Annotated in this window: 49 protein-coding genes and 1 tRNA gene (1 of these 50 only partly in view); 36 read left to right on the forward strand and 14 right to left on the reverse strand. The window is 72.0% G+C overall.

Annotation, left to right across the window (positions count from 1 at the left end):
* Positions 1-290 precede the first annotated feature (290 nt).
* From ACZ4VT_RS30370 to ACZ4VT_RS30385, 4 genes are all read left to right on the forward strand, one after another.
* Positions 291-863, forward strand: a complete 573-nt coding sequence (locus tag ACZ4VT_RS30370; RefSeq protein WP_467954468.1) for a CGNR zinc finger domain-containing protein — start codon at positions 291-293, stop codon at positions 861-863.
* A gap of 103 nt (positions 864-966) precedes the next feature.
* Positions 967-3,273 carry a HelD family protein gene (locus ACZ4VT_RS30375; RefSeq protein WP_467954470.1) on the forward strand — a complete coding sequence of 769 codons (2,307 nt, stop codon included), beginning with the start codon at positions 967-969 and terminating at the stop codon, positions 3,271-3,273.
* A 496-nt stretch (positions 3,274-3,769) separates the two neighbouring features.
* Positions 3,770-5,173 (forward strand): NAD-dependent malic enzyme, encoded by a 1,404-nt coding sequence (locus ACZ4VT_RS30380; protein WP_383567925.1) that lies wholly within the window; start codon positions 3,770-3,772, stop codon positions 5,171-5,173.
* A gap of 340 nt (positions 5,174-5,513) precedes the next feature.
* Positions 5,514-5,795 carry an HU family DNA-binding protein gene (locus ACZ4VT_RS30385; protein ID WP_007264399.1) on the forward strand — a complete coding sequence of 94 codons (282 nt, stop codon included), beginning with the start codon at positions 5,514-5,516 and terminating at the stop codon, positions 5,793-5,795.
* A 420-nt stretch (positions 5,796-6,215) separates the two neighbouring features.
* On the opposite strand, the gene murA is transcribed toward ACZ4VT_RS30385, so the two are convergent.
* A complete protein-coding gene (gene murA, locus ACZ4VT_RS30390) occupies positions 6,216-7,556 on the reverse strand; it encodes a UDP-N-acetylglucosamine 1-carboxyvinyltransferase (RefSeq protein WP_351297571.1) in 1,341 nt (446 codons plus the stop codon).
* A gap of 289 nt (positions 7,557-7,845) precedes the next feature.
* On the opposite strand from murA, the gene ACZ4VT_RS30395 reads away from it, so the two are divergent.
* The 12 genes from ACZ4VT_RS30395 (at position 7,846) to ACZ4VT_RS30450 (ending at position 23,071) form a co-directional block, all read left to right on the forward strand.
* The gene (locus ACZ4VT_RS30395; RefSeq protein ID WP_467954473.1) at positions 7,846-8,406 is read left to right on the forward strand and encodes a YqgE/AlgH family protein; all 561 of its coding nucleotides are present in this window, start codon (positions 7,846-7,848) and stop codon (positions 8,404-8,406) included.
* Positions 8,407-8,434: 28 nt separating this feature from the next.
* Positions 8,435-8,719, forward strand: a complete 285-nt coding sequence (locus ACZ4VT_RS30400; RefSeq protein ID WP_030010729.1) for a DUF3039 domain-containing protein — start codon at positions 8,435-8,437, stop codon at positions 8,717-8,719.
* A gap of 166 nt (positions 8,720-8,885) precedes the next feature.
* Positions 8,886-10,544 carry a beta-N-acetylhexosaminidase gene (locus tag ACZ4VT_RS30405; RefSeq protein WP_467954475.1) on the forward strand — a complete coding sequence of 553 codons (1,659 nt, stop codon included), beginning with the start codon at positions 8,886-8,888 and terminating at the stop codon, positions 10,542-10,544.
* 360 nt (positions 10,545-10,904) lie between these two features.
* A complete protein-coding gene (locus ACZ4VT_RS30410; RefSeq protein ID WP_467954477.1) occupies positions 10,905-11,822 on the forward strand; it encodes an FAD binding domain-containing protein in 918 nt (305 codons plus the stop codon).
* Entirely contained in the window at positions 11,819-14,083 is a 2,265-nt protein-coding gene (locus ACZ4VT_RS30415) for a 2Fe-2S iron-sulfur cluster-binding protein (protein WP_467954479.1), read from the forward strand. The genes ACZ4VT_RS30410 and ACZ4VT_RS30415 overlap by 4 nt, the downstream gene beginning before the upstream one ends.
* 44 nt (positions 14,084-14,127) lie before the next feature.
* Positions 14,128-16,425, forward strand: a complete 2,298-nt coding sequence (locus tag ACZ4VT_RS30420; protein ID WP_362807806.1) for a xanthine dehydrogenase family protein molybdopterin-binding subunit — start codon at positions 14,128-14,130, stop codon at positions 16,423-16,425.
* A 159-nt stretch (positions 16,426-16,584) separates the two neighbouring features.
* Positions 16,585-17,136: a hypothetical protein gene (locus ACZ4VT_RS30425; protein ID WP_467954481.1), complete on the forward strand. Its 552-nt coding sequence runs from the start codon at positions 16,585-16,587 to the stop codon at positions 17,134-17,136.
* Entirely contained in the window at positions 17,136-18,548 is a 1,413-nt protein-coding gene (locus ACZ4VT_RS30430) for a hypothetical protein (RefSeq protein ID WP_467954483.1), read from the forward strand. Before ACZ4VT_RS30425 ends, ACZ4VT_RS30430 begins: the two co-directional genes overlap by 1 nt.
* A 21-nt stretch (positions 18,549-18,569) precedes the next feature.
* Positions 18,570-19,742 (forward strand): type VII secretion-associated serine protease mycosin, encoded by a 1,173-nt coding sequence (mycP, locus tag ACZ4VT_RS30435; RefSeq protein ID WP_467954485.1) that lies wholly within the window; start codon positions 18,570-18,572, stop codon positions 19,740-19,742.
* A gap of 58 nt (positions 19,743-19,800) precedes the next feature.
* Positions 19,801-20,229 (forward strand): hypothetical protein, encoded by a 429-nt coding sequence (locus ACZ4VT_RS30440; RefSeq protein WP_467954487.1) that lies wholly within the window; start codon positions 19,801-19,803, stop codon positions 20,227-20,229.
* 19 nt (positions 20,230-20,248) lie between these two features.
* Positions 20,249-22,531 (forward strand): hypothetical protein, encoded by a 2,283-nt coding sequence (locus ACZ4VT_RS30445; RefSeq protein WP_467954489.1) that lies wholly within the window; start codon positions 20,249-20,251, stop codon positions 22,529-22,531.
* The gene (locus tag ACZ4VT_RS30450; protein WP_467954491.1) at positions 22,532-23,071 is read left to right on the forward strand and encodes a hypothetical protein; all 540 of its coding nucleotides are present in this window, start codon (positions 22,532-22,534) and stop codon (positions 23,069-23,071) included.
* A gap of 65 nt (positions 23,072-23,136) precedes the next feature.
* Here the strand turns inward: ACZ4VT_RS30450 and ACZ4VT_RS30455 are convergent.
* A tRNA-Cys gene (locus ACZ4VT_RS30455) sits at positions 23,137-23,208 on the reverse strand.
* Positions 23,209-23,389: 181 nt separating this feature from the next.
* On the opposite strand from ACZ4VT_RS30455, the gene ACZ4VT_RS30460 reads away from it, so the two are divergent.
* From ACZ4VT_RS30460 to ACZ4VT_RS30475, 4 genes are all read left to right on the forward strand, one after another.
* Positions 23,390-24,841 carry an MFS transporter gene (locus ACZ4VT_RS30460; protein WP_467954493.1) on the forward strand — a complete coding sequence of 484 codons (1,452 nt, stop codon included), beginning with the start codon at positions 23,390-23,392 and terminating at the stop codon, positions 24,839-24,841.
* A 146-nt stretch (positions 24,842-24,987) separates the two neighbouring features.
* On the forward strand, positions 24,988-25,188 hold the full coding sequence (locus tag ACZ4VT_RS30465) for a hypothetical protein (protein ID WP_362860386.1): 201 nt from the start codon (positions 24,988-24,990) through the stop codon (positions 25,186-25,188).
* Positions 25,185-25,601, forward strand: coding sequence for a type II toxin-antitoxin system death-on-curing family toxin (locus ACZ4VT_RS30470; RefSeq protein WP_467954495.1), 417 nt, complete (start codon positions 25,185-25,187; stop codon positions 25,599-25,601). The genes ACZ4VT_RS30465 and ACZ4VT_RS30470 overlap by 4 nt, the downstream gene beginning before the upstream one ends.
* 115 nt (positions 25,602-25,716) lie before the next feature.
* Complete coding sequence (locus ACZ4VT_RS30475; protein ID WP_467954497.1) at positions 25,717-27,501, forward strand: DEAD/DEAH box helicase; 1,785 nt, start codon at positions 25,717-25,719, stop codon at positions 27,499-27,501.
* A 74-nt stretch (positions 27,502-27,575) separates the two neighbouring features.
* Here ACZ4VT_RS30475 and ACZ4VT_RS30480 read toward each other — a convergent pair whose 3' ends face one another.
* Complete coding sequence (locus ACZ4VT_RS30480; RefSeq protein WP_467954499.1) at positions 27,576-28,982, reverse strand: hypothetical protein; 1,407 nt, start codon at positions 28,980-28,982, stop codon at positions 27,576-27,578.
* 372 nt (positions 28,983-29,354) lie between these two features.
* On the opposite strand from ACZ4VT_RS30480, the gene ACZ4VT_RS30485 reads away from it, so the two are divergent.
* Together ACZ4VT_RS30485 and ACZ4VT_RS30490 are read left to right on the forward strand one after the other, a co-directional pair.
* Positions 29,355-29,996 carry an IclR family transcriptional regulator gene (locus ACZ4VT_RS30485; RefSeq protein WP_007264382.1) on the forward strand — a complete coding sequence of 214 codons (642 nt, stop codon included), beginning with the start codon at positions 29,355-29,357 and terminating at the stop codon, positions 29,994-29,996.
* A 178-nt stretch (positions 29,997-30,174) separates the two neighbouring features.
* A complete protein-coding gene (locus ACZ4VT_RS30490; RefSeq protein ID WP_467954501.1) occupies positions 30,175-30,972 on the forward strand; it encodes a S16 family serine protease in 798 nt (265 codons plus the stop codon).
* Here the strand turns inward: ACZ4VT_RS30490 and ACZ4VT_RS30495 are convergent.
* From ACZ4VT_RS30495 to ACZ4VT_RS30505, 3 genes are all read right to left on the reverse strand, one after another.
* Positions 30,911-32,242 (reverse strand): MFS transporter, encoded by a 1,332-nt coding sequence (locus tag ACZ4VT_RS30495; protein ID WP_467954503.1) that lies wholly within the window; start codon positions 32,240-32,242, stop codon positions 30,911-30,913. The genes ACZ4VT_RS30490 and ACZ4VT_RS30495 overlap by 62 nt on opposite strands.
* A gap of 69 nt (positions 32,243-32,311) precedes the next feature.
* A complete protein-coding gene (locus ACZ4VT_RS30500) occupies positions 32,312-32,914 on the reverse strand; it encodes an ArsR/SmtB family transcription factor (RefSeq protein ID WP_467954505.1) in 603 nt (200 codons plus the stop codon).
* 65 nt (positions 32,915-32,979) lie between these two features.
* On the reverse strand, positions 32,980-33,459 hold the full coding sequence (locus ACZ4VT_RS30505) for an Lrp/AsnC family transcriptional regulator (RefSeq protein ID WP_351297364.1): 480 nt from the start codon (positions 33,457-33,459) through the stop codon (positions 32,980-32,982).
* A gap of 141 nt (positions 33,460-33,600) precedes the next feature.
* On the opposite strand from ACZ4VT_RS30505, the gene hppD reads away from it, so the two are divergent.
* The gene (hppD, locus tag ACZ4VT_RS30510; protein ID WP_467954507.1) at positions 33,601-34,755 is read left to right on the forward strand and encodes a 4-hydroxyphenylpyruvate dioxygenase; all 1,155 of its coding nucleotides are present in this window, start codon (positions 33,601-33,603) and stop codon (positions 34,753-34,755) included.
* 165 nt (positions 34,756-34,920) lie between these two features.
* On the opposite strand, the gene ACZ4VT_RS30515 is transcribed toward hppD, so the two are convergent.
* On the reverse strand, positions 34,921-36,453 hold the full coding sequence (locus tag ACZ4VT_RS30515; protein WP_467954509.1) for a tetratricopeptide repeat protein: 1,533 nt from the start codon (positions 36,451-36,453) through the stop codon (positions 34,921-34,923).
* Positions 36,454-36,548: 95 nt separating this feature from the next.
* Between ACZ4VT_RS30515 and ACZ4VT_RS30520 the strand changes: the two genes are divergently transcribed.
* Positions 36,549-37,931, forward strand: coding sequence for an FAD-binding oxidoreductase (locus ACZ4VT_RS30520; protein WP_467954511.1), 1,383 nt, complete (start codon positions 36,549-36,551; stop codon positions 37,929-37,931).
* 44 nt (positions 37,932-37,975) lie between these two features.
* Here the strand turns inward: ACZ4VT_RS30520 and ACZ4VT_RS30525 are convergent, their stop codons facing one another.
* Positions 37,976-38,455, reverse strand: coding sequence for an SsgA family sporulation/cell division regulator (locus ACZ4VT_RS30525; RefSeq protein WP_467954513.1), 480 nt, complete (start codon positions 38,453-38,455; stop codon positions 37,976-37,978).
* A gap of 257 nt (positions 38,456-38,712) precedes the next feature.
* Between ACZ4VT_RS30525 and ACZ4VT_RS30530 the strand changes: the two genes are divergently transcribed.
* A complete protein-coding gene (locus ACZ4VT_RS30530; protein WP_467954515.1) occupies positions 38,713-40,077 on the forward strand; it encodes an RDD family protein in 1,365 nt (454 codons plus the stop codon).
* A 418-nt stretch (positions 40,078-40,495) separates the two neighbouring features.
* Positions 40,496-41,260 carry an RDD family protein gene (locus ACZ4VT_RS30535; protein ID WP_467954517.1) on the forward strand — a complete coding sequence of 255 codons (765 nt, stop codon included), beginning with the start codon at positions 40,496-40,498 and terminating at the stop codon, positions 41,258-41,260.
* Positions 41,261-41,327: 67 nt separating this feature from the next.
* Here the strand turns inward: ACZ4VT_RS30535 and ACZ4VT_RS30540 are convergent, their stop codons facing one another.
* Positions 41,328-41,642 carry a hypothetical protein gene (locus ACZ4VT_RS30540; RefSeq protein ID WP_467954519.1) on the reverse strand — a complete coding sequence of 105 codons (315 nt, stop codon included), beginning with the start codon at positions 41,640-41,642 and terminating at the stop codon, positions 41,328-41,330.
* 473 nt (positions 41,643-42,115) lie between these two features.
* On the opposite strand from ACZ4VT_RS30540, the gene ACZ4VT_RS30545 reads away from it, so the two are divergent.
* Positions 42,116-44,470, forward strand: coding sequence for an immune inhibitor A domain-containing protein (locus tag ACZ4VT_RS30545; protein ID WP_467954521.1), 2,355 nt, complete (start codon positions 42,116-42,118; stop codon positions 44,468-44,470).
* Between the two features lie 112 nt (positions 44,471-44,582).
* On the forward strand, positions 44,583-44,885 hold the full coding sequence (locus tag ACZ4VT_RS30550; protein ID WP_037807208.1) for a hypothetical protein: 303 nt from the start codon (positions 44,583-44,585) through the stop codon (positions 44,883-44,885).
* Between the two features lie 3 nt (positions 44,886-44,888).
* Here ACZ4VT_RS30550 and ACZ4VT_RS30555 read toward each other — a convergent pair whose 3' ends face one another.
* Together ACZ4VT_RS30555 and ACZ4VT_RS30560 are read right to left on the reverse strand one after the other, a co-directional pair.
* Positions 44,889-45,524 (reverse strand): isochorismatase family protein, encoded by a 636-nt coding sequence (locus ACZ4VT_RS30555; RefSeq protein ID WP_467954523.1) that lies wholly within the window; start codon positions 45,522-45,524, stop codon positions 44,889-44,891.
* Positions 45,525-45,700: 176 nt separating this feature from the next.
* Positions 45,701-47,029 (reverse strand): nicotinate phosphoribosyltransferase, encoded by a 1,329-nt coding sequence (locus ACZ4VT_RS30560; protein ID WP_467954525.1) that lies wholly within the window; start codon positions 47,027-47,029, stop codon positions 45,701-45,703.
* Between the two features lie 80 nt (positions 47,030-47,109).
* Between ACZ4VT_RS30560 and clpS the strand changes: the two genes are divergently transcribed.
* From clpS to ACZ4VT_RS30595, 7 genes are all read left to right on the forward strand, one after another.
* A complete protein-coding gene (clpS, locus tag ACZ4VT_RS30565; RefSeq protein WP_319728254.1) occupies positions 47,110-47,424 on the forward strand; it encodes an ATP-dependent Clp protease adapter ClpS in 315 nt (104 codons plus the stop codon).
* Positions 47,424-48,026, forward strand: a complete 603-nt coding sequence (locus ACZ4VT_RS30570) for a DUF2017 domain-containing protein (RefSeq protein WP_351590105.1) — start codon at positions 47,424-47,426, stop codon at positions 48,024-48,026. Before clpS ends, ACZ4VT_RS30570 begins: the two co-directional genes overlap by 1 nt.
* A gap of 318 nt (positions 48,027-48,344) precedes the next feature.
* The gene (locus ACZ4VT_RS30575) at positions 48,345-49,784 is read left to right on the forward strand and encodes an amino acid permease (protein WP_362814275.1); all 1,440 of its coding nucleotides are present in this window, start codon (positions 48,345-48,347) and stop codon (positions 49,782-49,784) included.
* Between the two features lie 132 nt (positions 49,785-49,916).
* Complete coding sequence (locus tag ACZ4VT_RS30580) at positions 49,917-50,339, forward strand: M67 family metallopeptidase (protein ID WP_351294526.1); 423 nt, start codon at positions 49,917-49,919, stop codon at positions 50,337-50,339.
* Positions 50,340-50,416: 77 nt separating this feature from the next.
* Positions 50,417-50,524 carry a putative leader peptide gene (locus tag ACZ4VT_RS30585; protein WP_312847437.1) on the forward strand — a complete coding sequence of 36 codons (108 nt, stop codon included), beginning with the start codon at positions 50,417-50,419 and terminating at the stop codon, positions 50,522-50,524.
* Positions 50,525-50,613: 89 nt separating this feature from the next.
* The gene (locus ACZ4VT_RS30590) at positions 50,614-50,901 is read left to right on the forward strand and encodes a MoaD/ThiS family protein (protein ID WP_351294523.1); all 288 of its coding nucleotides are present in this window, start codon (positions 50,614-50,616) and stop codon (positions 50,899-50,901) included.
* A complete protein-coding gene (locus tag ACZ4VT_RS30595) occupies positions 50,901-51,851 on the forward strand; it encodes a PLP-dependent cysteine synthase family protein (RefSeq protein ID WP_467954529.1) in 951 nt (316 codons plus the stop codon). Before ACZ4VT_RS30590 ends, ACZ4VT_RS30595 begins: the two co-directional genes overlap by 1 nt.
* Positions 51,852-52,111: 260 nt before the next feature.
* Here the strand turns inward: ACZ4VT_RS30595 and ACZ4VT_RS30600 are convergent, their stop codons facing one another.
* A complete protein-coding gene (locus tag ACZ4VT_RS30600) occupies positions 52,112-52,531 on the reverse strand; it encodes a hypothetical protein (RefSeq protein ID WP_362814272.1) in 420 nt (139 codons plus the stop codon).
* A 240-nt stretch (positions 52,532-52,771) separates the two neighbouring features.
* Here ACZ4VT_RS30600 and ACZ4VT_RS30605 point away from each other — a divergent pair, with 240 nt between their 5' ends.
* Entirely contained in the window at positions 52,772-53,524 is a 753-nt protein-coding gene (locus ACZ4VT_RS30605) for an MBL fold metallo-hydrolase (protein ID WP_362814270.1), read from the forward strand.
* A gap of 73 nt (positions 53,525-53,597) precedes the next feature.
* On the opposite strand, the gene ACZ4VT_RS30610 is transcribed toward ACZ4VT_RS30605, so the two are convergent.
* Complete coding sequence (locus ACZ4VT_RS30610; protein WP_467954572.1) at positions 53,598-54,824, reverse strand: PTS transporter subunit EIIC; 1,227 nt, start codon at positions 54,822-54,824, stop codon at positions 53,598-53,600.
* A gap of 308 nt (positions 54,825-55,132) precedes the next feature.
* Positions 55,133-56,223, reverse strand: partial view of a PTS transporter subunit EIIC gene (locus ACZ4VT_RS30615; RefSeq protein ID WP_467954532.1) — the 3' portion only. The gene runs 211 nt beyond the window's last position; only the last 1,091 of its 1,302 coding nucleotides appear in the window; its start codon lies beyond the right edge, outside the window; its stop codon occupies positions 55,133-55,135.

Below are 56,223 nucleotides of genomic sequence, written 5' to 3' on the forward strand. Positions count from 1 at the left end.
CCCCCCCCCCCCCCCCCCCCCCCCCCCCCCCCCCCCCCCCCCCCCCCCCCCCCCCCCCCCCCCCCCCCCCCCCCCCCCCCCCCCCCCCCCCCGCAACGGCGCCGCACCCGGAACGAAGCGGTTCGGCGCCCGCGCCGCTGCCGGGGCTCCGCCCCAGACCCCGCGCCTCAAACGCCGGCGAGGCTGGATCTGCGCGGCCCCTGCCACCGGAGGTACCGGTTCGGGGGGTTCCCCCGCAGGCGGCGGACGGGCAATCTGGTACGGCACCCCCACGACGGGAGGCTGACGGCATGCGGTTCGATTCCGGGCGCGTCTGTCTGGACCTGGTGGCCACCTTCACCCCGCACGAGGGGATCCCGGACGGTGACGAGCTGCGGGTGTGGCTCGCCGGGGCCGGGCTGGTGCCCCACCGCACACCGCTGGCCCGGGTGGGGCCCGACTGGGCGGCCGCCTTCCGGGCCCTGCGCGGCGACGTGGAAACCCTCGTACGGGCGGAGCTCGCCGGCGCCGCGGCCCCGTCCGCGGGCACGGCGAACGCCCTCGCCCGGGTCAACGCGCTGGCCGCCGGACCACCCCCGGGCCTGTGTGCCGTTCGGGACCAAGAGGGGCACTTGGTCCGGGAGTTGTGCGGCGGCGTGGAATGCGGCGCGCTGCTCGCGGCCGTCGCCCGGGACGCCGTCGAGCTGCTGACCGACCCCGGCGACCTGGCGCTGCTGCGGGCCTGCGAGGGCGACGGCTGCACCCGCGTCTACCTGGACACCTCCCGCGGCCACCGGCGCCGCTGGTGTTCCAGCGAGCTGTGCGGCAACCGCGAGCGCGTCGCCCGGCACCGCCGCCGGGTCCTGTCGTCCGGATCCCGGTAGCGGGCGTATCACCCAGCGAGACCCGTTCCGGAACGGGCGTGCGGACAGGCCGCCGGGTCGCGTACGGTTGACGGTCGCCCATGCACGTCAGAAGGGGGCCTTGGTGGCCGCGCAGAATGCCGCTGTCGACAGCACGGCGGATTCCGTCCGCGATCGGGAGATCGCGGTCGAGCAGACGCATCTCGACCACGTGTACCGACGCCTCGAGGAGAAGATCCACGAGGCGGAGTTCCTCATGAACGACGCCGCCAAGCGCGGCCAAGTGGGGACGCCCGGCGCACTCGCCGAGCGCGACGCGCAGGTCTTCCGGGCGGGCATCCACCTGAACCGGCTCAACAACGAGTTCGAGGACTTCCTCTTCGGCCGCATCGACCTGGTGCTCGGCAAGGACGGGGAGCGCGGCCCGGACGGCGCGTACACCTCCGTCGAGCCCGCCGACGACGCGATCCGCGAGGACCTCACGGCCGACGTCGCCGAGACCCTGCACATCGGCCGCATCGGAGTCCTGGACTCCGACTACTCGCCGCTGGTCATCGACTGGCGCGCACCGGCCGCCGCGCCGTTCTACCGCTCCACGCCCAAGGACCCCGGCCGCGTCGTGCGCCGCCGCGTCATCCGCTCCAAGGGCCGCAAGGTGCTGGGCGTCGAGGACGACCTGATGCGCCCCGAGGTCACCGCCTTCCTCGACGGCCGGGAGCTCCCCGCCATCGGCGACGGCGCCCTGATGGCCGCCCTCGGGCGGGCCCGCACGCACTCGATGCGGGACATCGTCTCCTCCATCCAGGCCGAGCAGGACCTGGTCATCCGGGCGCCCGCCGCGTCCGTCGCCGAGGTCGCGGGCGGACCCGGCACCGGCAAGACCGCCGTCGCCCTGCACCGCGCCGCCTACCTGCTCTACCAGGACCGGCGCCGCTACTCCGGCGGCATCCTGATCGTCTCGCCGACCCCGCTGCTCGTCGCGTACACCGAGGGCGTGCTGCCCTCCCTCGGCGAGGAGGGCCAAGTCGCCATCCGCGCGCTCGGCTCCCTCGTCGACGGCGCGGAGGCCACCACCTACGACTCCCCGGCCGTGGCCCGCGTCAAGGGCTCCTCCCGGATGCTGAAGGTGCTCCGCAAGGCCGTACGGGGCGTACTCGAACTCGGCGGCGCCCCCGACCGGCTGCGCGTGGTGGCCTTCGGCCGCCGCCAGGAGCTGGAGGCCGACGAGCTGAACCGGATCCGGCAGAACGTGCTCAGCGGCACCGCCCCGGTCAACCTGCTGCGCCCGCGCGCCCGCAAGCTGCTGCTCGACGCCCTGTACGCGAAGTCCGGCGGCGCCGGCCGGCACAGCGACCCGGAGCTGGCCGCCGAGCTGCGCTCGGCCTTCGACGAGGACATCTCCACCGAGGACGCCTTCATCGGCTTCCTCAACGCCTGGTGGCCCGAGCTGACCCCGCGCACGGTGCTCGCCGCGCTGGCCGACGAGCGCCACCTGGGCCGCTGGTCGCGGCGGGACCTGAACCCGCGCGAGACCCGCCAGCTGGCCCGTTCGCTGCGCCGGGTGGGCCCGGACGGCAAGGGCCCCCTGTCGGTGCACGACGTGGCCCTCCTCGACGAGCTCCAGCAGCTGCTCGGCGCCCCGGCGCGGCCCAAGCGCAGGCGGGAGATGGACCCCCTCGACCAGCTCAGCGGGCTGGAGGAGCTGATGCCGATCCGCGAGGAGACCCAGTGGGAGCGGGCCGAGCGGCTCGCGGCGGAGCGCACCGAGTACGCGCACGTGATCGTGGACGAGGCGCAGGACCTGACGCCGATGCAGTGGCGGATGGTGGGCCGCCGCGGCCGGATGGGCACCTGGACGGTGGTCGGCGACCCGGCGCAGTCCTCCTGGACCGATCCGGAGGAGGCGGCCGCGGCGCGCGACGAGGCGCTGGGCAGCCGGCCGCGCCGCCGGTTCACGCTGACGGTCAACTACCGCAACCCGGCGGAGGTCGCCGAGGTGGCCTCCCGCGTACTGCGGCTGGCGATGCCCGGCATGGAGCCGCCGTCGGCGGTGCGCTCCACGGGCCTCCAGCCCCGGTTCACGGCCGCGGCGGGCGACCTGGGGGCCGCGGTCCGCGAGGAGACCCGGCGGCTGCTGGAACAGGTGGACGGGACCGTCGGCGTGGTCGTGGCGATGGACCGGCGCGCGGAGGCCGCGGGCTGGCTCGCCGACCTGGGCGCGCGGGCGGTGGCGCTCGGCAGCCTGGAGGCCAAGGGCCTGGAGTACGACGCCACGGTGGTCGTCTCCCCGGCGGAGATCGCGGACGAGTCCCCGGCGGGCCTGCGCGTGCTGTACGTGGCGCTGACGCGTGCGACGCAGCAGCTGACGGTGGTCTCGGCCGACCGGGACAAGCCGGACGCGGACGGGGTGCCGGAACTGCTGCTGCCGTAGCGGGCCGCCCCGCGGGGGCGGTTCACGGCGTGGCTCCGGCCCTGCTCAGGGCCTCGTACATCCGTATGGTCCGCGGCCAGGAGCGTGGTGGCGCGAACCGACCGCGAGCAGGGGGATCACATTCGGCGATCCTTTGTTAGCCTGGGTACGGCACCGACTCGATCCAAGCCCCCGGGCCCAACCTTCGTCGCTTAGAGCGACCACTTGCCGCGAGGCGAGCATGGCGGGTCGGTGTCATAGACGTACGAATCACCAGGTCCGCCCCCTCCACCGGGGGGGGGCCCGGACCTGTTTTGTATGGACCCACCCTTCCGAACACCTCCTGCTATCTCGTATGGTGGAAGAGTCTTTCCGAAATTTGTAGCTGGTTACCTTGTACTGGCTGGTAGGTGGGACGATCGGACAACAGGTCCCCTGCCGAACCTGCCATGTTCTCGGCCGGTGCAGCGCGGGGCCCTGTGTTAAGCGAACCAGGGACAGAAGAGGAAACACGGCCATGGCAACGGCGCCCAGCGTCTCGTATTCGATGACGGTCCGCCTGGAAGTGCCCGCGAGCGGAACCGCGGTCTCCCAGCTCACCACCGCCGTGGAGTCCTCCGGCGGTTCGGTCACCGGCCTCGACGTGACCGCCTCCGGCCACGAGAAGCTCCGGATCGACGTCACCATCGCCGCGACCTCCACCGCCCACGCGGACGAGATCGTCGAGAAGCTGCGCGGGATCGAGGGCGTCAGCCTCGGCAAGGTCTCCGACCGAACCTTCCTGATGCACCTCGGCGGCAAGATCGAGATGGCGTCCAAGCACCCCATCCGCAACCGTGACGACCTCTCCATGATCTACACCCCGGGCGTGGCCCGCGTGTGCATGGCGATCGCCGAGAACCCCGAGGACGCGCGCCGCCTCACCATCAAGCGCAACACCGTCGCAGTCGTGACGGACGGCTCCGCCGTGCTGGGCCTGGGCAACATCGGCCCGATGGCCGCCATGCCGGTCATGGAGGGCAAGGCGGCCCTCTTCAAGCGCTTCGCGGACATCGACGCCTGGCCGATCTGCCTGGACACCCAGGACCCCGACGAGATCGTGGCCGCCGTCAAGGCCATCGCCCCCGGCTTCGCGGGCATCAACCTGGAGGACATCTCCGCGCCGCGCTGCTTCGAGATCGAGGCCCGGCTGCGCGAGGCCCTCGACATCCCCGTCTTCCACGACGACCAGCACGGCACCGCCATCGTGGTGCTCGCCGCCCTCACCAACGCACTGCGCGTGGTGGGCAAGGCAGTTGGCGACGTCAAGGTCGTCATGTCGGGCGCCGGCGCGGCCGGCACGGCCATCCTCAAGCTGCTCCTCGCGGCGGGCGTCAAGAACGCGGTGAGCGCCGACATCCACGGCGTCGTGCACGCGGGCCGCCCCGACCTCGTCGACGCGGCCCCCGACTCCCCGCTGCGCTGGATCGCCGACAACACCAACCCCGAGGGCTACACGGGCACTCTGAAGGAGGCCGTGGTCGGCGCCGACGTCTTCATCGGCGTCTCGGCCCCGAACGTGCTGTCCGGCGAGGACGTCGCCGCCATGGCGGAAGGCGCCATCGTGTTCGCGCTCGCGAACCCGGACCCCGAGGTGGACCCGGCCGTCGCCCGCCAGACCGCCGCCGTCGTCGCCACCGGCCGCTCCGACTTCCCGAACCAGATCAACAACGTGCTGGTCTTCCCGGGTGTGTTCCGCGGTCTGCTGGACGCCCAGTCCCGCACCGTGAACACGGAGATGATGCTGGCCGCCGCGAGCGCGCTCGCGGACGTCGTCGGCGAGGACGAGCTGAACGCGAACTACATCATCCCGTCGGTCTTCAACGACAAGGTCGCCGGCGCGGTCGCGGGCGCCGTCCGCAAGGCGGCGTCGGGCTCCTGAGGCCCGCTGTGAGAGCCCTCACGGCGGGCCGCTACCGGCGCGTCGCGAGATGCGGGCCCGGCGGGGCGCCTCTAGGGTTGCGGGGATGCCCGCGGGGTCCGCGGTCCACAGCGGCGTGCGAGCGAAGGCATGGACGGAGCGTCACCGCGGCGTGACTGTGGCGCTTTTCGTGTGACCCCGACGGGTGCCGGATTGGCTTTCCCGCCGCTGGTGGGGGCAGGATGCGTAACCGGGCGAGAGGGTCTGACGTTCAGACCCGGGTCCGGGGACTGTCCTAGGGCCCTGGCAGCATCGGCTTCGATCTCACGCCTCTAAGGCAAGTTGAACACGGGAGTACAACATGAACCGCAGTGAGCTGGTGGCCGCTCTGTCCGAGCGCGCCGAGGTGACCCGCAAGGACGCCGACGCCGTTCTGGCCGCGCTCGCCGAGACCGTTGGCGAGATTGTCGCCAAGGGCGACGAGAAGGTCACCATCCCCGGCTTCCTGACCTTCGAGCGCACCCACCGTGCCGCTCGCACCGCGCGCAACCCGCAGACCGGCGACCCCATCCAGATCCCGGCCGGCTACAGCGTGAAGGTCTCCGCGGGCTCCAAGCTCAAGGAAGCCGCCAAGGGCAAGTAGGTCCTGCCCCGGCGCCGAGGGCCGCACAGGCTTTTGGAACGGCAGTAGTACGCAGAACGACGATGGGCGGTCACCCCCGGGCGGGGTGGCCGCCCTTCGGCCTGTCCGGGGCCGGACGGACGTGCCGGACGGGGCCGGACGGACCGGGACGGAGTCGGGCGGACGGGGGCGGAATTGGGCGGACGGGTACAGACGCGGGCGGACGCGGGCGGACATGGCGCGGGGTCCGGGGGAGCCGCGCCCGACCCGGCCCGGCCCGGGTGGTCCGGGGCCGCCCGGCAGGCCCTGTGAGGGCCCGTCAGGGCCCTTGGCGGGCCCCGGTATGCCCGTGGCATGCCCCACCCGGCCGCGCGAGGCCACGCGAAAGCCCCCCGGGCCCTCGAACGGGGCCAGGGGGGCTTTCGCGTACGCGGGTACGGCTCAGACGAGGTCGCCGCCCGGCAGCTCGACCTTCGCGCCGAGCTCCACGAGCTTCTCCATGAAGTTCTCGTAGCCCCGGTTGATCAGGTCGATGCCGTGCACGCGCGAGGTGCCCTCGGCGGCCAGCGCCGCGATGAGGTACGAGAACCCGCCGCGCAGGTCGGGGATGACCAGGTCGGCGCCCTGCAGCTTGGTCGGGCCGGAGACGACCGCCGAGTGCAGGAAGTTGCGCTGGCCGAAGCGGCAGGCCGAGCCGCCCAGGCACTCGCGGTACAGCTGGATGTGAGCACCCATCTGGTTGAGCGCCGAGGTGAAGCCGAGGCGGGACTCGTAGACCGTCTCGTGGACGATCGACAGGCCGGAGGCCTGGGTGAGGGCCACGACGAGCGGCTGCTGCCAGTCGGTCTGGAAACCGGGGTGGACGTCCGTCTCCAGCGCGATGGCCTTGAGCGGGCCGCCCGGGTGCCAGAAGCGGATGCCGTCGTCGTCGATCTCGAACGCCCCGCCGACCCGGCGGAAGGTGTTCAGGAAGGTCATCATCGAACGCTGCTGGGCGCCGCGCACGTAGATGTTGCCGCCGGTCGCCAGGGCCGCGGAAGCCCAGGACGCGGCCTCCAGACGGTCCGGCAGGGCCTTGTGGTTGTAGCCGCCGAGCCGGTCGACACCCGTGATGCGGATGGTCCGGTCGGTGTCGACGGAGATGATCGCGCCCATCTTCTGCAGGACGCAGATGAGGTCCTCGATCTCCGGCTCGACCGCGGCGTTGCTGAGCTCGGTGACGCCCTCGGCCAGGACGGCCGTCAGCAGCACCTGCTCGGTCGAGCCGACGGACGGGTAGGGGAGGCGGATCTTGCAGCCGCGCAGGCGCTGCGGGGCTTCCAGGTACTGGCCGCCTTCGCGCTTCTCGATGGTCGCGCCGAACTGGCGGAGCACGTCGAAGTGGAAGTCGATCGGCCGGCCGCCGATGTCGCAGCCGCCGAGGCCCGGGATGAAGGCGTGGCCGAGGCGGTGCAGCAGGGGGCCGCAGAACAGGATCGGGATGCGCGACGAACCCGCGTGGGCGTCGATGTCGGCGACGTTGGCGCTCTCGACGTGGGTGGGGTCGAGCACCAGCTCGCCCGGCTCCTCGCCGGGGCGGACCGTCACCCCGTGCAGCTGGAGCAGCCCGCGTACGACACGCACGTCACGGATGTCGGGAACGTTGCGCAGCCGGCTGGGTTCGCTGCCGAGCAGCGCGGCGACCATGGCCTTGGGCACGAGGTTCTTCGCGCCGCGGACACGGATCTCGCCCTCAAGCGGGGTGCCGCCGTGGACAAGCAGGACATCGTCGGTGACGGTCATGAATCTCGCGTTCCGAAGGGGGTCCCCCCAGCGGAGCCAGGGGGAGGGTGGGCAGGGGGGCCAGGGGAAAGGGTAAGGGCCACCACCCCCTTGTTCGTAAGGCCGACGTGGCCGTAGGACTGTCATGAATTCGGTACAACACCCAGCGTATCCACCACATGGCGGAGTGTTGCGTTCCGGCTGCTCCGTCCGTGCGCGCTCCTCACTGCTGCGGTGCGCCCTGAGCTGCGTACGATCCGATCTCCCCGCCGGGGCTCCGCAAAGCGCGAATGTGCGGGATCATGGCGGCATGACCGAGGTGTCCTCCCTCACAGGGCGGCTGCTCGTGGCCACCCCCGCCCTCGCGGACCCGAATTTCGACCGCGCGGTGGTGCTGCTGCTCGACCACGACGAGCAGGGCTCCCTCGGCGTTGTCCTCAACCGGCCCACGCCCGTCGGCGTCGGCGACGTCCTGCTGGCCTGGGCGCCCCTGGCCGGCACCCCCGGCGTGGTCTTCCAGGGCGGCCCCGTGGCGCTGGACTCGGCCCTCGGGCTGGCGGTCATCCCGGGCGAGGAGGGGCCGCTCGGCTGGCGCCGGGTGCACGGGGCGATCGGGCTCGTCGACCTGGAGGCGCCGCCGGAGTTGCTGGCCGCGGCCCTCGGCGGCCTGCGGATCTTCGCCGGCTACTCCGGCTGGGGCCCGGGGCAGCTGGAGGAGGAGCTCGGCGACGGCGCCTGGTACGTGGTGGAGTCGGAGCCCGGTGACGTGTCCTTCCCCGACCCCGAACAGCTGTGGCGGGCCGTGCTGCGCCGCCAGCGCAGCGAACTCGCGATGGTCGCCACCTATCCGGACGACCCGTCGCTCAACTGACGGGCGCGGGGTTAAGTACCCTGGTGGCATGAGCACTCTTGAGCCCGAGCGCGGGACTGGCACGGGGACCCTCGTAGAGCCGACGCCGCAGGTGTCGCACGGTGACGGCGACCACGAGCGCTTCGCCCACTACGTCCAGAAGGACAAGATCATGGCGAGCGCGCTCGACGGCACCCCCGTCGTCGCGCTCTGCGGCAAGGTCTGGGTACCGGGCCGGGACCCGAAGAAGTATCCGGTCTGCCCCATGTGCAAGGAGATCTACGAGTCCATGGGCCCCGGCGGGGACAAGGACAAGGGCGGCAAGGACAAGTAGTCCGACCCCTCTCCCTCCCTCTTTCGCGGGACCGAGGCCCCCGGTGCGCCACCGCGCGTCCGGGGGCCTTTGCCGTGCCCGTGGGGCGCGTTAGGGTCGGCGCCACGAGCACTCTGCGGAACGTGCGTTGCGCAGGGCGCAACACGCTGACGCGAAGGGCCGACGCATGGACCTGCTCCGCACGGACCTCATCCCCGCACCCCGGGTCGCCGACCTCCCCCCGGACGGGCGCCGCTTCACCTTCGGGCCCGAGCCGCTCCTCGACGCCGGGCCGGGGGCGGCGGCGGTCGCGCGGTGGCTGCGGCGGGAGCTCGGGGCGGCCACCGGCTGGGAGCTCCCCGCCGCCGGGGCCGGCCGGGGCGCCGAGCTGCGGCTGCGCGTCGACCCCGGCGGCGCGGGGGACGCCGGGCCGGAGGCGTACCGCGTCGAGATCGGCCCGGACGGCGCCGAGCTGACGGGCGCGACGGCCACCGGGCTGTTCTGGGCCGCCCAGACGCTGCGTCAGCTCCTCGGTCCCGACGCCTACCGGAAGGCGCCGCCGATCGGGCCGGGGCGGGCGTGGAGCCTGCCGCACGGCACGGTCGTGGACGGCCCCCGTTTCGGGTGGCGCGGGATGATGCTGGACGTGGCCCGGCACTTCACGCCCAAGGACGGGGTGCTGCGGTACGTCGACCTGCTCGCCGCCCACAAGCTCAACGTGCTGCACCTGCACCTGACGGACGACCAGGGCTGGCGGGTCGAGATCAAGCGCTACCCGCGCCTCACCGAGGTCGGCGGATGGCGGGCGCGCAGCCGGTGGGGCCACCGGGCCTCGCCGTTGTGGAACGAGACCCCGCACGGCGGCTTCTACACGCAGGACGACATCCGCGAGATCGTCGCGTACGCCGCCGAGCGGCACGTGCGGGTGGTCCCGGAGATCGACGTGCCGGGGCATTCGCAGGCCGCGATCGCCGCGTACCCGGAGCTGGGCAACACCGACGTGGTCGACACGGCGGCACTGCGGGTGTGGGACGACTGGGGGATCAGCGAGAACGTGCTCGCGCCGACCGAGGCCGTGCTGCGGTTCTACGAGGGGGTCTTCGAGGAGCTGCTGGAGCTGTTCCCGGCGGAGGTCTCGCCCTTCGTGCACGTGGGCGGCGACGAGTGCCCGAAGGCCCAGTGGAAGGCCTCCGGCGCCGCGCAGGAGCGGATCCGCGACCTGGGGGTGGACGGCGAGGACGGCCTGCAGTCCTGGTTCGTCCGGCACTTCGACGGCTGGCTCGCGGAGCGCGGGCGGCGGCTGATCGGCTGGGACGAGATCCTGGAGGGCGGGCTCGCGCCGGGGGCGGCCGTCTCCTCGTGGCGCGGCTACGCGGGCGGCATCGCCGCCGCCGAGGCCGGGCACGACGTGGTCATGTGCCCCGAGCAGCAGGTGTACCTGGACCACCGTCAGGCGGGCGGCGGGGACGAGCCGATGCCCATCGGGTACGTGCGCTCGCTGGAGGACGTGTACCGCTTCGAGCCGGTGCCGCCGAAGCTGTCGCCGGAGGCGGCCGCCCACGTGCTGGGCGCTCAGGCCAACGTGTGGACCGAGGTGATGGAGAACCAGGACCGCGTCGACTACCAGGCGTTCCCGCGGCTGGCCGCCTTCGCGGAGGTGGTGTGGTCGCGGTTGCCGGAGCCGCAGGAGCGGGACTACCCGGACTTCGAGGCGCGGATCGCGGGGCACTGCGCGCGGCTGGACGTGCTCGGGGTCGGTTACCGGCCACCGGGCGGGCCGTTGCCGTGGCAGCGGCGGCCCGGAGTGCCGGGACGCCCGATCGAGGGCGCGCCCCCGAACGTGTGACACGGGCGCGGAGCGGCGGACCTGAACGGAAAGGGAACGGGTCCGGAACTCTGACTGGATTTCCCGCTATACGGGGAAAATCGGACGTTCGGGTAGGAGGTCCGGCGAAGGCGGCACGGCGGGCGTACGGGGCGTCGGGCACCGGCCGGGCCCGGGCCGGGCCGCCGCGGGGCGCAGGGCGTGCGGGAGCCGGCCGCGGGGGCGGACGGGAGGTCGCACGGGGGCGGGGGTAGCGGGTGGACCCTCGCGCCGAGCGGCCCGGAAGATGTGCCAGAGTTGCCACGTCCCGGCGGTGAGCACGTACCGTACGGCGGACAGGCGTGAGCGCCGGGACCGGGACATCGGGAAGGGGCAGCTGGGTTGACCACGCACGCACCGCACGCACTGCACGCACCGGATTCACCTCAGGGCCCCCAGGGGCCCCAGGTGGCGCAGTCCGTGACACTGCCGGCCTCGCTCGACGAGGCCGTGGCGGCGCTCACCGCCATGCCCGCGGCCGTGCCCGTCGCGGGTGGCACCGACCTCATGGCCGCCGTCAACGCGGGGCTGCTGCGGCCCGCCGCTCTGGTGGGCCTGGGCCGGATCAACGAGATCCGCGGCTGGCAGTACCAGGACGGCCACGCGCTCCTCGGCGCGGGCCTCACCCACGCGCGGATGGGACGGCCGGATTTCGCCGCTCTGATCCCGGCGCTGGCCGCCGCGGCGCGCGCCGCCGGCCCCCCGCAGATCCGCAACGCGGGCACCCTCGGCGGGAACATCGCCACCGCCGCGCCCACGGGTGACGCACTGCCCGTGCTGGCCGCGCTGGAGGCCGTCCTCGTCATCGTCGGCCCGCACGGGCAGCGGGAGATCCCGGTGTCGCACCTGCTGGCCGGCCGCGAGATGCTGCGGCCGGGCGAGCTGATCGGTTTCGTCCGGGTGCCGCTGCTGCACGCGCCGCAGGTGTTCCTGAAGGCCACGGGTCGTACCGGGCCGGGGCGTGCGGTGGCGTCCGTGGGTCTCGTACTGGATCCCGCGCGCCGTGGTGTGCGCTGTGCGATCGGTGCGGTGGCCCCGATGCCGCTGCGGCCGCTGGAGGCCGAGCAGTGGGTGGCCTCGCTGATCGACTGGGACGGCGAGCGGAGCCTGGCCCCCGAGGCCCTGGAGGCCTTCGGCGAGTACGTCGCGGCCGCCTGTGTGCCCGACCAGGGGGAGCCGGTGGCTCCCGGTGTACTGCATCTGCGGCGGACGGTGGCCGTGCTGGCACGCAGGGCCCTGGGGAGGGCACTGACCTCATGAGCGAGAACGAGAACGAGAACGAGAACGTGACCCAGGGGAACGGCACGGCGGGCTGGGGCTGGGAACCGGTCCCGCAGGGCGGCGAGTACGACTCGGACGCCACGGCCTTCGTGAAACTGCCGCAGGACATGCTGGACGCGCTCGGCACCGGGGAGCCCCTCGCGGCGCCCGGGCACGGCTACGTGCCGCCGCCGATGATCGTGCCGCTCGGCTCGGCCACCACCGATCCGGCGGCCACGGGTACGTGGACGATCCCGGTGCGGTGGCCGGAGGCGGGGGGTTCGGCTCCGGCCGGGCCGGCGCCCGCGGCCGGGTCGGGCCCGGGGGCCGGGTCCGGGTCGGTGGGCGGGCCGATTCCCGCGTCGATCCCGATTCCTGCGTCGGTCGCCGCGGCGTTCGCCGAGGCGGAGCCGGAGCAGCAGACGGATCCGGGTGCGACGGCGGAGTGGCGGTTCCCGCAGGCGGCGCAGGAGCCCGAGGCCGCGGCTTCGGCGACCGGCCAGTGGGCCGTCCCCGAGTTCTCCGAATTCCCCGCACAGCAGGGTGACTTCCGGCAGGGCGGACTGGACGCCGACTGGAGCCAGGCCCCGGCGACGCTGCCGGGCGGCGCCGCGGCGCCGTGGGCGTACCTGACGCAGCAGCCGGCCGGGGACCCTGACGGGAGCCTGGGCGCGGGCCTGCCGCCCGGCGTCCTGCCGGGCACGGACGAGGCAGCCACGGCTTCGGCCGCAGCCGCTACCGCGACGGCGCACGGCGCCGGGCGGCTGCTCGGCGGGCCCGGAGTGGGCGCGGCCGGGCGCGGGCCGCGCGTGCTGGGCGGCCCGGGCGTGGGCACCCCGCTCCCGGACGGCGAGCCGGTGCACCCGGCCCCGCACGACATCGACGCCGCCCACGGCCCGGCGGCGGAGCAGGCCGAGGGCTCCCGGACCGTCGAGCACGCGGACCACGCGGAGCCGGTTGGGTACGCGGGCCAGGCCGGGCACGGCGAGCACGTGGAACACCTCGGGTACGCGGGGCAGGCCGAGCACGCGGAGCCGGGCGAGCACACCGGGCACGGCGGGCACACCGGGCACGGCGCATACGCCGGGCACGTCGGGCAGGCGCCGCACGCGGGCACCGACGGGCGCGGATTCACCGCCTTCGGCGAGGCGCCGGAGCCGGCCGGGGCCACCGAGCCCGCGGCCGCGCAGCCGGTGGCCTCCGGCGGCCTGGACCTCTTCGGCGGAGTACGGGCCGAGGAGACGGCCGGCGACGCCGAGCCCGCGCAGCCGTCCGAGCCCGTGCACTCGCCCGCGCCCGTGCAGTCGGTCGAGCCGGCGCAGCCCGGGGGCACCGACGGGCACGGCTTCGCGGCCTTCGGCCATGCGGCGCCGGAGCCCGGGCCGGAGCCGGAGCCGGGGGCCGAGGCCGTCGCGCACGACGCCGTGCCCGGGGCGGAGCCCGGCCTGCCGGAGCCCGGCCCCGCGGCTGCCGACGCCGGGTCCCGGGAGGAGCCGGCCGCGGCGGAGACCCCGGCCGGCCACACGCCGGGTGCGGACACCGCCGACAGCGCCGTGGCACTCCCGGACGCGGGGACCGGCCAGGGGATCCCGGCCGAGGTGGCGACGTACGAAGAAGGAACGGCCGACGAGGCCGTCGCCCATCACGAACACCCGCAGGCCTCGTACGTGCTGCGCGTCAACGGCGCCGACCGGCCCGTCACCGGCGCCTGGATCGGCGAGTCCCTGCTCTACGTGCTGCGCGAGCGCCTCGGCCTCGCCGGCGCCAAGGACGGCTGCTCGCAGGGCGAGTGCGGCGCCTGCGCCGTGCAGGTCGACGGCCGGCTGGTCGCGTCCTGCCTGGTCCCGGCCGCGACGGCCGCCGGCAGCGAGGTGCGCACCGTCGAGGGGCTCGCGACGAACGGGGAACTCTCGGACGTGCAGCAGGCGTTGTGCAGGTCGGGTGCGGTGCAGTGCGGGTTCTGCGTACCCGGCATGGCCATGACCATCCATGACCTGCTGGAGGGCAACCACGCCCCCAGCGAGCTGGAGACCCGGCAGGCCCTGTGCGGCAACCTCTGCCGCTGCTCCGGCTACTCGGGGGTCGTCGACGCCGTGCGCGAGGTCGTGGCCGAGCGCGAGGCGGCCGCCGCGGAGCCCACGGCCCAGGGCCATGCTCCGGACCACGGCCACGGCCACGGCCACGGCCAGGCTCCGGAAGCGCGCATCCCGCACCAGGCAGCGCCCGGCGAGGGCGGCATCCACCACGGAGGCACGGCGTGAGCGGGCAGGACGCGGCGACCGCGACGACAACGGTGAACACCACGGTGACGGCCCTGGCCGCCCCGTCGGCGGAGGCCTCGGAGCAGCAGGTGCCACGCGGCATCGGCGCCTCCGTGCCCGCCACCGACGCCCGCGCCAAGACCGAGGGCACCTTCCCCTACGCCGCCGACCTGTGGGCCGAGGGCCTCCTGTGGGCCGCCGTGCTGCGCTCCCCGCACGCCCACGCCCGCATCCTGTCCATCGACACCACGGCCGCCGCCGAGATGCCCGGCGTGCGCGCCGTCGTCACCCACGCCGACGTCCCCGGCGCCACCACGCACGGCCGCCGCATCGCCGACCGGCCGGTGTTCGCGCACGACGTCGTACGCCACCACGGCGAGCCCATCGCCGCCGTCGCCGCCGACCACCCGGACACCGCGCGGCTCGCCGCGGCCGCGATCGCCGTCGAGTACGAACTCCTCGACCCGGTGACCGACCCAGAGCAGTCCTTCGGCGCGCCCGCCCTGCACCCCGACGGCAACCTGATCCGGCACATCCCGCTGCGCTACGGCGACCCGGAGGTGACCGGCGACGTGGTCGTCGAGGGCCTCTACCGGATCGGCCGCCAGGACCCCGCCCCCATCGGCGCCGAGGCCGGACTGGCCGTGCCGCGGCCCGACGGCGGCGTGGAGCTCTACACCGCCTCCACCGACCCGCACAGCGACCGCGAGCTGGCCGCCGCCTGCTTCGGGCTGGAACCGGACCGCGTACGGGTCGTCGTCACCGGCGTGCCGGGCGCCACGGCGGACCGCGAGGACGCCGCCTTCCAGCTCCCGCTCGGCCTGCTCGCCCTGCGCACCGGCTGCCCGGTGAAACTGGCCGCCACCCGCGAGGAGTCCTTCCTCGGCCACACCCACCGGCACCCGACCCTGCTGCGCTACCGCCACCACGCGGACGCGGAGGGCCGCCTGGTCAAGGTCGAGGCGCAGATCCTGATGGACGCGGGCGCATACGCCGACGCCTCCGCGGAATCCCTGGCGGCGGCGGTGGCCTTCGCCTGCGGCCCGTACGTCGTCCCGCACGCCTTCGTGGAAGGCTGGGCGGTCCGCACCAACAACCCCCCCTCGGGCCACGTCCGCGGCGAGGGCGCCATGCAGGTGTGCGCCGCGTACGAGGGCCAGATGGACAAGCTCGCGGCCGCGCTCGGCATGGACGGCGCGGAACTGCGCATGCGCAACGTCCTGGCGACGGGAGACCTCCTCCCCACCGGCCAGACGGTGACCTGCCCGGCCCCGGTGGCGGAACTGCTGCGCGCGGTCCGTGACTTCGAGCTGCCCGGCCTCCCGAAGGACACCCCCGAGGACGAGTGGCTGCTGCCGGGCGGCCCGGAGGGCGCGGGCGAGCCGGGCGCGGTGCGCCGCGGCGTCGGCTACGGCGTCGGCATGGTGCACATGCTCGGCGCGGAAGGCACGGACGAGGTCTCGACGGCCACCGTCAAGGTCGTCAACGGCGTGGCCACCGTCATCTGCGCGGCGGTCGACACCGGCCAGGGCTTCGGCACGCTGGCCCGCCAGATCGTCCAGGAGGTGCTGGGCGTCGACGAGGTCGCGGTCGCCCCGGTGGACACCGACCAGCCGCCGGCGGGCCCGTCGGCGCACGGCCGCCACACGTGGGTGTCGGGCGGCGCGGTGGAGCGCGCGGCCAAGATGGTCCGCACCCAACTCCTGCAGCCCATGGCCCACAAGCTGGGCATGTCGACGGAGCTCCTGCAGATCGCGGACGGCCGGATCACGTCGTACGACGGTGCCTTCTCGATGAGCGTCACGGAGGCGATGGAGGGCAAGGAACTCTGGGCGACGGCCCAGTGCCGCCCCCACCCGACGGAACCCCTGGACGCGGACGGCCAGGGCGACGCCTTCGTGGGCCTCGCCTTCTGCGCGATCCGCGCGGTGGTGGACGTGGACATCGAACTCGGCTCGGTACGGGTCGTGGAACTCGCGGTCGCCCAGGACGTCGGCCGCATCCTCAACCCCCGCCAGCTGGAAGCCCGTATCGAAGCGGGCGTCACGCAGGGCGTCGGCGCGGCCCTGACGGAGAACCTCCGCACGGTCGCCGGCCTGGTCCGCCACCCCGACCTGACGGGCTACGCACTGCCGACGTCGCTGGACGCCCCGGCCGTACGCATCGTCAAACTGGTCGAGGAACGCGACGTGGTGGCCCCGTTCGGCGCCAAGGCGGCGAGCGCGATCCCGGTGGTCACGACCCCGGCGGCGATCGCCTCGGCGGTACGGGCGGCCACGGGCCGTCCGGTCAACAGGCTCCCGATCAGGCCATCGGCGGCGGTGGCCGCGCCCAACTCGTGACCGTGTGACCCACATTGCACGTGCAACCCCGGACTTGGGGCTGTCGTTGCCTGTCGCTAGAGTGATCGGTACGCGTGTGCACGTGCGCGTGCACACGGGTGCGAACGGGGACGGGGGGCGGCGCTGGCGCCGCGCCCACGGGGAGACGGGGAGGCCAACGTGGCAGACGACAACGGGGTGGGCCAGGTATCAGCGGCCCTCGCGCTGGGGCTGGGGGGTCCGCTGGGTGCAGTCGCAGGGGCGGCCTACGGGGCAGCCGCTGCGGCGCTGCGGGTCGAGTTCGACTCGCTGAGCGAGTACAAGCGCATGGTGGACACCTTGTTGGACGACCTCACCGGCTCCGACGCGGACCACAAGAAGTTGGCGGACGGCAAGCTGCCGGCGGACAAGCTCGGTAAGGGCTTCCCGGAGGTCAACGCGCTGTTCAAGTCGTACGACACGGTCATCACGGAGCTGCAGAAGCTCTCGAAGGGGCTGGCGGGGCAGATCGAGGCCCTGGGCATCGCGGTCCTGTCGGCGGGCAAGGGCTACGGCGGCGTGGACGAGGAGACGAAGCGGCGCATGGCCCTCCTCGCCAAGCAGGCCCATGACCAGTACGTCGAGGATCGCGACCCGTGGCTGGAGGAACAGCGCCGCCTGGCGGCGTCCAACCAGCCGCCGACGTCCACGACTCCGACCCCGTCGCCCAGCAAGTCGGGAGGTAACCACTGATGACGGATTTTGAAGGCTTCACGCACCAGCAGATGCGGGACATGATCGCTTCGCTGGACCCTGCCTCGGTCCAGGCGCGGGCCGACCAACTGGCGGCGGCCGCCGCGAAGATCAAGACGATCGGCGAGGCGCTCAAGCGCCACGTCGTGTCCGGCTGGGAGGGCGAAGGAGCCGACGCCTTCCAGGAGTGGGTGGGCCGCGCGGGCAACGCGACGCTGCGCCTGAGCGAGTACAGCTCCAAGGGCGGGGAGTGGATGGGCAAGGTCGTCCAGACGATGACCGAGGCCACGAAGATGACTGCCGTCGACGCGACCGCGACCAAGAACCTCGCAGCGGCCCTCAAGCACCACAACGACCCGGACTCGGCGACGGTCCGCGCGGAGGCGCAGACGATTCTGGACGCGGACCACCGCGAGGCGGTGCGGCTGATGACCAACCTGGCGCAGTCGTACCAGCTGTCGTCCACGGAGATGGACAAGGCGACGATCCCGACGTTCCCGCCGCCGCCGGATGAGCTGGTGCCGCCGGCTCGCGATGGCCAGTACGACATGGCGAGGTCTAGCGGAGGAACTGGCGATGGAGTCGGCTCGGCAGGCTCCTCGTACACGACGCAGGGGTCGTCGCACAGTACGTCCTCGGGTGACCCCGGATCGGTGGCCGGACGGTCGCCGCAGCCGGACAAAATGGTTCCGTCGGTCTCGGTGCCGTCGGTTCCGGACCGCGAGGTGGACGTGGACCTCGACAGCGTCGCGACCCTTCCGGACCGGACTGTGCCGCCGGTGACGACCACCCCCGGCCCGCTGCCCACGGGTCCCGTCAGCCCCACCCCCGTCCCCGTCCTCCCGCCCATCGGCTTTCCGCAGGTCGGCGGTACGAAGCTGCCCAGCCTCACCGGCCCGGGTATCGGCCCGTACCCAGGTCTGGGCGGTCCTGGCACTCCTCCCGGTGGCAAGGTCGTCGGCACGCCGGGCCTGCCCCCGCGTGACAGCGGCATCACGGGCGGGCGGCCTGTGACGTCCACCGGCCCCAGTTCGGGCATCCCGCGCGGCAACGTCATCGGCGAAGGCACTCACGCCGGCCGTGGCATGGGCGGCGGGATGGGTCCCGGCGGCGGCCACGGAGGCGGGCAGAACGGCTTCGCGGCAGGTCGTCGACTCGCCTCGGAGCCGGGAGGCATCGTCGGAGGGAAGCCCGGTACGGGCGCTCGCCCGATCGCGGGCGGTCAGCCGTTCACCCAGGGTGGCTCGGGCCTCGTGCGAAACGGCGCGGGTGCCATGGGGCACGCGGGTGCACGGGCGCAGAGCCCAGGTAAGCGGCGGGACGACCAGCGGGGCGAACGCCCCGACTACTTGGTCGAAGACGAAGAGACCTGGCAGGGCAACCGTCGTGTTGCTCCGCCGGTGATCGACTGAGCAGAACGGACGTTGTACGGGATGCGCATGCGTAAGGCGACCTCGGCCCTGGTGGGTCTGCTGCTGGCCGGGGTCGCCGCGACCCCGGCCCACGCGGCCACGATTCGATCGCAGCAATGGCATCTCGACGCCATGAAGGCGGACGAGATCTGGAAGATCAGTACAGGGAAGGGCGTCACCGTCGCGGTAATCGACGATGGGGTCAGGGAGATTCCCGAACTGGAAGGCCAGCTTGTCCCCGGCAAGCGATTCACCCCGGACGGCGCCGACGGACCCACTGACCAGGGCGGTCATGGCACAACCATGGCCGCTTTGATCGCCGGAACAGGAAAGCACCCGACCGGCGACGGCGGCTACGGCCTTGCCCCCGGCGCCAAGATTCTCCCGATCCTGGTTGCGGACACTGAAAAGGCAACGCCGTCATGGGTTGCGGCAATTCGGTACGCAGCCGACTCGGACGCCAAGATCATCAATATGTCCCTGGGAAGGAGCGGCACGCCGGAAGATGATCAGGCGCGGGCCGAAGCGGTGAAGTATGCCCTTGCGAAGGGCAAGCTGATCTTCGCGGCTGTCGGAAACACTGGCAATTCGACCAATTGGGTCGAATACCCGGGTGCGACCCCTGGGGTGGTCGGAGTTGGCGCGGTAGATGCCGGTGGTGAGCCGACCAAGGAATCGCAGCATGGTCCTCAGGTGGAGCTGGCTGCACCCGGCGTGGACATTGTCACGGCGTGCTCGGGTAAGACGGGGATCTGCAAGAACCACGGCACCAGCGACGCCTCCGCCCTCGCCTCCGCCTCCGCCGCCCTCCTCTGGTCCGCACACCCAGACTGGACCAACAACCAGGTCCTGCGCGTCCTCCTGAACACCGCAGGCAAGCCCACCGACGGCGTCGAGCGCAACGACTACATCGGCTACGGCATTGTCCGCCCCCGGATCGCGGTTCCCACCCCCGGCGACCCCGGCCCGGCCGACGTCTACCCGCTGCCCGACCTGGCGTCTGCGGCGAACGCGGGCAAGTCCCCCGCGCCCTCCGCAGACGGCAAGGCCCCCGACGTCGCCGCGTCCAAGCCGCCGGCGAAGGCCGAGGAGAAGAAGAGCGGCAGCTCGCTGCCCTGGATCGCGCTCGGCCTGGGGGCCTGCGTGCTCATCGGTGGCGCCGTGACCGTGGTTCTCGTGCGCCGCAACCGCTGAGCTTTGTTTCGACGTGACCTGACCCTGATCTACCGGCTCTGACTCGGGAGTTCGCGCGATGTCGTTCGACAAGGAATGGTCGGCGGCTCGCGCCACGGCCACCGCCAACGTGTCCATGCGGCTCAACCAGGCGCCCGCCGATCCAGGCGGCGGCGGTGGCGGTGGCGGTGACCTCGAACTCAATCAGGACCACATCGGCGCCGTCGGCTCCGACGCGTACAAGCTGCACACCCGCCTCCAGTCGGACGGCAAGCACGCCGCCACCGCCACCTCCGAGGCCGCCGGGGCCCTCACGAAGGAGGGCTTCGCGAGCGGGGCGGCGCTGCTCAAGGCCCACGGGCTCTGGGAGAGCCAGGTCAAGACCCTCGTGGCCGCCTGCGCGAACATCTCCAACGGCCTGAACTACTCGGTCGCCTCCCACGCCAAGGACGAGCAGCAGCTCCACGCAGACTTCACCGCGTCCGCGATCGACAAGTACCTGAAGTAGAAGTGGACGGGTCGCCTGCATGCTGACGTACGAGAACGTGATGAACGCACCGCTGGACAAGCTTCAGACGGCGGTCACCGACTGGACCGCGATGGCCGGCAAGCTGGATGAGATGGCCGAGGCCGCTCGCACGGGCATGAAGGCGAAGGCCGACAAGGCCGACTGGAGCGGGGTCACCGCAGGGGTGGCGCGGGGGTTCGTCGACAAGACGGCCAAGGAGTTCGAGGACGCGGCCAAGGCCGCCAAGGGCATGCACCGGGTGCTCGCCGACGCGCACGCGACCTTCAAGGCCGTCCAGGACGAACTGAAGAAGCTCGCCGCGGAGGCCCCGGCGGCCGGTTTCCGGATCGATGCCACCGGGCGGGTCTCCGCGATCCCCCTGCCCACCGAGGCGGACCGGAACGCGGCCCGGCACGACCCGGACTACCAGCAGACCCTGAACACGAACCGCAACGCCTGGCAGTCCCGCGTCAACCGTGCGGTGGAGGACGCCCAGGACGCCGACGAGTCCCTGGTCCGCGCCCTCCAGGCGAACGTAGCCGACGAACACGACTTCAGCGGGCCGAAGTTCGAGACTCTCGACGCCGAACAGGCGGCCCGGGCCGCCGATCTGATGAAGAAGGTCACCGGCGAGGGCGGCACGGCGCGCAACGTCGAGGCGCTGCGCGAGCTGGAGGAACTGCTCGACGACAACCGCGAGGACCCTGAGTTCTCCACGGGCTTCTACCGGACGATCGGCGCCGAGGGCACGCTGGAGCTGTACTCCAAGCTCTCCCTCGACGCGACGAGCCTCGGGCCGGCGGGCAAGGACCGGGCGCTGATGGTCGCGAACATCCAGAGCGACATGGGTGCCATGCTCGGCCTCGCCACGCACAAGGACGTCCCGCACCACCTCGACGCCGCCTGGACGACCCAGCTGATGAAGGCGGGCCGCAAGGAGATGGACGTCTTCGGCGGCGTCCGGCAGATCTACGGCTACCAGGCACTCGGCGCGCTGCTCCGCGAGGGAAAGTACGACACGGAGTTCCTGACCTCGGTCGGCCGCGACATGGTCGCCATGGACCGCAAGGACCCGAAGGCCTGGGAGTTCCACACCCCGTACGGCATGGAGCCGGTCCTCAGTCAGGGCGGGGACGGGCGCGGCTTCTACCCGCTGACCGGGCTCATGGAGGCGTTGGGCAACAACCCGGACGCAGCGACGGCCTTCTTCAACGAGCCGGTCCGCGAGGACAGCAACAAGGACGGCATCGTCACGAAGGACGACAAGCCGGTCGGCGGCCAGCACGGCAAGGACCGGGGCATGGTCGACTACATGCTCGACAAGAAGCCGTACATGGACAGCTTCGACATCACGAGGACCGGCGAACTCCACCCGGCCCAGCAGGCGCTCGGCGACGCCCTGATGGCGGCGGTCTCCCACCGCAGCCCGGGCGACGAGGACTCCCCGCCCGTCGCACACACCAAGGAGATGGCGGCCGTCATGGAACGGGTCGTCGAAAAGATCGGCGACAAGCCGGAACTGGTCGACGCGAAGCCGGGGGACCCGGAGGGTCCTTTGAACGGGCTGTCCGGGCACTTCGGCCAGATGGCGGCGGAGTACATGCCGGACATCCAGGCGTCGGCGGACAACGAGGGTGGCCAGATCAAGGCCAACGGTGTGATGGCCGAGCTCCGGAAGTCCGACATGGCGAACTTCATCGGGGCGGTGGCGCAGGACCCGGACGCCTACGGTGCGATCACCAACGCCCAGAGGGCGTTCACCACCACGCTCGTCAATGACGTGATCACGCATCGAAGCGAACATAGCGAACTTGACGCGGCGATCAAGGTGGCAGTGCACCCTGGGGGCCAGATCGCGGGCATCCTGTCCGAGGCCAGGGCCGAGGGCGCGTTCGCCGAGAACGCGCACAAGCAGGAGGAGTACGTCAAGGGCGTCGAGGACAACGCCAAGTGGGTCAACCGCGTCATCACCGCGGCAGGCGGCAAGTACCTGGAGATGGTGCCGCTCGCCGGAGACGTCGTGGAATGGCTCCAGGAAGACATTACGGAAAGCGTGGTCGAAGGCGCGAAGAAGGACCAGGCGGAGAAGGTCGACGAGGGAAACCAGAAGGCGGCCTACGACTACACGGAAGCGCAGAAGGCGGCCGGGAAATCCGCAGCGGCCTCGGTGAGAATGGCCGCCGAGGGATCGGGTCTGAGCGAGCAGGACATCAGGGACCTCATGGGCGTGGCCTCGACCGAGACGGCCAATGCGCACGCGGTGGGCCGGGACCAGGTCGCGACGTCCAACGGAGGCTCCTGAATGGCCCGGCCCGCTACCGTCCGCACCGTCGCCGGCGTCCTCGCTGGGCTCTTCGTGCTCTCCGGCTGCGCCGCAGAGGAGAAGCCGTCGGCGGCCACGAAGGTGCGACCCGAGACGTGCTTCGGGGTCTTCACGCCGGACGAGCTGGCACCCCTGCTGGGCAGGGGGGACGAGGTCACGGTCGACTCCCCCTACGACCTCGAACTGAACGCACAACGCCGCGGAGTGACCTGCAACATCTACGTCGACGGCAAGAGCGGACTGCTCGCCACTGCAGAACGCCAGCCACTCGGCCAGGGGGTGCACTGGCCGCTGGAGAAGGTGAACCCCGAGCCGATCCCCTCGGTGGAGAACGGCAAGGTGTGGAACACCGGGGCCGCCGCCCTGCTCTCCTGCAAGGGCGCTACGGACTCCTTCGAGCTGGAGTTGTGGCTGAGCGGATCCGTCGACGGCAAACCCGATGAGACGAGGCGAGTGCTCGTAGAGCTGATGAAGAAGTACGCCGACCACGCGAAGCAGCAGACCCAGTGCGGCGTCTGAGGCGGGCCGGTCTGGCAAGGCGAAAGCCGCTCGGGGGTGCGCCTGCCCCCGAGCGGCTCGCCGCGAAGCCGTGACCGGAATCGAACCGGCGTAACTCGCTTTGCAGGCGAGTCCCTCAACCACTCGGGCACACGGCTGTGAGGTGGTGATGTGCACGACCGTACGAGGGCCGCGGGGGAGCGGGAAGGGTTTCGCGGCGGGTGCAACACGACTGCCATGCCGCGTTCACAGTGACCCGGGGGCCTAGGTCTCCGGGAGGAGGCGGGATCCGCCGAATGGACAGGGTCGATACACGGCTACGCACCTTACGCTGGGGCGATGAGTGCCCTTGAGCCCCGCGTGCCCCAGCGAACCGTGCCGATCCCGCCCCTGCAGCAGGGCGGGGTCCTCGGGCCCACGTACCGGACGCTCAGCATCGGGATCATCTCCGTCGTCTTCCTGATCGCCTTCGAGGCCACCGCCGTGGGGACGGCCATGCCCGTCGCCGCGCGCGAGCTGGAGGGGATCGGGCTCTACGCCTTCGCCTTCTCCGCCTACTTCACGACCAGCCTCTTCGGCATGGTCCTGTCCGGGCAGTGGGCCGACCGGCAGGGGCCGCTGCGGCCGCTGACCGTCGGCATCGCCTCGTTCGCCTCCGGGCTCGTGGTGTCCGGGACCGCCGGGGCCATGTGGGTGTTCGTGCTCGGCCGGGCCGTGCAGGGCTTCGGCGGCGGGCTGGTCATCGTCGCCCTGTACGTGGTGGTCAGCCGGGCCTACGAGGAGCGGCTGCGCCCCGCCATCATGGCCGCCTTCGCCGCGAGCTGGGTGGTGCCCTCCATCGTCGGGCCGCTGGCCTCGGGGACGGTCACCGAGCACCTCGGGTGGCGGTGGGTGTTCCTCGGGATCCCGGCCCTCGTCGTCGTGCCGCTGGTGCTGGCCCTGCCGGCGATACGCCGGACCGCGTCCGGGCCCGTCGACCCGGACGCGCCGCCCGTGGCCTTCGACCGGCGGCGGATCCGGCTGGCCCTCAGGATCTCGCTGGGCGCGGGGCTGCTCCAGTACGCCGCCCAGGACCTGCGGTGGCTGTCGCTGCTGCCGGGCATCGCCGGCGCGGCCCTGCTGGTGCCCGCCGTGCTCGGGCTGCTGCCGCGCGGGACGTACCTGGCGCGGCGCGGACTGCCGTCCGTGGTGCTGCTGCGCGGGGTGGCCGCGGGCTCGTTCGTCGCGGCGGAGAGCTTCGTACCGCTGATGCTGGTCACCCAGCGGGGGCTGAGCCCGACGCTGGCCGGGTTCTCGCTCGCGCTGGGCGGAGTGACCTGGGCGGGCGGCTCGTGGGTGCAGTCGAAGGGGCGGATGGCCCCGTACCGGGCACGGCTGATGGTGACCGGCATGGTGATGGTCGCCCTGGCCATCGCCGCGGCGCCCGCCGTGCTCATCGAGTCCGTGCCGGTGTGGACGCTGGCGCTGGCCTGGGCGGTCGGCTGCCTGGGCATGGGGCTGGTGATCGGTTCCACGAGCGTGCTGCTGCTGAAGCTGTCGGCGCCGGAGGAGGCGGGCGCGAACTCCGCCGCGCTGCAGATCTCGGACGCGCTGGCGAACGTGGTGCTGCTGGCGGGCGGCGGCGCCGCCTTCGCCGCGCTGGGCGGCGGAGCCGTCGGTGCCTCCCACGCCCTGGCGGACGGGGGGTCGGCCTCGCACCCCGCCGCCTTCGTGGTGGTGTTCCTGCCGATGGCCTGCGTGGCCCTGGTGGGGGCGTGGGTCGCGACCCGGCTGGAGCCCGCCGACGCGTGAGCGCCGGGCAAGGCCGACGCGTGAGCGCCGCAGAACGCCGAGTGAGGGCCGCAGAACGCCGACGCGTGAGCGCCGGAGAACGCCGAGGCGTGTGCGCCGGGGAATTCGGCTGCGTCACGGCCGGCGGCCGCATTAGCGTTGCGGCCATGAACGAGCTGATCATCCGGCTGTCCGACGCCGAGCGCGCGGAGTGCGCCGACCTTGCCGACGCCACCGGCCAGTCGCCCGAGGAGCTCGCGCTCGACGCCGTACGGGCGCGGCTGCGGGCCGAGCGGGACCGTGTCGGGGCCGAGGCGCTGCGCCTCGCGCAGCGGCACGCGCCCCTGCTGAAGCGGCTCGGCGCATGACCGCCACCGCCGCCGCCCCGGTGCGCCACCTCACCCTCGCCGAGGTCCTCGACCTGGCCCGGCACGCCTGCCTGGCCCAGGACCAGCCCGTCGAACTGCGCGCCCCCGGGTTGCTGGAGTCGGCGGTGCACCGGCCGCGGGCCCGCATGTTCGGGACCCCGGCCTACGAGGACCCGTACGAGCAGGCCGCCGCGCTGCTTCACGGCATCGCGACGAACCACCCGCTGGTCGACGGGAACAAGCGCACTGCCTGGCTCGCCGCGGCCACCTTCCTCGCCGTGAACGGGGCCGACCCGGGCGACGTCGACCAGGAGGCCGCGTACGCGCTGGTCATCGACGTGGCGGCCGGCCACGAGACGGACGTCGCACACGTCGCCGGCCGGCTGAGGGCGCTGCTCCGCCCTCCGGTGTGACGCTCGCCGCACCGCGCGAGGTCACGGGCCTGTCCCTCCGCGAGGGGCGGGCCCGTCCCGGTAAGGTGGCCCGGTTGTCCTACGTACGACTGCCGAGAGCGACGAACCGGAGACCGTGACTACTACCGCCTCCCACCACCTCTCACCCGCCTTCCCCGGCCGCGCCCCTTGGGGTACGGCGGGCAAACTGCGCGCCTGGCAGCAGGGAGCGCTGGACCGGTACATCGAGAAGCAGCCGCGGGACTTCCTCGCGGTCGCGACCCCGGGCGCAGGCAAGACCACCTTCGCGCTGACCCTCGCCTCCTGGCTGCTGCACCACCACGTGGTCCAGCAGGTGACCGTGGTCGCGCCGACCGAACACCTGAAGAAGCAGTGGGCGGAAGCCGCTGCGCGGATAGGCATCCGGCTGGATCCCGAGTACTCCGCCGGACCGCTCAGCAAGGACTACCACGGGGTCGCCGTCACCTACGCCGGTGTCGGCGTGCGCCCGATGCTGCACCGCAACCGCTGCGAGCAGCGCAAGACCCTCGTCATCCTCGACGAGATCCACCACGCCGGTGACTCGAAGTCCTGGGGCGAGGCCTGCCTGGAGGCCTTCGACCCGGCCACCCGGCGCCTCGCCCTGACCGGCACGCCCTTCCGGTCCGACACGAACCCGATCCCCTTCGTCGCGTACGAGGAGGGGAACGACGGGATCCGCCGGTCGTCCGCCGACTACACCTACGGATACGGGAACGCGCTCGGCGACGGCGTCGTCCGGCCCGTCATCTTCCTCTCCTACAGCGGCAACATGCGCTGGCGCACCAAGGCGGGCGACGAGATCGCCGCCAAGCTCGGCGAGCCGATGACGAAGGACGCCATCTCTCAGGCCTGGCGCACCGCGCTGGACCCGCGCGGCGACTGGATGCCGAACGTGCTGCGCGCCGCCGACCAGCGGCTGACGGAGGTCAGGAAGGGCATCCCCGACGCGGGCGGCCTCGTCATCGCCTCCGACCAGGACTCGGCGCGCGCCTACGCCAAGTTGCTGCGGGAGATCACGGGCAGCAAGGCGACCGTGGTGCTCTCCGACGACACCGGCGCGTCGAAGCGGATCGACGAGTTCAGCGAGGACGGCAGCCGCTGGATGGTCGCGGTCCGGATGGTGTCCGAGGGCGTCGACGTGCCGCGCCTCGCGGTCGGCGTGTACGCGACGACGATCTCGACCCCGCTGTTCTTCGCCCAGGCCGTCGGGCGCTTCGTGCGCTCGCGCCGGCGCGGCGAGACCGCGTCCGTGTTCCTGCCGACCATTCCCTATCTCCTCGGCTTCGCCCACGAGATGGAGGTCGAGCGCGACCACGTCCTCGACAAGCCGAAGAAGCAGGGCGAGGAAGACCCGTACGCCGAGTCCGAGAAGGAAATGGACGAGGCGAACAAGCAGGAGGACGAGGACACCGGCGAGGACGAGCAGATGTCCTTCGAGGCGCTGGAGTCCGACGCGGTCTTCGACCGGGTGCTCTACGACGGCGCCGAGTTCGGCATGCAGGCGCACCCGGGCAGCGAGGAGGAGCAGGACTACCTCGGCATCCCCGGACTGCTGGAGCCGGACCAGGTGCAGATGCTGCTGCAGAAGCGGCAGTCGCGGCAGATCGCGCACAGCCGCCGCAAGCCGGACTCCGAGGCGGACCTGCTGGAGCTGCCGGCGGAGCGGCGGCCGGTGGTCTCGCACAAGGAGCTGCTGGAACTGCGGAAGTCGCTGAACACGATGGTCGGCGCGTACGTCCACCAGAGCGGCAAGCCGCACGGCGTGATCCACACGGAGCTGCGCCGGGTGTGCGGCGGGCCGCCGAGCGCGGAGGCCACGGCGGGGCAGCTGCGCGAGCGGATCAAGAAGGTGCAGGAGTGGGCCACCCGCATGCGGTGAGTTCACACAGAACAGGGGACGGGGTCCGTGCGGGACATCGCACGGACCCCGTCCCCTGTGACCGTCCGGCGGTCTTACGCGGTGGGGCGGCGACGGCGGCCGGTGCCCGCGACCAGGGCCGCGCCCATGGCGAGCGCCACGCCGGCCCCGCCGAGGGCCCAGCTGGTGGCCGCGTCGGTGCCGGTCTCGGCCAGCCGGCCGCCGGTGGTGACCGGGGTGGTGTCCTTGACCGGGGTGGAGCCGCCGTCGGGCTTGGGCTGGTTGCCGGTGGTGCCGCCGTCACCGGTGCCGGGCTCGGTGCCCGGCTCGGTGCCCGGCGCGGTGATCGCGCTGTGGGCGAAGGCCACGTCGGACGTGATGCCGTCCTCGCCGTGGTCGCCCGCGAGCACGGCGATGAAGATCGGGCCGACCGGGGCGTCCTCGGTGAACTTGGCCCGCAGCCGGATGTCGAACTTCGCGTCCTTGCCGACCGCGCGCTCGATGTTCGTCCAGGCCACCTGGCTCGACGTGTCGTTCTTGGCGTCGACCCAGCGCTCGCCGTCCCAGACCTCGATGGCGAGGTGCTTCGACTTGAGGGTTTCGCTGTTGTTGTCGAAGAAGACCGCGAAGCCGTACTTGTCGATCTTCTCCTTGCCGGAGTTGTCGACGCCGACCGAGAACGGCTGCCAGGCGCCGCCCGCCGTGAAGCCGCCGGCCGGCAGGCCCTGCACGGCGATCTTCGGGCCGTTGTTCTGCTCCTGCTCGTCGTCGGGCGAGGTCACCTTGGACTCGTACCGGACGCGGTCCGCGGTGCCGCCCTCGGCGGTCGTGGACAGGGAGAAGCGGGAGGGCGGCGTGTCCTTGCCGAACTTCATACGAAGCTTGAGGTCGAAGACCTCGTTCTTTTCGATGTCGACGTCGGCCAGGCTGAGGCTGTAGACCTCCTCGGACCCTTCCGCCGCGATGGTGTGCCAGCCCCAGGCGCCCTTGGAGTCGGGCGCGTAGACCTGGGTCTGGATGTCGCCGGCCTCCCACCCGAAGGTGTCGAGGGTCCACAGGACCAGTTCGAGGGAGTAGTCGTCGACGCCCGGGCGGCCCGAGTTGTCCACGTGCAGGGAGAACTCGCTCCAGCCGGCGCCGGACTTGAACTCCTTCGGGAGGCCGTCCAGGGTCAGCTTCGGGGCCGGGGCGGCGGGCGTCTCGTCGGTCTTTCCGGCGCCCCCGGAGGTGACCGTCTCGGCGGGCTGCGGCTGCGGCTTCGGCTGGGTCTGCGGGGCCGCCGGCTGCTGCCCGGCCTCGGGCTTCGACGCCTCAGGGCCCCCCGGGGCGTCCGGTGCCGGCGGGGTCTCGCCGGTCGCCGGGGCGGTGTCGTCCTCCGGCGCCGCGTCCGGGGTCGTGACCGCCGGGTTGCGGACCTCGTCGGCCATCGCGGGCGTGGCCATCAGGACCGTCGGGCCGACCACCGCGGCGGCGGCGACCATGGCGATGCGCTTGAGCTTCATGCGGATTTTCCCCCTGTTCACGGCTCAGGTGCGCATCCGCGCATCCCCCCAGAGCCGTAGGACCATCTTTTTGAACATGATCAGAGTAATGGGGCGGTAAAGGGCTCCTGTGCACATTGAGGTTACGAATCGACACCGGTAGCGATCAGGAACCGGCATAAACAGGTAGCACGCGCCCGGATTCTGGACGAGCCCTTCCGCTGAGCGGACCTGCTCGCTACTGTCCCCGCATCGAACGCACCGTGGCAGCGCCGCCGCGGGAGCGCAGCCGGTGCCATGGCCGCTACCGGCGGCCTCTCCGTGCGCCGCCGCGGGACCGGCGGCGTTCCACCCCGAGAGTCACCGCCGCCCACCGAAAGAGGGAGAGGCGTCGTGACCGCGGAAACCTCCCAGACTCTCGACAGAGGGCTCAGAGTCCTCAAACTGCTCGCCGACACCGACCACGGTCTGACCGTCACCGAGCTCTCCAACCGCCTCGGTGTGAACCGCACCGTGGTCTACCGGCTCCTCGCCACGCTCGAACAGCACGCCCTGGTCCGCCGTGACCTCGGCGGCCGGGCCCGCGTCGGTCTGGGCGTACTGCGGCTGGGCCGGCAGGTGCACCCCCTCGTACGCGAGGCCGCCCTGCCCGCGCTGCGCTCCCTCGCCGAGGACATAGGGGCCACCGCCCACCTGACCCTCGTCGACGGCACCGAGGCGCTCGCCGTCGCCGTCGTGGAGCCGACCTGGACGGACTACCACGTGGCCTACCGGGCCGGCTTCCGCCACCCGCTGGACCGCGGGGCCGCCGGGCGGGCCATCCTGGCCGCCCGTCAGGGCTCCCTCATCGAACCCGGGTACACGCTGACGCACGGCGAACTCGAAGCGGGCGCGAGCGGCGCGGCCGCGCCGCTCGTGGGGATCACCGGGCTGGAGGGCAGCGTCGGGGTCGTCATGCTGGCGGACGCGGTGCCGGAGCGGGTGGGGCCGAGGGTGGTGGACGCGGCGCGCGAGGTGGCGGACGCGCTGCGCTGACGCTCGGCGCTCGGTCCGACTGGGTTTTCGGTGGGGGCGGTGTGGGGTGCGGGTGCGGCGCCGTTGCCGGGGCTCCGCCCCGGACCCCGCGCCTCAGACGCCGGCGGGGCTGAAAGAGCGCGGCGGGCTGGACTGGCCGGCGAGGCCGGACCTGCGGGCGGGCGGATAGATTGGGCGGGTGCTCTCAGCCCTCACACGTCTGTCGCGTCCCGTCGCCCTGGCCGTTTGTGCCGTGCCCGTGGCCGGGTTGTTCGTCGCCGCGGCCTTCGCGCCGTTGCCCTACGTGGTCGCCGTGCCCGGGCCCACGGCCGACGTGCTCGGCTCCGACAAGGGCAAGCCGGTCATCACCGTCACCGGGGCGCCCGTCCGGGAGACCGAGGGCCAGCTGCGGATGACCACCATCCGGGCCACCGGGCCGTCCTCGACCATGCGGCTGCACGAGCTCGTCGACCACTGGTTCAAGACCGATCAGGCGGTCATGCCCAAGGAGGCCGTCTACTCCTCGGGCGGAAGCGACGAGGAGATCGAGAAGCACAACCTGGAGGAAATGGCCAAGTCACAGTCGGCCGCCGCCGAGGCCGCGCTCGGCTACCTCGACAAGGACCCCAAGGACGTCAGGGTCGACCTCAACCTCGCCGACGTCGGCGGCCCCAGCGCCGGCCTCCTCTTCTCCCTCGGCGTCGTCGACAAGCTCGACGGCGACGGCAGCGGCGGCGACCTCACCGGCGGACGCAACATCGCCGGTACGGGAACCATCACCGCCGACGGCACGGTCGGCGCCGTCGGCGGGGTGGCCCTGAAGACCCAGGCCGCGCGGCGCGACGGGGCGAGCGTGTTCCTCGTACCGAAGGCCGAATGCGCGGACGCGCGGTCGGAACTCCCCGAGGGACTGCGGCTGATCCCCGTCGGTTCGCTCACGGACGCGGTGAACTCCCTGCGCGCGCTGAAGCGGGGAGAGGACGTTCCGTCCTGCTGACGTCCGGCCCCCGGTCCAGGCCGCGCCAGGCCGGGAAGACCAGCGGGGCGAGCGTCGTCAGCAGGTAGGTCCCGCCGAACAGCAGCAGCGCCCGGCCGACCCCGAACCCGTCGACCAGCAGACCCGCCGCCAGCCCGCCCAGCGGCATCGTCAGCTCACAGCCGGCCGTGGTCACCCCCGCGACGCGGCTGCGCAGCTCCTCCGGCACCCGCTCGAACATGACCGTGGTCAGGATCGGGTTGAGCACGCCCGCGCCCAGGCCGGCCAGGGCCATCGTCACCGCGAGCGGCAGCGGCGTGTCGGTGACGGCGGCCACCACGTACCGGGTCGCCCCGGAGAGCAGGAAGGCCCCGGCGAACACCGCCCGGCGCGGGAACCGCTCGCCCCACATCCCGTAGAGCAGGGCGCCCAGCAGCGCGAAGCCGCCGAAGAGGGAGATCATCAGGCCGAGCGCGGTGGCGCCGCCGAGGGCGTCCCGGCCGTGCACGGGCAGCAGCACCGAGGACCATCCCTGGTCCAGGCCGTTGGTCATCATGACCATCACCGTGATGCCCATCAGCAGCCGGGAGCGGGTCAGGAAGGCCCAGCCCTCGGCCAGTTCGGCACGGTACGCCGCGAAGGACACCTTCCCGGCGGCCCGCTGCGGCTCGGCGGCCGGCACCCCGCGCACGAACACGGCGACCAGCAGCGCCGACGCCCCGAAGGTCGCCGCGTCCAGCAGCAGTACGGTCTCGGCGCCGAAGGCCGTGATCAGTACGCCGGCCACGGCGGCCCCGACCATCCGGGCTCCGCGCGAGACCGCGTCGTAGAGGCCGGCCGCCCGGGTGACGGTGGTGCCGGCGTGCTGGGCCAGGTTCGGCAGGAGCACGCCCCGGGCGGTGAGGCCCGGGGTGTGCACGAGGCCGCAGAGGGCCATCAGCGCGCACAGCATCCAGAACGCGAGCACGCCCGCGTGGTGCAGCAGCGGGATCGCGCCGACCGCCAGCCCGCTGATCAGGTCGGAGGCGGCGGAGACCCGGCGGCGGCCGATCCGGTCGATGACCGGGCCGCCGACCAGGGCGGCCACGACGACGGGCAGGGTGGCGCAGAAGGCGACGACCCCGGCCCGGCCGGCGCTGCCGGTGGTCTGCAGCACGAACCACGGGACGCCGATGAGGGTGAGTGAACTTCCCGCTATGGAGATGGTGTTGGCGGCCAGTACGGCGGCCAGTGGGCGCTTGTCCGTGCGGCGCTCCGCGCACGGCGGCTCGTCGGGGAGTGGGGCGTGCACAGCAGGACTCCTGGGCTGAGTGGGGGAGGGGGCGGCGGGTGCGGCCGGGCGGCGGATGTGGCGGGGCCGCTACTCGGCCCGGCGGGGCCGTTCCCCGGGCGTCTCGCGCGGGAAGGCGTGCGTGTGGAAGCGGACCGCCTTCGTGCCCTCCGAGGCCGGGAGATCGCGATAACCGTTGATCAGCTCGTGCATCTTGAGGATCAGTTCGTGGCTCTGTGCGGGGGTCAGGCGCAGGGTGAAGTCGCTCATGTCCGCGCCGCGCCGCCACTCCCGGGGCCAGTTGTGGGCGTTGCCGAGCCAGGTGCTCAGCTCCTGCGTGTGGATCGTCGCGATCTCGTGCAGGAAGAGGTCCGCCGCGCCGCGCACGGCCGGGTCCTCGTCGAGCGTCAGCCTCTCGTCGAAGGCCGTGCTGTCGTACGCGGCCCGCCACCAGCGTTCGCGGCCCTTGCCGTGCTCGGGCGCGTCCTCGACGAACCCGTGCGCCGCGAGCTGGCGCAGGTGGTAGCTGGTGGCGCCGCTCGACTCCCCCAGTCGCTCGGCCAGTTGGGAGGCGGTCGCGGGGCCGTCGTGGCGCAGGGCGCCCAGGAGCCGGATGCGCAGGGGATGGGCGAGGCCGCGCAGTGAACGCGCGTCGAGCGTACGAACGTTGGGCGCTGCGGGGTTCTCGGGCATGGCTCGACGATAGAGTTGCAAAGAAATCTCTGCAAGGATTTCTTTGCAACTCCTCCTTCGTGGGGTCAGGGGCGGGTGTCGTCCTCGGCCGCCTGCTCGACCAGCGGGATGATCCGCAGGGGCACGGGGTTCTCCATCACGATCGCCGTCGACGCCCGGACGATCCCCTCGAACCCGACGACGCGGTCGATCACCCGCTGCAGGTCGGCGTTGGACCGGGCCACCAGCCGGCACAGCATGTCCCCGTGCCCGGTGGTGGTGTGCAGCTCCAGTACCTCGGGCACCCCGTCCAGGTGGGCCCGTACGTCGGCCCCCTGCCCCTGCTTGATCTCCAGCGTGGCGAAGGCGGTCACCGGATACCCGAGGGCCGTCGGATCGACCTGCGGGCCGAACCCGCGGATGACCCCGTTCGACTGGAGCCGGTCCAGGCGGGCCTGCACCGTCCCGCGGGCCACGCCGAGGCGCCGCGAGGCCTCCAGGACACCGATCCGGGGCTCGCGGGCGAGCAGGACGATGAGCCGGCCGTCGAGTTCGTCGATGCCCATGGACGCCTCCAGGTGCCCACACGTGCCCGTGGGTGGTCATAGTGCACAGATGTTTCAACCATCCTGCGCTCAGACTGGTCACCTTGTACAGGCAAACAGGAAACTATTGCGCAGCTTGTGGATCGGCGGGACTCTGCGCTCATGACTGAGTCTCTGGCGAACCTCGAAACCACCCCGCACACCGCGCGTGAGGCAGACCCCTTCCCGGTGAAGGGCATGGACGCGGTCGTCTTCGCCGTCGGCAACGCCAAGCAGGCCGCGCACTACTACTCGACCGCCTTCGGCATGAAGGTCGTGGCCTACTCCGGCCCGGAGAACGGCAGCCGCGAGACGGCCAGCTACGTCCTGACCAACGGCTCCGCGCGCTTCGTGCTGACCTCGGTCATCAAGCCGGCGACCGACCACGGCCGCTTCCTGGCCGAGCACGTCGCCGAGCACGGCGACGGCGTGATCGACCTCGCCATCGAGGTCCCGGACGCCCGCGCGGCCTACGCGTACGCCGTCGAGCAGGGCGCCCGCGGCCTGGACGAGCCGTACGAGGTCAAGGACGAGCACGGCACCGTGGTGCTGGCCGCGATCGCGACGTACGGCCAGACCCGCCACACGCTGGTCGAGCGCGGCGACTACACCGGCCCGTACCTCCCGGGCTACGAGGCCGTCGAGCCGATGGTCGCGCCCCCGGCCAAGCGGACCTTCCAGGCCATCGACCACTGCGTCGGCAACGTGGAACTCGGCCGGATGAACGAGTGGGTCGCGTTCTACAACAAGGTCATGGGCTTCACGAACATGAAGGAGTTCGTGGGCGACGACATCGCGACCGAGTACTCGGCGCTGATGTCCAAGGTGGTCGCGGACGGCACCAAGAAGGTCAAGTTCCCGATCAACGAGCCGGCGATCGCGAAGAAGAAGTCGCAGATCGACGAGTACCTGGAGTTCTACGGCGGCCCCGGCGTCCAGCACATCGCGCTGGCCTCGAACGACATCGTCGCGACGGTCCGCTCGATGCGCGCGGCCGGCGTCCAGTTCCTGTCCGTGCCGGACAGCTACTACGACACGCTCGGCGAGTGGGTCGGCGACACCCGGGTGCCGATCGACGAGCTGCGCGAGCTGAAGATCCTGGCCGACCGCGACGAGGACGGCTACCTGCTGCAGATCTTCACCAAGCCGGTGCAGGACCGCCCGACCGTCTTCTTCGAGATCATCGAGCGCCACGGCTCCATGGGCTTCGGCAAGGGCAACTTCAAGGCCCTGTTCGAGGCGATCGAGCGCGAGCAGGACAAGCGCGGCAACCTCTAGTCGCCCGGCGACTTCGGGCCCCCCGGCCGGCGCCGGGGGGCCCGCCCGTGCCCCGGCCCACGGCGTCGCGGCCCCGTGAGGGGAGGGCCGCGGCGCCGTCGGCCGGTCAGCGGGCCGGCCGGTCAGCGGGCCGGTCAGCCGGTCAGCCGGTCGGCGGCAGGCCGGTCAGCGGCCGGACGGAGAAGGGGCCGCCTTCGGTTCCCGCGGCGCCTTCGGCTCCTGGGACGCCTTCGGCTTCGGCTCGGGATTCGGCTTGGGCAGCTCCGGCTCCACCCACGGAGTGACCGGCCGCAGGTGCTCCGGGCCGCCCGGCGGCGGCTGGCCGATCGCCGTCAGGGCCTCCCTGGCCAGCGGCCCCCGCAGCGGCGAGAAGTGCGGGTTCGTCCGCGCGGTCTCCTGGAGGTGTCGCCGGGCCGCCGCCACATCGCCGAGGCCGCGCTCGATCATCGCCCGGTGGTACGAGAAGTCGGCGCTGCGCAGGCCCTGTTCCGTGGCCTTCTTCGCGTACTCCAGCGCCGCCGCGTCCTCGCCCGCCTGGTGCAGCGCCCACCCCAGCGCGTCCGCCACCTGCACGCTCTTGTGCCGCGACCACTCCTCCGACAGGCGCCGCACCGCCGCCGCCGGATCGCCGTGGTCCGCCTCGTACAGGCCGAGGACCACATCGTCGTCGACGCCGTTCTGGGCGTCCCGCGCCGCCAACGAGCCGATCATGTCGTACGGAACGCGCGCCTCCTGCGTCCGGCCCAGCGACTCCAGCAGCTCGCCCAGTTCCCTGGCCAGCTGCGGCACCGGGGTCCGCCCCAGCGCCAGCCGGTAGTCCCGCACCGCCTCCCCGGAGCGGCCCAGCGCGGCCAGCGCACGGGCCCGGCCGCCCAGCGCCTGCGCCTGCGCCGGATCCGTCCGCAGCGCACCCTCGTACTGGCGCAGCGCCTCCGCCGCGTCACCCCGCTCCCAGGACAGCTCCCCGAGCCGGAACAGCGCGTACGCCTTCTCCGCCGGTGCCTTCGCCGCGCCCGCCGCCTCCTCCATCGACACCACCGCGTCCTCGCGCCAGCCGCGGTCTCGGTAGACCTGCGAGGCCCGTACGTGCGCCACCAGACCCGGCCGCAGCTCCAGCAGCAGCTCCATCGCCTTCTGCGCGCCCTTGTAGTCGCCGAGCCCCGTGTACGCGTCCACGAGCACCGGGTACGCCGTCCACCGCTTCGGCGCCTGCGCCCGTACGAGCTCACCCCACTTCCTGGCGGTCCCGAAGTCACGCCGGGCATTGGCCAGCGCGCCCATGCCCGTCATCGCGTCGAAGTTGCCCTTCTCCGCCGGGCGGACCTCCAGCGAGCGCTTCAGCGCCTTCTCCGCCTTCGGGAACCAGTCCGAGTCCGCGGTGCGCCGGGCCTGTTCGACGTACGCGGAGCCGAGGACCGCCCACGAGGCGTCGTCGTCCGCGTGCTTCGCGACCCACTTCTCCCGGTCCGCCACCAGCGCCGTCAGGTCCACCGCCGCAGCGGGCGCGCCCATGCCCACCGCCGACGCGGCGCGTTCGCTCGGCCCCGGCGGGCGGGCGTCGTCACCGGTCCGGGCGGGGCGGATCAGCAGGGCCCCGGCGATCAGGACCACGGCGACCGCGGCGGCCACGAGCGTCTTGCGGCCGGTGAAGGTCACGGGCGGCGCCGGCGTCTGTGATTCCTCGTCGATACGGTCCATGGGGTCACTGTGCGTCAATATGAAGAGTTCACGGAGGTGCCCGAAGAGGGGCGCGGGCGTGTTCACACCGATGGCCCCGGTGCCACGCTTGTCCCATGGATGACGATCTCTCCGCACGTCTGCGAGCGAACCTCCTCGAAGGACTCCCGGCCGACGCCCTGCTCACCGATCCCCAGGTGACGGCCTCCTACGCCACCGACATGGCCAGCTTCTGCGCCGCCGGGACCCCGGCTGTCGTCGTACTGCCCCGGACCGTCGAACAGGTCCGGCACGTCATGCGCACCGCCACCGCCCTACGAATCCCCGTCGTCCCCCAGGGCGCCCGTACGGGCCTGTCGGGCGGCGCCAACGCCTCCGACGGCTGCATCGTGCTGTCCCTCGTCAAGATGGACCGGATCCTGGAGATCTCCGCCGTCGACCGGATCGCCGTCGTCGAACCGGGCGTGGTCAACGCGGTGCTCTCGCGGGCCGTATCCGAACAGGGCCTGTACTACCCGCCCGACCCCTCCAGCTGGGAGCAGTGCACCATCGGCGGCAACATCGGCACGGCCTCGGGAGGCCTGTGCTGCGTCAAGTACGGGGTCACCGCCGAGTACGTGCTCGGCCTCGACGTGGTCCTGGCCGACGGGCGGCTGCTGCGCACGGGCCGCCGCACCGCCAAGGGAGTCGCCGGATACGACCTCACCCGGCTCTTCGTCGGCTCCGAGGGCAGCCTCGGCATCGTCGTGCAGGCCGTCCTCGCCCTCAAGCCCGCGCCGCCCCGCCAGCTCGCGCTGGCGGCCGAGTTCCCCTCCGTCGCGGCCGCCTGCGAGGCCGTCTGCGCCGTCATGGAGGCGGGCCTGACCCCCTCGCTGCTGGAGCTGATGGACCGTACGACCGTCCGCGCCGTCAACGCCCTCGGCAAGATGGGCCTGCCGGAGGCCACCGAGGCCCTGCTGATGGCCGCCTTCGACACCCCGCACGCCCCGGACGACCTCGCGGCCGTGGGGGCGCTGTGCACCGCCGCCGGGGCCACCGCCGTCGTGCCCGCCGAGGACGAGGCGGAGTCGGAACTGCTGCTGCAGGCCCGCCGGATGTCCTTCCCCGCGCTGGAGGCCCTGCGGCCCGCGACGATGATCGACGACGTCTGCGTACCGCGCTCGCGGCTCGCCGAGATGCTGGACGGGACGGCCGCCATCGCCCGCGCCCACGACCTGCTCATCGGGGTCGTGGCGCACGCCGGAGACGGCAACACCCACCCGATCGTCTGCTTCGACCCCGCCGACGAGGACGAGACGCGTCGGGCCCGCGAATCGTTCGGCGCGATCATGGGGCTGGGGCTGGAACTGGGCGGGACCATCACCGGAGAGCACGGGGTCGGCGTCCTGAAGAAGGAGTGGCTGGCCCGCGAACTCGGCCCGGTGGGAATGGAGATGCAGCGCGCCGTCAAGCAGGCCTTCGACCCGCTGGGGCTGCTCAACCCGGGCAAGCTCTTCTGACGCCGGCTCCGCGGCCGGCCGTACGCGGCCGGGACCGTCCGCCATCACAGGTCCCCGTCCGCCGACTCGTCCGACGGCCACGGGTCGCGCAGCCACAGGTCGTCGGCGGGGGTCGGCGTGAGCAGCTCGGCCAGGGCCGCGTCCAGGCCGAGCCGCTCGGCCTCGGTGCCGGGCGGGACCATGCGCAGGGTGCGCTCCAGCCAGGCCGACACGGAACCGGCCGGGGCCTCCAGGAGGGCGTCGCCGTCGGGGGAGCTGAGCGCCATGCAGAGCACGGCCTTGTTGTCGACCTTGGTGGGCCAGATCCGGACGTCGCCGTGGCCGCAGGGGCGGAACACCCCCTCGACGAGCAGCTCGCGGGCGAAGGTCCAGTTGACGGGGGTACTGGAGCCGGTGTGGAAGGTGATGTGGACGGCGTACGGGTCGTCGGTCAGATAGAGGAGCCGCGCCGGGACGGGGATGCTGCGCTCGGGGGACAGGACCAGCTTCAGTTCCAGCTCGCGCTCGATGACGGGGTGGTGCATGACGGCCTCACTTCGGTTCGGTGCGCAGGGCCTGATGGCGCCCCACATCCCGAGAGAGCGGCGATGTGCCCGGGTATGACGCGAGTTCCGGCAACGAACCGGAGATTGGCCGAATTCTGTCGGCTGACCGAAATCCGCCGTGGGGCGTGAGGTTAGCTCAATGGCTTGGATTCTCCCGTTACCGGACCGGTCGGGGCGAGGTTCTTGGCTATGGTCCTCCCTTGCACAAGCCTCAAGCCACGATCGGAGTTGGGGACATGACGGCCTCCCCTGGTGACGGCGAGCACGCGGCCCGCGAGGGCTACTACCCCGATCCGTCCATCCCCGGGTACATCCGGTACTGGAACGGCGCGGCCTGGGTGCCCGGCACGAGCCGGCCCGCCCCCGCCCAGGAGACGGGGCCGGTGTTCCTGGACGAGACCTCCGTGACCGAGGCACTGCCCGAACCCGAACCGGTGCGCGTACGCGAACCGGAACGCGAACCGGAACGCGCCCGCGAGCCGGAACCCGTGGTGTGGCAGGCCGACCCCGTCCACCAGGCCGGCTTCGGCGGGCCCCGCGACCACCGGGTCTCGTGGGGCAGCCCGGCCGAACCCGAGCCCGAGGCCGGCCAGGCCGCCGCCCGCCCGGCGGGCATCTCCCTGGCCCGTACGCCGGCCGCCGCGGCGGCGCCCGCGCGCCTGCCCGCGGCCTCCATGGGCATCCTGTCGGCCCGGTCCCCGGCCGCGCAGGCCCCGGCACCCGCCCCCGCCCCGGTGCCGACCCCTGCCGTCCCCGCTCCGGCCCCCGCATGGCCCGACGCACCCGGAGCCGGAGTATCCGGAGCCACCTCCTCCTGGCCCGGGGCAGCGGCCGCCGCCCCGGCGCCCTCCCGGCCCGCCGCCCCGGCCGACCCCCGCCCGGAGGCCGGGCTCCCCGCGGCTCCCCGCCCCGGCACCGCGCAGCCCGCCGAGGCCCCCCGGCACGAGGTGTGGGCACCGCGGCCCGCGGGCGTCCGCCCGAAGGTGCCGACCCCCGAGCCGACCCCCGTGCCGGCCGCCCCGGCCGAGCCCCGCGCCAAGGGCTGGGAGCCGCGCGGATCCGAGGGCGACCGCCCGTCCCGCCCGGCGGGCGCCAGTACACCCCGGGCCGTCTTCGAGCGGATGGCGGACCGGGCCGTGCGCCCGGCGGGGCTGACCCGCAGATTCGTGGCCCGCGTACTGGACTCGCTCGTCCTCGCCGCCGTCGCGGCCGCCGTCGCCCGGCCCCTCCTCCCCGGGGCCACCGCGCACGTGCAGGCCAAGGTGGACGCCGCCCGCGCGAGCGGACACACCACCACCGTCTGGCTGTTCGACACGACCATCGCCGGCCACCTGGGCCTGGTCCTCGGCGCCGTTCTCCTCTTCGGAGTGCTGTACGAGGCGCTGCCCACCGCCCGCTGGGGCCGCACCCCGGGCAAGAAGCTGCTCGGCGTGCGGGTGCTGGCCACCGCCACCCTCCGCCCGCCCACCTTCGGCGCGGCCCTGCGCCGCTGGCTCGTCTACGCCCTCCTCGGCCTCCCCGGCAGCCTCTGGTGCCTCGTGGACCGCCCGCGCCGCCAGGCCTGGCACGACAAGGCGGCCAAGACGTACGTAGCCCGCTAGACCGGTGCGCCGCCGCCGGGGCTCCGCCCAGCCCCCGCCGGGCTCCGCCCCGCACCCCGCGCCTCAAACGCCGGCGAGGCTGGATGGTGCGGCAAGGTCGCAGGTTCTGGGGTAGCAGCCGGGCCGGTTGGGTCGGGGTCGGGTGTGTGTCGGGGTGTCCCCGCAGGGCGCCGAACACAACAAGGCCGATCTCTCCGACCCCTCGACACGTTCGGCGCCCGAGGAGACACCCCGGCGCGCGCCCGGCCCCGGCCCGAGCGGCCCCCTCGTACCCCCGGCCCGAGCGGCGCAGCCACCCGGCGCCCAACCGGCCCCCTCCGATCCGGCCCGAGCGGCGCAGCCCCCGGCCGACAGGCCTTCTCCCCCGAACGGACGCCGCCCCGTTGCGGGGGTGACGGTGCCGGGTTCGACTCGGGCCATGAGTACCGACCAGCCGCCGCCGGCCGAGCCGCCCGAGGAAGACCCGTTCCTCAAGAAGCCCCAGGAACCGACGCCTCCGTCGGGCGGTTCGCCGTACGGCTCGCCGCCGCCCCCCGGCAGCGGCGGCCCCCCGCCGCCCCCGGGAGGCCCGGGCGCCGGCGGGTTCCCGCCCCCGGGAGGCCCGGGCGGCGGCGGATACCCGCCCCCGCCGCCCCCGTACGGCGGCGGTGACCCGTACGGCGGCGGCTCCGGCATGCCCGACCCGCTCGCAGGCATGCCGCCGCTCGCGGACACCGGCAAGCGGGTCGTCGCGCGCATCATCGACTGGCTGGTCGTGGGCATCCCGGTCTGGCTCGTCTGGTTCATCGTGACGGGATTCAGCGTCAACTGGGACACGAGCGACCCCGACGCGGGGGAGGGTGTGTCCGACACGGCCGCCAACTGGTACACCGGCGCCTTCGTGCTGTGGCTGCTGATCGCGATCGCCGCTTACGTCGCGTACGACTGGTACTTCAACGCCAAGAGCGGCCGGACCCTCGGCAAGAAGGCGATGGGTCTGCGCGTCGCCATGCTCAACGACGGCAGCGTGCCCTCGTCCAAGAGTTCCCTCGGCCGGGCGTGCGCCCTGTGGCTGCCGTGTCTCATCCCCTGCTGCGGCGGCTTCTGGTGGATCGTCGTGTTCATCTCGATCCTGGTCGACAAGCCTTACCAGCAGGGCCTGCACGACAAGGCGGCCAAGACCGTCGTAGTCCGGTCGACCTGACGCGTACGCAGCGGCGCAGCACACAGCGGGCGGTCTCCCTCCGGGGAGGCCGCCCGCGCCGCGTCGCTCAGTGGTGGACGGGGTGTTCGGCTCCGGCGGTCCGGGGATCGGGCACCCGGGCGGCCGGCGCCGCACCCTCGTGGGAGGCGGGCCCCGCGGCGGGCGCGGGGGCCGCGGGGGCCCCCGTACGGGCCGCGTGACGGCCGCGGCGCCGGGGCGCGGGCACGGTGAGGGCGACGAGCAGACCCAGGGCGAGCGCGGCTGCGGAGATGACCGCGACCCCGAGCCCGGTACTCGTCTGCGACAGCAGCAGCATGGCGATCGTCGACACGATGACCGTGGCGGACCCGTAGGCGAGCTGTGCGGCAGTCGGACGCGGCATGGCGGTATCCGTCCTCGGGAGGGGAGGGGGAGTCGGCTCAACTAGGTCGCGCGTCAAGTGACTCTATGACGGGAGATGCCCGAGAGGAACCGCCGGTAAGCGTGACCTAACACACGGTGCCGGAGCACGGGGGGCGCACGGGATCATTTTTCGCGCCACGCCAGAGGGGGAAATGGGGACGGGACGGACCTCCGGCGGGGTCGGGAAGCGCCCTTCGCCCCGTATGGCTGTGGAACGTCCGGATAGCGGAACTGCCTGACCGCATAGTGCAGTTGTAAGGGACAAGTCAAGGTCTGTCTTTTCTTGCTTCTCTCCGGTCAAATGTCGTCACTTGAGACGCGCGCCGCGCGGAACCCCCCACTCCTATGGAGAAGTTCCGACACTACGTCGCGGCCGCGGGAGGGGAACGACATCAAGTGACCAGCAATTCCGCCCGACGGCGTGCAATCCGTGCTGCCGCCGTCACCGTGACCATGGCTGCTTGTGCGACGAGCGCCACCTTCTTCACCGTTACCGCGGCTCAGGCCGAGGGTAAGGGTGCGGCCGCCCCGGCGGCCGACCGGCAGGACCCGACCGCTCCCGCCAAGGTCGTCGAGCACGACCTGAAGGGTCCGTTCAGCGAGCAGCAGGCCCAGCAGCGCAAGGCCGCCCTGGACCAGGTGCTCCAGGGGAAGAAGGGCGTCGAGCAGCGCGGCGCCTCGAAGGTCGTCAAGCTCGACGACAAGAAGTACGTCGAGCTCGGCCGCGAGAAGACCGACAAGATCTTCACGATCCTCGTCGAGTTCGGCGACCAGGTCGACAACACGACCATGCACGACCCGGACGGCCCCGGCCCGCAGCCGGCGGTCCCGAAGTACGGCGGCACCCCCGGTCCGCTGCACAACACGATCGCCCAGCCGGACCGTGCGAAGGACAACAGCACCGCCTGGCGCAAGGACTTCAGCCGCGAGTACTTCCAGGAGCTGTACTTCGCTTCGGGTCAGGGCAAGGACTCGCTGAAGACCTACTACGAGAAGACCTCCTCGGGCCGCTACTCGGTCGAGGGCGAGGTCGCCGACTGGGTCAAGGTCCCGTACAACGAGGGTCGTTACGGCTCGAACTACTGCGGCCAGACCAACTGCTCCAACGTGTGGGACACCGTCAAGGACGGCGTCGCCGCGTGGACGGAGGGCCAGAAGAAGGCCGGGAAGACCGACGCGCAGATCAAGGCGCAGCTGGCCCAGTACGACCAGTGGGACCGCTACGACTTCGACGGCGACGGCAACTTCAACGAGCCCGACGGCTACATCGACCACTTCCAGATCGTCCACGCGGGCGAGGACGAGTCGGCCGGCGGCGGCGTGCAGGGCACGACCGCGCTGTGGGCGCACCGCTGGTACGCCTACGGCACCGCGGCGGGCAAGACCGGCCCGGACAACAACAAGGCCGGCGGCACCCAGATCGGTGACACCGGCATCTGGGTCGGCGACTACACGATGCAGCCCGAGAACGGCGGCCTCGGCGTCTTCGCGCACGAGTACGGCCACGACCTCGGCCTGCCCGACCTCTACGACACCACCGGTGGCGGCGAGAACAGCGTCGGCTTCTGGTCCCTGATGTCGGCCGGCTCCTGGCTCGGCACCGGCAAGGACTCCATAGGCGACCTCCCGGGCGACATGACGGCCTGGGACAAGCTCCAGCTGGGCTGGCTGAACTACGACACGGCGAAGGCCGCGACGAAGTCCACCCACAAGCTGGGCGTGGCGGAGTTCAACACCAAGGACAAGCAGGCCCTGGTCGTCGAGCTGCCGAAGAAGAAGGTCCAGACGGACGTCGTCGCGCCCGCCGAGGGTTCCACCCAGTGGTGGAGCGGCATGGGTGACGACCTCAAGAACACCCTCACCCGCTCCGTGGACCTGACCGGCAAGAAGTCCGCCGCGCTGTCCCTCAAGGGCTGGTGGGACATCGAGGCCGACTACGACTACCTCTACACCGAGGTGTCCACGGACGGCGGCGCCACCTGGACCGCCCTCGCCGGCACCGCCGACGGCACGGCCCTCCCGGCCGACGCCTCCGGCAGCCCGTCGCTCACCGGTGTCTCGGGTGCCTGGAAGAACCTGAACTTCCCGCTCGACGCCTACGCGGGCAAGAAGGTCGACCTCCGCTTCCGCTACCAGACGGACGGCGGCGCGGGCGGCAAGGGCTTCACCGCCGACGCCGTGACCCTCACCGCGGACGGCTCCGCGCTGTTCACCGACGGCGCCGAGAACGGCGACAACGGCTGGACGGGCAAGGGCTTCTCGCGCATCGGCGCCAACTTCACCAAGGAGTACGCGCAGTACTACCTGGCCGAGAACCGCCGCTACGTCTCGTACGACAAGACCCTCAAGGTCGGCCCGTACAACTTCGGCTTCGGCAACACCAAGCCCGACTGGGTCGAGCACTACCCGTACCAGGACGGCCTGCTCATCTGGCAGTGGGACACCAGCCAGAAGGACAACAACACCAGCGTCCACCCGGGCCAGGGTCTGATCCTCCCGGTCGACGCCAACGCCAAGCCCATGAAGTGGGCCGACGGCACCCTGCTGCGGAACAAGATCCAGCCGTACGACGCGACCTTCAGCGCCTACTCGACGGACGCGTTCACGCTGCACAAGAACGGCGAGTCGCTCTTCCTGAAGCCCAAGCCCGCCAACCTGGTCTTCGACGACCACAAGGGCAAGTACTTCTACGACGAGAACCCGACCGGATCGGTGAAGGTCACTGACACCAACACCAAGATCAAGATCCTGAAGGAGACCTACGACGGTGAGGTCATGACCGTCGAGGTGGGCCCCTCCTCGAAGTAATTCGGTAAAACCGCAGGTCAAAGCATGATCGGCCGTCGCCCTCTAGCGGGCGGCGGCCGATCGCGTTTAGATGCCCGGTACGAGTTTCTTGTTGACGGGGGAGATGACAGCCATGCCCGGTGGAGGTTTCGTCAGATTGCCAGGCGGCAGCGTGGTCGTGGCGCTCACGCTGCCGCGGCCCTGCGGAGAAGGCGGAAATGTCCGCGTGCTGGTGCACGCCGCGAACCGGGCCCGCGCCCTGACCAGGCTGCGGAACCTCGGGATGCGGGCGGTGTACCTGCGGGGCAACGCGCACCCGCCGACGCCGGACGAGGTCACGGCCGTCCTGCACCACCCGGACGGCCTGCTGTGGCGCGGCGCGCCCGACCGCGCGCAGGAGCTCTGGCACCCGATCCGGGCCCTGCTGGGGACCTAGGGCCTAGGGCCGCTCCTGGCCGCCCTCGGGGCCCTCGTGGCCGTCCCCGGCCGGCTTGTGGGTCACCAGCGTCACACCCGCCGCACGGAGCTCCTCCAGGGCCCGTGCGGTGGTGTGCGGGGCGACGGCGGCCGTCAGGTCCAGCAGGACCCGCGTGCCGAAGCCGGCGCGGGCCGCGTCGAGGGCGGTCGCCCGGACGCAGTGATCGGTGGCGATCCCGACCACGTCCACCTCGGTGACCTGCCGGTCCCGCAGCCACTGGCCGAGCGTCGCCCCGTTCTCGTCAGCGCCCTCGAACCCGCTGTACGCGGCCTCGTACGCGCCCTTGTCGAAGACGGCGGCGACGGCGCCCGAGGCCACGGCGGGGGCGAAGTTCGGGTGGAAGCCCACGCCCTCGGTCCCGGCGACGCAGTGGACGGGCCAGGAAGTCTCGAAGTCCGGCTCGGCGGGCGGGTGCGCGAAGTGGGCACCCGGGTCGATGTGGTGGTCGCGGGTGGCGACCACGTGCCGGTACGCGGGCGTGGCCTGGCCGATGTACTCGGTGACGGCGGCGGCGATGTCGGCTCCGCCGGTGACCGCGAGGCTGCCGCCTTCGCAGAAGTCGTTCTGTACGTCGACGACGATCAGTGCGCGGTGCATGACGTTGTCCTTCGGCTCGATGTCTCTGTGCGGCGGGGCCCTGCGGGGGCTCTGCCCCCAGACCCCCGCGCCTCAAACGCCGGCGGGGCCGGCCAAACCAGCCCCGCCGGCGTTTGAGGCGCGGGCGCGGAGCGCCGTAGGGGGTCCGGGGCGGAGCCCCGGCTGCGGAGCCGCGGCTACGCGTACTCCGTCGGGAGCACGGCCTCGCCGCGCGACAGCTGCGTCGCGGACAGCGGCAGCCGCGCAAGGGCGGCGCGGTGGCGGTCGCGCGCGGCCTCCAGCGGCTCGCGGGCCACCACCTCGCCGGCCTTGACCAGCTGGGTCAGGAGCTGGTGGTCGGCCAGGGCCGACGGGACCGGCCCGGTCCCGACGACCTCCGCCTCGGCGATCCCCTCCGCGTCCACCCGCCGCGCCGCCCACTTGCGGCCGCCGATGGAGGTCTTCCCGCCCGAGGACTTCTTCGCCACCGGGGCCAGCGCCGCCTTCAGGTCGGCCGAGGTGGCCCGCGCCACCAGCTTGTAGACCATCGAGCACGTCGGGTGCCCGCTGCCCGTCACCAGCTGGGTGCCCACCCCGTACGCGTCCACCGGCGCCGCCGCCAGCGAGGCGATGGCGTACTCGTCCAGGTCCGAGGTGACCACGATCTTCGTCGCCGTCGCGCCCAGCTCGTCCAGCTGCTGCCGCACCCGGTGGGCGACCAGCAGCAGGTCACCGGAGTCGATCCGGACCGCGCCCAGGTCGGTGCCCGCCACCTCGACGGCGGTGCGGACGGCCTCGGCCACGTCGTAGGTGTCCACCAGCAGGGTGGTGCCCCGCCCCAGCGAGGCCACCTGCGCGGTGAAGGCGTCCCGCTCGCTGTCGTGGACCAGCGTGAAGGCGTGCGCGCTCGTGCCGACCGTCGGGATCCCGTACCGGAAGCCGGCCGCCAGGTCCGAGGTGGAGGCGAAGCCGCCCACGTACGCGGCCCGCGAGGCGGCCACCGCCGCCAGCTCGTGCGTGCGCCGCGCGCCCATCTCGATCAGCGGGCGCTCGCCCGCCGCCGAGGACATCCGGGAGGCGGCCGCGGCGATCGCCGAGTCGTGGTTCAGGATCGACAGGATCACGGTCTCCAGCAGCACGCACTCGGCGAAGCTGCCCTCGACGCGCAGGATCGGCGAGCCGGGGAAGTAGACCTCGCCCTCCGGGTAGCCCCAGATATCGCCGGAGAAGCGGTACGAGGACAGCCAGTCCAGGGTCCGCATGTCGACCACGGCCCGCTCGCGCAGGAACTCCAGCACCGCGCTGTCGAAGCGGAAGTTCTCCACCGCGTCCAGCACCCGCCCGGTTCCCGCGACCACCCCGTAGCGCCGCCCCTCGGGCAGCCGCCTGGTGAAGACCTCGAAGACCGAGCGGCGGTCGGCGGTGCCGTTGGCCAGCGCGGCCTGCAGCATCGTGAGCTCGTAATGGTCCGTGAAGAGCGCTGTCGACGGCACGTCCACCGGCAGGCCCAGGTCCGCAGGGTTCATGTCACGGATGCTAGCGCACATCTCGTCAAAGTGACGAGATGTAGGACCCGTTTGTGCGACGGGCCCGGCACGGTGGCAGCATGGGACAAGTGAGTGTTGCTCCTGTAGAGATCGAACGCACCGAATCGGCCGAAGAGACCTTCGCGGTCCCCGAACCCGACGTCCCCTGGGTGACCCTGGTGCACAACGACCCGGTCAACCTCATGAGCTACGTGGCGTACGTGTTCCAGGCGTACTTCGGCTATTCGAAGGACGTGGCGCACAAGCTGATGCTCGATGTCCACCACAAGGGGCGGGCGGTCGTGTCCAGCGGCACCCGCGAGGAAATGGAGCGCGACGTGCAGGCCATGCACGGCTACGGCCTGTGGGCGACCCTCTCCCAGGACCGCACCTGATGGGCGGCACGTTCCAGCCCCTGAAGGGCGGCGGTGGCGCCGCCATCGCGCTCGACGAGATCGAGATCTCCATCCTGCGCTCCCTGGCCGTCCAGATGCTCGAACTGATCGGCCCCGGCGAGCCCGAGCCCGCCGAGGACGCCGACCCGCTCGCCGCGCTGTTCGCCGAGGGCCCCTCCGAGCCCCCGTCCGACCCGGCGCTGGCCCGGCTCTTCCCCGACGCCTACGGAGGCCCGGACGGGCCGGGGCCGAAGGAGGATCCGGAGGAGCTGCGCGCGCACTCGGCGGAGTTCCGCCGCTTCACCGAGAACGACCTGCGCACCCGCAAGCGGGAGGACGCGCTGGCCGTCGTACGCAGCCTGGACGGGCTCACGCCGGCCGGTGACGGGGCGGCGGTGCTGGAGCTGACCGGGGAGCTGCCGTTGCGCTGGCTCGGCGCGCTCAACGACCTGCGTCTGACCCTCGCGGCCCGCCTCGACATCACCGAGGACGACGAGAGCGCGGTGCTGTTCAGGCTGCCGGACGACGACCCGCGCAAGCCGATGGTGATGGCGTACCTCTGGCTGGGCGGTCTCCAGGAAACCTTGATCGAAACCCTCTGAGAAAGCTCAAGGGGGAACGCCGTTCGCTCAGCGGACGCTCAAATCCGGATAACGATCAGATCACCGTCATGCGGTGATCTGATCTTTTCGTTTGTCTTTGTCCAGATTTTTTAGTGCCCTCCGCCACATTTCTCCCCCTCCGGCAGTCGTAAGCCCGTGATAAATCTTCACGACTGCCGAAGGGACGCCACCCATGTCCCCCGGCACGCTTGGACCGGCGGACCGCCGGCGTGCAACTCCATCCGTATCCGGGGGGATCGAGGACCCGATCCGCAGCCACTCAAGGCGCGGGTCGGCGTGGAGAAAGGCGCACCAGACATGACCTCTGTGCAGGTCGAGCAGCACGGCAACACGCCCGGCGAGGGCACTCAGGGCGAGGGCGGCGAGGGATACCACCGCACGCTCGGCGCCCGGCAGATCCAGATGATCGCGATCGGCGGAGCCATCGGCACCGGCCTGTTCCTGGGCGCCGGCAAGGCGATCTCCAAGGCCGGACCGAGCCTGATCCTGGCCTACGCGATCGCGGGCCTGGTCATCTTCTTCATCATGCGGGCCCTGGGCGAGCTGCTCATGTACCGCCCCGTCTCCGGCTCCTTCTCGGATTACGCCCGCGAGTTCCTGGGCCCGTTCTGGGGATACGTCACCGGCTGGACGTACTGGCTGTTCTGGGTGGTCACCGGCATCACCGAGGTCACGGCCGCCGCGCAGTACATGTCGTACTGGACCCACGACAGCTTCCCGCAGTGGGCCTACGCGCTGATCTTCACGGTCATCCTCTACGCCGCCAACCTGATCTCCGTGAAGCTCTTCGGCGAGCTGGAGTTCTGGTTCTCCATGGTCAAGGTCACCGCCATCGTCGGCATGATCCTGATCTGCGCCGGCATCCTCACCATCGGCTTCTCCGACGCGGCGGACACCGCCACCGTCACCAACCTGTGGAACGACGGCGGCTTCTTCCCCAAGGGCATCGGCGGCACGCTGATGACCCTCCAGATCGTCATGTTCGCCTTCCTCGCGGTCGAGCTGGTCGGCGTCACCGCCGGCGAGTCCAAGGACCCCGAGAAGACCCTGCCCAAGGCCATCAACACCGTGCCGTGGCGCATCGCCGTCTTCTACGTCGGCGCGCTGATCATGATTCTGTCGGTCGTCCCGTGGACGCACTTCCAGCCGGGCGTCTCGCCCTTCGTCGCCGCCTTCGAGCGCATGGGCCTCGGCATCGGCGCGGCCATCGTCAACTTCGTCGTGCTGACCGCCGCCCTGTCCTCCTGCAACTCGGGCATGTACTCCACCGGCCGCATGCTGCGCGACCTCGCGCTCAACGGCCAGGGCCCGAAGTTCTTCGCCAGGCTCACCAAGAGCGGCACCCCGCTGATCGGCACCACCTTCTCCGCCGCGCTGATGCTGGTGGGCGTCTGGATCAACTACGTCGCCCCGGGCAAGGCCTTCGACTACGTCGTCTCCTTCGCCACCATCTCCGGCATGTGGGCCTGGATCATGATCCTCGTCTGCCAGATCCGCTACCGCGCCAAGTCGGACCGCGGCGAGCTGCCCGCCTCCCCGTTCAAGGCGCCCGGAGCCCCGTACACGAGCTGGTTCGCCCTGCTCTTCATCGGCATGGTCATCGTGATGATGGGCGCCGACAAGGACTCCCGCGTCTCGCTGTACTGCGCCCCGCTGTGGGGCCTGATCCTGGGCGTCTCGTACCTGGTGATGAAGTCCCGCGACCCGCGCGGCGCGGCCTTCACCAAGGCCTCGTAGCACCCGGAGACCGCGCGTCCCGGCCGCCTGCCACGGCCGGGAACCGCGCCCCCACGGACCTTGTGTCCACCATGCGGGCCCTTCCGTACCACTCCTCGGTACGGAAGGGCCCGTCTGCTTATCCTGTCGCTCATGCTGACCCTCACCCAGGCCCTGTACGACCAGATCGTCGCGCACGCCCGCCAGGACCACCCCGACGAGGCGTGCGGCGTCGTGGCCGGCCCGGCGGGCACCGGCCGCCCCGAGCGGTTCATCCCGATGCTGAACGCGGCCCGCTCGCCCACGTTCTACGAGTTCGACTCGAAGGACCTGCTGAAGCTCTACCGCGAGCTGGACGACCGCGACGAGGATCCCGTGATCGTCTACCACTCGCACACCGCCACCGAGGCCTACCCCTCGCGCACCGACGTCACGTACGCGAACGAGCCGGGCGCGCACTACGTCCTCGTCTCGACCGCGGACAAGGACGGCCTCGGAGAGTTCCAGTTCCGCTCGTACCGGATCGTCGACGGCGTGATCACCGAGGAAGAAGTGCAGGTCGTCGAGGCCTACTGACCATCATGTGAGCGGTCGGCGTCCACGATGCGGGATCACACTCCAAACCGGGGACCGGGAATCGTTAACATGACCGCATGGTTTCCCACGACGTGAGCATCGAGACGCCCGGCAGGCTGCTGCTCGTGGCGCGGCTGCACGTCGACCTGTGCCGCCTCGCCAGCGCCATCTGTCCTGCCGTCTGAGCACCAGAGCCCTTCCGCGCGGGGGGCCGACGAACCGCGCGCCGCACGTTACCGACGCCCCTGCCCACGCCCTGACGACTGGAGACAGCATGGCCATCGAGGTCCGCATCCCCACCATCCTCCGCACCTACACCGAAGGCGAGAAGGCCGTCTCCGGTGAGGGCGCGACCCTCGCCGACCTCTTCGCCGACCTGGAGACCCGTCACAAGGGCATCCAGGAGCGCATCGTCGACGAGGCCAAGGGCGGCGAGCTGCGCCGCTTCGTGAACGTCTACCTCAACGACGAGGACGTCCGCTTCCTCGCCGGCATCTCCACCGAGCTCAAGGACGGCGACAGCGTCACCATCCTCCCGGCCGTGGCCGGCGGATCGAAGTAATGCGCTACGACTCCCCGCTGGCCGCGGTCGGCAACACGCCGCTGGTCCGGCTGCCCCGGCTGTCGCCCTCGGACGACGTCCGCATCTGGGCCAAGCTGGAGGACCGCAACCCGACCGGCTCGATCAAGGACCGCCCCGCGCTCCACATGGTCGAGCAGGCCGAGAAGGACGGCCGGCTGTACCCCGGCTGCACCATCCTGGAGCCGACCTCGGGCAACACCGGCATCTCGCTGGCGATGGCGGCCAAGCTCAAGGGCTACCGCATCGTGTGCGTGATGCCGGAGAACACCAGCCGGGAGCGGCGCGACCTGCTGGCCATGTGGGGAGCCGAGATCATCCCGTCGCCGGCCGCCGGCGGCTCGAACACCGCGGTCCGGGTGGCCAAGGAACTGGCCGCGGAGCACCCGGACTGGGTGATGCTCTACCAGTACGGCAACCCGGACAACGCGGGCGCGCACTACGCCACCACGGGCCCGGAGATCCTCGCCGACCTCCCGTCGATCACCCACTTCGTGGCGGGCCTGGGCACCACGGGCACCCTGATGGGCGTCGGCCGCTACCTGCGCGAGAACGTCCCCGGCGTCAAGATCGTGGCCGCCGAGCCGCGCTACGACGACCTGGTCTACGGGCTGCGCAACCTCGACGAGGGCTTCGTCCCCGAGCTGTACGACGCCTCCGTGCTCACCACGCGCTTCTCGGTGGGCTCGGCGGACGCGGTCACCCGCACGCGGGAGCTGCTGCAGCAGGAGGGGATCTTCGCGGGCGTCTCCACCGGGGCCGCCCTGCACGCGGCGATCGGCGTCGGCCGCAAGGCGGTGGCCGCGGGCGAGACGGCGGACATCGTCTTCGTCGTGGCCGACGGCGGCTGGAAGTACCTCTCGACGGGCGTCTACACGGCCGCCACCACCGAAGAGGCCATCGAGGTCCTCCAGGGCCAGCTCTGGGCGTAGCCCCTGCGGGCCGCTGCGGGGGCTCCGGCCCCGGACCCCCGCGCCTCGAACGCCGGCGGGGCTGGAAATCCAGCCCGTCCGGCGTTTGAGGGCCGGGTCCGGGCCGAGCCCGGTCAGTGGGACGGCAGGTCAGCGAGCACGGCCGCATGGCCGGCGGCCGGGTCCTTGACCGCGGTCCCCCGGACTCCGTCCGGGGGACCCCCACCCGTCCGCGCCCGGCTCCGGCGGGTCGTACACGCGCCGCACGCGGATCACCGGCTTCACCGACCGCCTCCCAGTCCTTTGATCTCGTCCCACAGCGCCGGGTCCAGCACCCCCATCCGCGTCCGGAACTCCCACAGCGACACCTCCGCCGGCCGGTCCGCCTCCAGGAAGCCCGCCCGGCCCTGCGCCCCCACCGTCCCCGGGGGCAGCGGGATCACCCCGGCCCGCCGGTCGTCGTACTTCCCGGTGATCCACGCGACCCGCGCGCGGTGGCCCCGTACCGTCTCGACCGCGAGGACCAGACAGGTACGGCCGTCCGCCAGGGACCACAGCTCCCCGGCGTGCGGATGCGGCGGCGGACCGGACCCGTGCGCCGGCGGGGCCCGGCGGGGGACACCCAGCCGCGCCCCGGCCACCAGCGCCACCAGCGCCACGGCCACGACCGCAGCGACCGCGGGCCACCAGGACGTGTCCATGTTTCGACCGTAGCCGCGCCACCGGCACCCGGCACCCGGCGCGGCCGCACGGCCGGGATGGGCACTCTGCTCCAGTGCCGTACACCTGAGCGCTTGCCATTACTGGGTATGAGTGGTGCAGGCGGTGACTTCCCCCACAACGGCCCGCCGCGGAGGAGCGACCGGACGTTTCGCGCCTTACGCTCGACGCACGCACGGCCCGCATTCCGTCCACGGACCGTCCACGGAGGTTCACGCTCCATGAAGCTCACCGTCGTCGGCTGTTCGGGGTCGTTCCCGTCTGCGGAATCGGCCTGTTCGAGCTACCTCGTCGAGGCCGACGGCTTCCGGCTGCTCCTCGACATGGGCAACGGTGCCCTGGGGGACCTCCAGCGCCACTGCGGTCTCTACGATCTCGACGCGATCTTCCTGAGCCATCTGCACGCCGACCACTGCATCGACATGTGCGCGTACTTCGTCGCCCGTTTCTACCGGCACGAGGGCGGCCGCTGCGGAACCATCCCCGTCTACGGACCCGAGGGCACCGAGCGGCGCCTGACCACCGCCTACGACGACGTCCCCGACGAGCGCTCGATGAGCGAGGTCTTCGACTTCCGCACCCTGAAGTCCGGAAGCTTCGAGATCGGGCCGTTCCAGATCCGCACCGAGCGCGTCGCCCACCCCGTCGAGTCCTACGGCATCCGCATCGAGCACGGCGGCCGCTCGCTCACGTACTCCGGGGACACCGGCGCTTGCCCCGAGCTGGGGCTGCTCGCCGACGGCACCGACCTCTTCCTCTGCGAGGCCTCCTTCACGCACGGCAAGGAGGACATCCCGGACCTCCACCTGAACGGCCGCGAGGCCGGCGAGTACGCGCGCGGCGGTGGCGTCGGCCGGCTCGTCCTCACGCACATCCCGCCGTGGACGGACGCGGCGCAGAACCTCGCCGACGCCCGCGCGGTCTACGACGGCCGGGTCGACCTTGCGTACGCGGGCGCGGTCTACGAGGTCTGACCTTCCCGAACACGCGGAAGCCCCCGCCCTCCCTTCCGGGAGTGCGGGGGCTTCTACGTGTGGGCGAGCGGGCTTACTTGGCCTCGGCCTTGAGCAGCTCGGCGAGCTCCTCGTCGGACTCGCGGCCCGGGGTGGGGAGGTTGAACTTGATGATCGCGAAGCGGAAGACGACGTAGTAGACCACCGCGAAGCAGAGGCCGACGCCCGCAAGCATCCACGGCTTCTCCGCGATGCCCAGGTTCAGCAGGAAGTCGACGAGACCGGCCGAGAAGCCGAAGCCGTCGCGCATGCCCAGGGCCCAGGTCAGGGCCATCGAGATACCGGTCAGCACCGCGTGGATCGCGTACAGCACCGGGGCGATGAACATGAAGGTGAATTCGATCGGCTCGGTGACGCCGGTGACGAAGGAGGTGAGCGCGAGGGAGAGCATCATGCCGCCGACGACCTTGCGGCGCTCGGGGCGGGCACAGTGCACGATCGCGAGGCAGGCCGCTGGGAGGGCGAACATCATGATCGGGAAGAAGCCGGTCATGAACTGTCCGGCGCTCGGGTCACCGGCGAGGAAGCGGCCGATGTCACCGTGGACAGCGCCGGTCGGGGTGTCGAAGGAGCCGGCCTGGAACCACGGGAAGGAGTTCAGCAGGTGGTGCATGCCGATCGGGATGAGCGCACGGTTGGCGACACCGAAGATGCCCGCACCGACGGCGCCGGAACCGGTCAGCCACTCACCGAAGCTGTGCAGACCCGTGCCGAGGACCGGCCAGATGAGACCGAAGACGACACCGGTGGCCAGGCCCGCCAGGGCGGAGAGGATCGGGACGAGGCGGCGGCCGCCGAAGAAGCCCGCCCAGTCCGGCAGCTTGGTCCGGTAGAACTTCTGGTAGAGCAGGGCGGTGATGATGCCCATCACGACACCGCCGAGCACACCCGCGTTGACCGGGGCGTCCACGTTGACGATCTTGCCGCCGACGACCTTGGCGACCTTGGGCAGGTTGCTGTCGGTGAAGGTCGCGAGGACCTTCTGGAAGACCAGGTAACCGGTGACGGCGGCGAGGGCGGTGGAGCCGTCCGACTTCTTGGCGAAGCCGATCGCGATGCCCACGGCGAACAGCAGCGCCATGTTGTCGAGGATCGCGCCACCGCCGGCCGCCATGTAACCGGCGATCTTCAGGACGAAGGTCGGGAAGACGTCCTTGTCGCCGAGCATGTCGTCCGCACCCAGGCGGAGCAGGAGCGCGCCGGCAGGCAGCACGGCCACGGGGAGCATGAGGCTCCGGCCGATGCGCTGCATGACGGCCATCACGCCAGCGCCCTTCTTCTTCTCGGCCGCGGGAGCGGCAGCCGTGGTCACAAGGTCCTCCAGTGGGCAAGGCGCCGCCAGGGGAAACGGGGACGGCGGCGTCTTCGAAAGGGGGGATACACGGGGGCTCGAACGCCCCTCGTGGTCTACACCAATTGTGGTGTAGACCAGTTGTAACACGGTGAGGGTTAGATAAGGAACCTTCGATTTCCTGTGGCCTGGATCACATGTCCCGGGGTATGCCGAAGGGCCCCCGGATCGTGATCCGGGGGCCCTTGACGGACCGGGTTCCCACCCTGCCGCGGCGCTCAGGCCTTGGTGGTCTCCGACTCCATCGCCGCGATCTCCTCGTCCGATTCCCGGCCGGGCGTCGCGAGGTTGAACTTCGTGATCGCGAAGCGGAAGACGACGTAGTAGACGAGCGCGAAGCACAGCCCGATCGGAATGATCAGCCACGGCTTCGTCGCCAGCTTCCAGTTGATGACGTAGTCGATCAGGCCCGCCGAGAAACTGAAGCCGTCGTGGACGCCCAGCGCCCAGCTCACCGCCATGGACACACCCGTCAGCACCGCGTGCACCGCGTACAGGGCGGGCGCGACGAAGAGGAAGGAGTACTCCAGCGGCTCCGTGATCCCGGTGACGAACGAAGTGAGGGCCACCGACAGCATCAGGCCGCCGACCTCCTTGCGCCGCTGCGGCTTCGCGCAGTGCGTGATCGCCAGCGCCGCGGCCGGCAGCGCGAACATCATGATCGGGAAGAAGCCGGTCAGGAACAGGCCCGCGTTCGGGTCGCCGTGCAGGAACATGTTGATGTCGCCGTGGTACGTCTTCCCGTCCGGCGCCGTGTACGACCCGAACTGGAACCACATCGGCACGTTCAGGAACTGGTGCAGGCCGATCACCAGCAGCGCGCGGTTCGCGACGCCGAAGATGCCCCCGCCCCACGAGCCCAGACCGCGCAGCCAGTCGGAGAAGCTCTCCAGCCCGGCACCCACCGGCGGCCAGATCCACAGGCAGAGCGCGGCGAAGGCGATGGCGGCGAAGGACGTGATGATCGGGACCAGCCGCCGGCCGTTGAAGAAGCCGAGCCAGTCCACCAGCTTCACACGGTGGTAGCGCTGCCAGAGCCAGGCCGCCAGCAGCCCCATGACGATGCCGCCGAAGACGCCCGGGTTCTGGTAGGTGAACGCGACGAACGTGTCGTCCTGCCCCAGGCAGCCGCCCCCGATGTTCCGACTGCCCTCCGGGCAGTCGTTCGGGAACGCGTGCAGCACCCCCCGGTAGACGAGGAAGCCCGCCGTGGCCGCGAGGGCGGTCGAACCGTCCGCCTTCTTCGCCATGCCGATGGCGACGCCGATGCAGAAGAGGAGGGGAAGGCCGAGGTCGGGGTCGAGCAGCG

The sequence above is a fragment of the Streptomyces sp. NPDC029164 genome (genome assembly GCF_055563995.1).

Bases quoted from the DNA above. Each gene is read 5' to 3' on its own strand.
- ACZ4VT_RS30370 (WP_467954468.1), top strand. From the start codon at position 291: ATGCGGTTCGATTCCGGGCGCGTCTGTCTGGACCTGGTGGCCACCTTC.
- ACZ4VT_RS30380 (WP_383567925.1), top strand. From the start codon at position 3,770: ATGGCAACGGCGCCCAGCGTCTCGTATTCGATGACGGTCCGCCTGGAA.
- ACZ4VT_RS30385 (WP_007264399.1), top strand. From the start codon at position 5,514: ATGAACCGCAGTGAGCTGGTGGCCGCTCTGTCCGAGCGCGCCGAGGTG.
- murA (WP_351297571.1), bottom strand. From the start codon at position 7,556: ATGACCGTCACCGACGATGTCCTGCTTGTCCACGGCGGCACCCCGCTT.
- ACZ4VT_RS30395 (WP_467954473.1), top strand. From the start codon at position 7,846: ATGACCGAGGTGTCCTCCCTCACAGGGCGGCTGCTCGTGGCCACCCCC.
- ACZ4VT_RS30400 (WP_030010729.1), top strand. From the start codon at position 8,435: ATGAGCACTCTTGAGCCCGAGCGCGGGACTGGCACGGGGACCCTCGTA.
- ACZ4VT_RS30405 (WP_467954475.1), top strand. From the start codon at position 8,886: ATGGACCTGCTCCGCACGGACCTCATCCCCGCACCCCGGGTCGCCGAC.
- ACZ4VT_RS30415 (WP_467954479.1), top strand. From the start codon at position 11,819: ATGAGCGAGAACGAGAACGAGAACGAGAACGTGACCCAGGGGAACGGC.
- ACZ4VT_RS30430 (WP_467954483.1), top strand. From the start codon at position 17,136: ATGACGGATTTTGAAGGCTTCACGCACCAGCAGATGCGGGACATGATC.
- mycP (WP_467954485.1), top strand. From the start codon at position 18,570: ATGCGCATGCGTAAGGCGACCTCGGCCCTGGTGGGTCTGCTGCTGGCC.
- ACZ4VT_RS30440 (WP_467954487.1), top strand. From the start codon at position 19,801: ATGTCGTTCGACAAGGAATGGTCGGCGGCTCGCGCCACGGCCACCGCC.
- ACZ4VT_RS30445 (WP_467954489.1), top strand. From the start codon at position 20,249: ATGCTGACGTACGAGAACGTGATGAACGCACCGCTGGACAAGCTTCAG.
- ACZ4VT_RS30450 (WP_467954491.1), top strand. From the start codon at position 22,532: ATGGCCCGGCCCGCTACCGTCCGCACCGTCGCCGGCGTCCTCGCTGGG.
- ACZ4VT_RS30460 (WP_467954493.1), top strand. From the start codon at position 23,390: ATGAGTGCCCTTGAGCCCCGCGTGCCCCAGCGAACCGTGCCGATCCCG.
- ACZ4VT_RS30465 (WP_362860386.1), top strand. From the start codon at position 24,988: ATGAACGAGCTGATCATCCGGCTGTCCGACGCCGAGCGCGCGGAGTGC.
- ACZ4VT_RS30470 (WP_467954495.1), top strand. From the start codon at position 25,185: ATGACCGCCACCGCCGCCGCCCCGGTGCGCCACCTCACCCTCGCCGAG.
- ACZ4VT_RS30480 (WP_467954499.1), bottom strand. From the start codon at position 28,982: ATGAAGCTCAAGCGCATCGCCATGGTCGCCGCCGCCGCGGTGGTCGGC.
- ACZ4VT_RS30500 (WP_467954505.1), bottom strand. From the start codon at position 32,914: ATGCCCGAGAACCCCGCAGCGCCCAACGTTCGTACGCTCGACGCGCGT.
- ACZ4VT_RS30505 (WP_351297364.1), bottom strand. From the start codon at position 33,459: ATGGGCATCGACGAACTCGACGGCCGGCTCATCGTCCTGCTCGCCCGC.
- hppD (WP_467954507.1), top strand. From the start codon at position 33,601: ATGACTGAGTCTCTGGCGAACCTCGAAACCACCCCGCACACCGCGCGT.
- ACZ4VT_RS30515 (WP_467954509.1), bottom strand. From the start codon at position 36,453: ATGGACCGTATCGACGAGGAATCACAGACGCCGGCGCCGCCCGTGACC.
- ACZ4VT_RS30520 (WP_467954511.1), top strand. From the start codon at position 36,549: ATGGATGACGATCTCTCCGCACGTCTGCGAGCGAACCTCCTCGAAGGA.
- ACZ4VT_RS30525 (WP_467954513.1), bottom strand. From the start codon at position 38,455: ATGCACCACCCCGTCATCGAGCGCGAGCTGGAACTGAAGCTGGTCCTG.
- ACZ4VT_RS30530 (WP_467954515.1), top strand. From the start codon at position 38,713: ATGACGGCCTCCCCTGGTGACGGCGAGCACGCGGCCCGCGAGGGCTAC.
- ACZ4VT_RS30535 (WP_467954517.1), top strand. From the start codon at position 40,496: ATGAGTACCGACCAGCCGCCGCCGGCCGAGCCGCCCGAGGAAGACCCG.
- ACZ4VT_RS30540 (WP_467954519.1), bottom strand. From the start codon at position 41,642: ATGCCGCGTCCGACTGCCGCACAGCTCGCCTACGGGTCCGCCACGGTC.
- ACZ4VT_RS30545 (WP_467954521.1), top strand. From the start codon at position 42,116: ATGGCTGCTTGTGCGACGAGCGCCACCTTCTTCACCGTTACCGCGGCT.
- ACZ4VT_RS30550 (WP_037807208.1), top strand. From the start codon at position 44,583: ATGCCCGGTGGAGGTTTCGTCAGATTGCCAGGCGGCAGCGTGGTCGTG.
- ACZ4VT_RS30555 (WP_467954523.1), bottom strand. From the start codon at position 45,524: ATGCACCGCGCACTGATCGTCGTCGACGTACAGAACGACTTCTGCGAA.
- ACZ4VT_RS30560 (WP_467954525.1), bottom strand. From the start codon at position 47,029: ATGAACCCTGCGGACCTGGGCCTGCCGGTGGACGTGCCGTCGACAGCG.
- clpS (WP_319728254.1), top strand. From the start codon at position 47,110: ATGGGACAAGTGAGTGTTGCTCCTGTAGAGATCGAACGCACCGAATCG.
- ACZ4VT_RS30570 (WP_351590105.1), top strand. From the start codon at position 47,424: ATGGGCGGCACGTTCCAGCCCCTGAAGGGCGGCGGTGGCGCCGCCATC.
- ACZ4VT_RS30575 (WP_362814275.1), top strand. From the start codon at position 48,345: ATGACCTCTGTGCAGGTCGAGCAGCACGGCAACACGCCCGGCGAGGGC.
- ACZ4VT_RS30580 (WP_351294526.1), top strand. From the start codon at position 49,917: ATGCTGACCCTCACCCAGGCCCTGTACGACCAGATCGTCGCGCACGCC.
- ACZ4VT_RS30585 (WP_312847437.1), top strand. From the start codon at position 50,417: ATGGTTTCCCACGACGTGAGCATCGAGACGCCCGGCAGGCTGCTGCTC.
- ACZ4VT_RS30590 (WP_351294523.1), top strand. From the start codon at position 50,614: ATGGCCATCGAGGTCCGCATCCCCACCATCCTCCGCACCTACACCGAA.
- ACZ4VT_RS30595 (WP_467954529.1), top strand. From the start codon at position 50,901: ATGCGCTACGACTCCCCGCTGGCCGCGGTCGGCAACACGCCGCTGGTC.
- ACZ4VT_RS30600 (WP_362814272.1), bottom strand. From the start codon at position 52,531: ATGGACACGTCCTGGTGGCCCGCGGTCGCTGCGGTCGTGGCCGTGGCG.
- ACZ4VT_RS30605 (WP_362814270.1), top strand. From the start codon at position 52,772: ATGAAGCTCACCGTCGTCGGCTGTTCGGGGTCGTTCCCGTCTGCGGAA.
- ACZ4VT_RS30610 (WP_467954572.1), bottom strand. From the start codon at position 54,824: ATGGCCGTCATGCAGCGCATCGGCCGGAGCCTCATGCTCCCCGTGGCC.